Origin of the sequence: Microcystis sp. 49638_E5 (assembly GCF_021300285.1) — a bacterium.
Taxonomy (GTDB): domain Bacteria; phylum Cyanobacteriota; class Cyanobacteriia; order Cyanobacteriales; family Microcystaceae; genus Microcystis; species Microcystis aeruginosa_C.
This window is the reverse complement of record NZ_JAJTDH010000062.1, coordinates 1-42,857: the sequence shown is the minus strand read 5'-3', so window position 1 is coordinate 42,857 and position 42,857 is coordinate 1. Positions and strand designations below refer to the sequence as shown.

At 44.2% G+C, this 42,857-nt stretch carries 45 protein-coding genes and 4 pseudogenes; 21 read left to right on the top strand and 28 right to left on the bottom strand.

Features of this window, described 5'->3' with window-relative positions; translation table 11 throughout:
* Positions 1-136: 136 nt before the first annotated feature.
* On the top strand, positions 137-331 hold the full coding sequence (locus LW728_RS16540; RefSeq protein WP_002759298.1) for an NAD(P)H dehydrogenase subunit NdhS: 195 nt from the start codon (positions 137-139) through the stop codon (positions 329-331).
* Positions 332-333: 2 nt separating this feature from the next.
* Positions 334-1,008: an HAS-barrel domain-containing protein gene (locus LW728_RS16535; protein ID WP_287767319.1), complete on the top strand. Its 675-nt coding sequence runs from the start codon at positions 334-336 to the stop codon at positions 1,006-1,008.
* 167 nt (positions 1,009-1,175) lie between these two features.
* Here the strand turns inward: LW728_RS16535 and LW728_RS16530 are convergent.
* Positions 1,176-1,510 (bottom strand): annotated as a pseudogene (locus LW728_RS16530) (IS630 family transposase); the annotation flags it as partial.
* Positions 1,511-1,993: 483 nt separating this feature from the next.
* On the opposite strand from LW728_RS16530, the gene LW728_RS16525 reads away from it, so the two are divergent.
* Positions 1,994-4,720 (top strand): calcium-binding protein, encoded by a 2,727-nt coding sequence (locus LW728_RS16525; protein ID WP_287767318.1) that lies wholly within the window; start codon positions 1,994-1,996, stop codon positions 4,718-4,720.
* Between the two features lie 125 nt (positions 4,721-4,845).
* Here LW728_RS16525 and LW728_RS23430 read toward each other — a convergent pair.
* From LW728_RS23430 to LW728_RS16510, 4 genes and pseudogenes are all read right to left on the bottom strand, one after another.
* Positions 4,846-4,941 (bottom strand): annotated as a pseudogene (locus tag LW728_RS23430) (DUF6888 family protein); the annotation flags it as partial.
* Positions 4,942-5,166: 225 nt separating this feature from the next.
* Entirely contained in the window at positions 5,167-5,415 is a 249-nt protein-coding gene (locus tag LW728_RS16520) for a type II toxin-antitoxin system RelE family toxin (RefSeq protein WP_287767316.1), read from the bottom strand.
* Positions 5,402-5,614, bottom strand: a complete 213-nt coding sequence (locus LW728_RS16515; RefSeq protein ID WP_008198347.1) for a RelB antitoxin-like protein — start codon at positions 5,612-5,614, stop codon at positions 5,402-5,404. Before LW728_RS16515 ends, LW728_RS16520 begins: the two co-directional genes overlap by 14 nt.
* Entirely contained in the window at positions 5,608-5,808 is a 201-nt protein-coding gene (locus LW728_RS16510) for a hypothetical protein (protein WP_002743272.1), read from the bottom strand. The genes LW728_RS16515 and LW728_RS16510 overlap by 7 nt, the downstream gene beginning before the upstream one ends.
* A 215-nt stretch (positions 5,809-6,023) precedes the next feature.
* On the opposite strand from LW728_RS16510, the gene LW728_RS16505 reads away from it, so the two are divergent.
* Entirely contained in the window at positions 6,024-6,815 is a 792-nt protein-coding gene (locus LW728_RS16505; RefSeq protein ID WP_287767315.1) for a transposase, read from the top strand.
* A gap of 78 nt (positions 6,816-6,893) precedes the next feature.
* Here LW728_RS16505 and LW728_RS16500 read toward each other — a convergent pair whose 3' ends face one another.
* A complete protein-coding gene (locus LW728_RS16500; protein ID WP_287767314.1) occupies positions 6,894-8,330 on the bottom strand; it encodes a GUN4 domain-containing protein in 1,437 nt (478 codons plus the stop codon).
* A 44-nt stretch (positions 8,331-8,374) separates the two neighbouring features.
* Positions 8,375-8,761, bottom strand: a complete 387-nt coding sequence (locus LW728_RS16495; RefSeq protein WP_069474594.1) for a Pepco domain-containing protein — start codon at positions 8,759-8,761, stop codon at positions 8,375-8,377.
* Between the two features lie 284 nt (positions 8,762-9,045).
* On the opposite strand from LW728_RS16495, the gene LW728_RS16490 reads away from it, so the two are divergent.
* Positions 9,046-9,696, top strand: a complete 651-nt coding sequence (locus tag LW728_RS16490; protein WP_287767323.1) for a restriction endonuclease subunit R — start codon at positions 9,046-9,048, stop codon at positions 9,694-9,696.
* Between the two features lie 109 nt (positions 9,697-9,805).
* On the opposite strand, the gene LW728_RS16485 is transcribed toward LW728_RS16490, so the two are convergent.
* From LW728_RS16485 to LW728_RS16460, 6 genes are all read right to left on the bottom strand, one after another.
* Complete coding sequence (locus LW728_RS16485; protein WP_287767321.1) at positions 9,806-10,801, bottom strand: DNA cytosine methyltransferase; 996 nt, start codon at positions 10,799-10,801, stop codon at positions 9,806-9,808.
* Between the two features lie 257 nt (positions 10,802-11,058).
* A complete protein-coding gene (locus tag LW728_RS16480) occupies positions 11,059-11,388 on the bottom strand; it encodes a DUF6883 domain-containing protein (protein ID WP_149976032.1) in 330 nt (109 codons plus the stop codon).
* Between the two features lie 38 nt (positions 11,389-11,426).
* The gene (locus LW728_RS16475; RefSeq protein ID WP_002800311.1) at positions 11,427-11,675 is read right to left on the bottom strand and encodes a hypothetical protein; all 249 of its coding nucleotides are present in this window, start codon (positions 11,673-11,675) and stop codon (positions 11,427-11,429) included.
* Between the two features lie 36 nt (positions 11,676-11,711).
* The gene (locus LW728_RS16470; protein ID WP_002800310.1) at positions 11,712-11,933 is read right to left on the bottom strand and encodes a DUF2283 domain-containing protein; all 222 of its coding nucleotides are present in this window, start codon (positions 11,931-11,933) and stop codon (positions 11,712-11,714) included.
* A gap of 93 nt (positions 11,934-12,026) precedes the next feature.
* Complete coding sequence (locus tag LW728_RS16465) at positions 12,027-12,239, bottom strand: hypothetical protein (protein ID WP_002763392.1); 213 nt, start codon at positions 12,237-12,239, stop codon at positions 12,027-12,029.
* Positions 12,236-12,664 (bottom strand): PIN domain-containing protein, encoded by a 429-nt coding sequence (locus LW728_RS16460; RefSeq protein ID WP_008198370.1) that lies wholly within the window; start codon positions 12,662-12,664, stop codon positions 12,236-12,238. Before LW728_RS16460 ends, LW728_RS16465 begins: the two co-directional genes overlap by 4 nt.
* A gap of 102 nt (positions 12,665-12,766) precedes the next feature.
* Between LW728_RS16460 and LW728_RS16455 the strand changes: the two genes are divergently transcribed.
* A complete protein-coding gene (locus LW728_RS16455; RefSeq protein WP_287767312.1) occupies positions 12,767-12,943 on the top strand; it encodes a hypothetical protein in 177 nt (58 codons plus the stop codon).
* Between the two features lie 238 nt (positions 12,944-13,181).
* Here the strand turns inward: LW728_RS16455 and LW728_RS16450 are convergent, their stop codons facing one another.
* From LW728_RS16450 to LW728_RS16410, 9 genes are all read right to left on the bottom strand, one after another.
* Positions 13,182-13,418: a DUF4926 domain-containing protein gene (locus tag LW728_RS16450; protein ID WP_002792164.1), complete on the bottom strand. Its 237-nt coding sequence runs from the start codon at positions 13,416-13,418 to the stop codon at positions 13,182-13,184.
* 24 nt (positions 13,419-13,442) lie between these two features.
* The gene (locus LW728_RS16445; RefSeq protein ID WP_287767311.1) at positions 13,443-13,751 is read right to left on the bottom strand and encodes a DUF6883 domain-containing protein; all 309 of its coding nucleotides are present in this window, start codon (positions 13,749-13,751) and stop codon (positions 13,443-13,445) included.
* Positions 13,752-13,800: 49 nt separating this feature from the next.
* Positions 13,801-13,995, bottom strand: coding sequence for a RelB antitoxin-like protein (locus LW728_RS16440; protein WP_287767309.1), 195 nt, complete (start codon positions 13,993-13,995; stop codon positions 13,801-13,803).
* A 44-nt stretch (positions 13,996-14,039) separates the two neighbouring features.
* On the bottom strand, positions 14,040-15,485 hold the full coding sequence (locus LW728_RS16435; protein WP_287767307.1) for a GUN4 domain-containing protein: 1,446 nt from the start codon (positions 15,483-15,485) through the stop codon (positions 14,040-14,042).
* 158 nt (positions 15,486-15,643) lie between these two features.
* Positions 15,644-17,755: a bifunctional arginine dihydrolase/ornithine cyclodeaminase gene (gene argZ / locus LW728_RS16430; protein ID WP_287767306.1), complete on the bottom strand. Its 2,112-nt coding sequence runs from the start codon at positions 17,753-17,755 to the stop codon at positions 15,644-15,646.
* 379 nt (positions 17,756-18,134) lie between these two features.
* Positions 18,135-18,311: a hypothetical protein gene (locus LW728_RS16425; protein ID WP_287767304.1), complete on the bottom strand. Its 177-nt coding sequence runs from the start codon at positions 18,309-18,311 to the stop codon at positions 18,135-18,137.
* A gap of 190 nt (positions 18,312-18,501) precedes the next feature.
* The gene (locus tag LW728_RS16420) at positions 18,502-18,696 is read right to left on the bottom strand and encodes a hypothetical protein (protein WP_287767303.1); all 195 of its coding nucleotides are present in this window, start codon (positions 18,694-18,696) and stop codon (positions 18,502-18,504) included.
* 44 nt (positions 18,697-18,740) lie between these two features.
* On the bottom strand, positions 18,741-19,517 hold the full coding sequence (locus LW728_RS16415) for a M48 family metallopeptidase (RefSeq protein WP_004163580.1): 777 nt from the start codon (positions 19,515-19,517) through the stop codon (positions 18,741-18,743).
* Between the two features lie 63 nt (positions 19,518-19,580).
* A complete protein-coding gene (locus tag LW728_RS16410; RefSeq protein WP_287666219.1) occupies positions 19,581-19,865 on the bottom strand; it encodes a hypothetical protein in 285 nt (94 codons plus the stop codon).
* Between the two features lie 303 nt (positions 19,866-20,168).
* On the opposite strand from LW728_RS16410, the gene LW728_RS16405 reads away from it, so the two are divergent.
* Positions 20,169-20,957 carry an ECF transporter S component gene (locus LW728_RS16405; RefSeq protein ID WP_004163578.1) on the top strand — a complete coding sequence of 263 codons (789 nt, stop codon included), beginning with the start codon at positions 20,169-20,171 and terminating at the stop codon, positions 20,955-20,957.
* 96 nt (positions 20,958-21,053) lie between these two features.
* Here the strand turns inward: LW728_RS16405 and ilvC are convergent, their stop codons facing one another.
* Positions 21,054-22,046, bottom strand: a complete 993-nt coding sequence (gene ilvC, locus LW728_RS16400) for a ketol-acid reductoisomerase (protein ID WP_004163577.1) — start codon at positions 22,044-22,046, stop codon at positions 21,054-21,056.
* Between the two features lie 489 nt (positions 22,047-22,535).
* Between ilvC and pilM the strand changes: the two genes are divergently transcribed.
* From pilM to LW728_RS16380, 4 genes are all read left to right on the top strand, one after another.
* Complete coding sequence (gene pilM / locus LW728_RS16395; protein WP_004163576.1) at positions 22,536-23,657, top strand: type IV pilus assembly protein PilM; 1,122 nt, start codon at positions 22,536-22,538, stop codon at positions 23,655-23,657.
* A 9-nt stretch (positions 23,658-23,666) separates the two neighbouring features.
* A complete protein-coding gene (locus LW728_RS16390) occupies positions 23,667-24,437 on the top strand; it encodes a PilN domain-containing protein (RefSeq protein ID WP_287767302.1) in 771 nt (256 codons plus the stop codon).
* Positions 24,434-25,207: a pilus assembly protein gene (locus LW728_RS16385; protein ID WP_287767301.1), complete on the top strand. Its 774-nt coding sequence runs from the start codon at positions 24,434-24,436 to the stop codon at positions 25,205-25,207. The genes LW728_RS16390 and LW728_RS16385 overlap by 4 nt, the downstream gene beginning before the upstream one ends.
* 73 nt (positions 25,208-25,280) lie before the next feature.
* Positions 25,281-27,353, top strand: coding sequence for a secretin GspD/PilQ domain-containing protein (locus tag LW728_RS16380; protein ID WP_287767300.1), 2,073 nt, complete (start codon positions 25,281-25,283; stop codon positions 27,351-27,353).
* Between the two features lie 281 nt (positions 27,354-27,634).
* On the opposite strand, the gene LW728_RS16375 is transcribed toward LW728_RS16380, so the two are convergent.
* From LW728_RS16375 to LW728_RS16365, 3 genes and pseudogenes are all read right to left on the bottom strand, one after another.
* Entirely contained in the window at positions 27,635-28,681 is a 1,047-nt protein-coding gene (locus LW728_RS16375; protein ID WP_287767299.1) for a S66 peptidase family protein, read from the bottom strand.
* A gap of 192 nt (positions 28,682-28,873) precedes the next feature.
* Positions 28,874-29,124 (bottom strand): annotated as a pseudogene (locus tag LW728_RS16370) (polyhydroxyalkanoate biosynthesis repressor PhaR).
* A gap of 42 nt (positions 29,125-29,166) precedes the next feature.
* Positions 29,167-29,634: a CBS domain-containing protein gene (locus tag LW728_RS16365; RefSeq protein ID WP_043997632.1), complete on the bottom strand. Its 468-nt coding sequence runs from the start codon at positions 29,632-29,634 to the stop codon at positions 29,167-29,169.
* A 161-nt stretch (positions 29,635-29,795) separates the two neighbouring features.
* Here LW728_RS16365 and LW728_RS16360 point away from each other — a divergent pair, with 161 nt between their 5' ends.
* Both LW728_RS16360 and nadC read left to right on the top strand, forming a co-directional pair.
* Positions 29,796-30,362 (top strand): Uma2 family endonuclease, encoded by a 567-nt coding sequence (locus LW728_RS16360; RefSeq protein ID WP_287767298.1) that lies wholly within the window; start codon positions 29,796-29,798, stop codon positions 30,360-30,362.
* A 71-nt stretch (positions 30,363-30,433) separates the two neighbouring features.
* Positions 30,434-31,282 (top strand): carboxylating nicotinate-nucleotide diphosphorylase, encoded by an 849-nt coding sequence (gene nadC / locus LW728_RS16355; protein WP_002797833.1) that lies wholly within the window; start codon positions 30,434-30,436, stop codon positions 31,280-31,282.
* 40 nt (positions 31,283-31,322) lie between these two features.
* Here nadC and LW728_RS16350 read toward each other — a convergent pair whose 3' ends face one another.
* Positions 31,323-32,120: an SAM hydrolase/SAM-dependent halogenase family protein gene (locus tag LW728_RS16350; RefSeq protein ID WP_287767295.1), complete on the bottom strand. Its 798-nt coding sequence runs from the start codon at positions 32,118-32,120 to the stop codon at positions 31,323-31,325.
* A 134-nt stretch (positions 32,121-32,254) separates the two neighbouring features.
* On the opposite strand from LW728_RS16350, the gene pirA reads away from it, so the two are divergent.
* From pirA to LW728_RS16320, 6 genes are all read left to right on the top strand, one after another.
* Positions 32,255-32,416 carry an arginine synthesis PII-interacting regulator PirA gene (gene pirA / locus LW728_RS16345; protein ID WP_002733724.1) on the top strand — a complete coding sequence of 54 codons (162 nt, stop codon included), beginning with the start codon at positions 32,255-32,257 and terminating at the stop codon, positions 32,414-32,416.
* A gap of 155 nt (positions 32,417-32,571) precedes the next feature.
* Complete coding sequence (locus LW728_RS16340; RefSeq protein WP_004163564.1) at positions 32,572-32,736, top strand: DUF8624 family small hydrophobic protein; 165 nt, start codon at positions 32,572-32,574, stop codon at positions 32,734-32,736.
* On the top strand, positions 32,729-33,184 hold the full coding sequence (locus tag LW728_RS16335; protein WP_004163563.1) for a GNAT family N-acetyltransferase: 456 nt from the start codon (positions 32,729-32,731) through the stop codon (positions 33,182-33,184). Before LW728_RS16340 ends, LW728_RS16335 begins: the two co-directional genes overlap by 8 nt.
* 378 nt (positions 33,185-33,562) lie before the next feature.
* Positions 33,563-35,524: a PP2C family protein-serine/threonine phosphatase gene (locus LW728_RS16330; RefSeq protein WP_287767293.1), complete on the top strand. Its 1,962-nt coding sequence runs from the start codon at positions 33,563-33,565 to the stop codon at positions 35,522-35,524.
* Positions 35,525-35,649: 125 nt separating this feature from the next.
* Entirely contained in the window at positions 35,650-36,699 is a 1,050-nt protein-coding gene (locus LW728_RS16325; protein ID WP_002798288.1) for a hypothetical protein, read from the top strand.
* 207 nt (positions 36,700-36,906) lie between these two features.
* Positions 36,907-38,505, top strand: coding sequence for a SpoIID/LytB domain-containing protein (locus LW728_RS16320; RefSeq protein ID WP_287767292.1), 1,599 nt, complete (start codon positions 36,907-36,909; stop codon positions 38,503-38,505).
* A 149-nt stretch (positions 38,506-38,654) separates the two neighbouring features.
* On the opposite strand, the gene LW728_RS16315 is transcribed toward LW728_RS16320, so the two are convergent.
* A complete protein-coding gene (locus tag LW728_RS16315) occupies positions 38,655-39,344 on the bottom strand; it encodes a potassium channel family protein (protein ID WP_002798291.1) in 690 nt (229 codons plus the stop codon).
* A 91-nt stretch (positions 39,345-39,435) separates the two neighbouring features.
* On the opposite strand from LW728_RS16315, the pseudogene LW728_RS23425 reads away from it, so the two are divergent.
* Both LW728_RS23425 and topA read left to right on the top strand, forming a co-directional pair.
* Positions 39,436-39,528 (top strand): annotated as a pseudogene (locus LW728_RS23425) (IS982 family transposase); the annotation flags it as partial.
* Positions 39,529-39,852: 324 nt separating this feature from the next.
* Entirely contained in the window at positions 39,853-42,489 is a 2,637-nt protein-coding gene (topA, locus tag LW728_RS16310) for a type I DNA topoisomerase (protein ID WP_287767291.1), read from the top strand.
* Positions 42,490-42,857 lie beyond the last annotated feature (368 nt).

Here is a 42,857-nt window from a genome sequence, read left to right as displayed (position 1 = left end):
CAAGCTGTATCCTTAACAAGGGAACAGTCAAACTAGGAGCCGTGTGAGGCGAAAGTCTCACGCACGGTTCTGAATGGGAGGGGAGGTCGGTGACGACCTTCTCGACCCCTAATATTATAATTTTGTCGTCAATCCTATGATTTTGCCAGGTAGTACCGTTCGAGTCACCAATCCCGATGATACCTACTATAAATTTGAAGGTTTAGCCCAGCGTTTAAGCGATGGGAAAGTGGCCGTTCTTTTTGAGGGGGGCAACTGGGATAAGTTAGTTACCTTTAATCTCTCGGAATTAGAAGAAGTAATTATTGCCCCCGCTAAAGGCAAAAAATAACCATGCGTCCACCCTTACCGCAATTGGCCACGGATAACCGCCATCCCGATCATATCGCCGAAGTTATCGAGACGACGACGACCGAGTTTTTGGCGCAATGTTTGGAACCAGAGGAGTTAAACTTTCCTTTTATGCCCGCTTTTGGTAGTTGGGTGAAAGCCTACGATGAAGAAACGGGTAATAAGATTTTTGGGATTGTCACCTTTGCCACCACTGCACCCATCGATTCGGTACATCGCGCTAGAGCTTTGGGGTTGTCTTTGGCTGAATTGCGGGAACAACAGCCGCAGATTTTCGCTATGTTAAAAACGGAATTTCGGGCAACTATTGTCGGTTTTGAAACCCTGCCAGGACAAGTTAATGGCAATGGTGCCGGGCGAGGTTATATCTATCAATATATTCCTCCCCGGCCCCCACAAATTCATCAGGCGGTTTATCAATGTGAGTCGTTAGAAGTAGTTTATTTTAGTGAACAATTAGACTTTTTAAGAATTTTATTACAGGTCAAAAATACTCCCGTGGAAGCTTTGGCAGCCGCTTCTATCCGTCAGATGTATCAATTGCGTCAAGCCGATCGACAATGGTTAGTCAATGTGGGCAGACAGTTAAGTGTTTTACTTAAAGATGATTATGATCGCTTGCGTTATATTCTCAGTCAAATTCATATTAGTCCTTAGATAATTCGGCTCTCTTGGCACTCTTAGAGTGGTGGAAATCCCTTACTCCCTTTCTTTGTGTCCTTTGTGTCTTTGTGGTTAAAAAAAATCAGCAACCCTTGGCCATTCTCGGAAATGTAGGAAATGTTTCTAGATAACATTCTCTACCCAGTGAATATATAGCAAACCTAAAATCTTTTCAAGTTAGTAAATTTGAAAAGATTATATTTGGCAAAAATTCAAATAAAAGATTAATAATCTTAAAGTTTTTGCCGAAACGATAAAACCTCCTGAGCAAATTTTTTAATTGAAACCAAATTGCTTCAAGTGGATTTTCTTCTGGCGCATAAGGGGCAAAAAGTTCACAAGTAATTTGCCATTCTGATTTTGCTAATCCTTTGGTATATTTTTCTAAAATTAAATCTGGCTCTAACAAGTTTAATGCACCATAATAAGTTTGTCTATCTTTATAATTATTAATTGGTATTTCCACTAGATAAGTATTTTGACTCACGCTCCTTCCTCTTTTGAGACCTTGTGACCCTTAGGGTGCGGAATGTGGGATTTGAGCAACGCTAAGAGAGAAAAAGCAGCGGGTATCACATATCTGTATAACGTGCTACAATAATCCAAGATTCCATTAAAGGTTAGATTATCAAACGACGACTCAGGACTATCAAGGTCGGAAAACCTCGTTCGATAGTCTGAGCAGAGGCAAGACAATCAGTTAGAACTAATTTACTATCTGAGACTGTCCAATCGTTGGAATCGACTTCGGGTATGAGTGAGGATATCGATCCGCAATTGTCAGGGTAATACCAAATCCCCCTGATCCAGTCCAGTTGACAACCCTTCTGGTTCGTAGTGACCACTTCAGTCGTCCCTGATGATAACTGGGTTTTGCTAACTGGATTGAGGATAAACCTGCCTTAGTGCGGTTTTGTCGTTACTTGTCTAACAATTGTTGCTATTTCACTAACTACCTTATTTTTCATGGTTAATAATTATGGCAAGCAAATCTTATTCGATGGTGCAAAATTCCCCAAGCGGAACAACCGGAACGGGACTAGATCAAACGGTTGAAAGAATTGGCATAGATACAGGACTTGCTGGTGCCAATCTCGGTACAAATATTACGGATGGAATGACGGCAGCTAATGAATTAAATCATTTAATCTTAGAAGCCAAACAAGCCACTGGAGTCGCTAGTAACGGCATTTTTACTGTCAGTGACGTAACCGCGATTAATGCCTGGATTCGTGCCAACCGTTTAGCAGAATTTACTGCTCTCCACGGCGATGATGACGGGACAACAGAAACAGGGTTTCATTTAGTCCAAAATGACGGAGCGACTCAACAGTATCGCAATCAGAATTTAGTTGATACGGTTTTTGATGGCATTTATCACATTGGTTTCCTAATTGAAAATGGCACCTTTGTCAATGAAGATGGTAACGCCAATGCCACAGTTGCTCAGGTAGCGGATTGGCTAACCCAATTTTATACAGATCGGGCAACAACTAATACCGGACTTGATCAGATTACGGAATTAATCATTGCTGATCAGGGTTTAGCGCAAAATATACCTTGGCAAGAAATTGCTGGCGGTGCTGATGCGGCCAATGGACTGAATGATTTATTAAAAACAGCGATTACCACCTACAATCTCGCCGCCGATGGTTCAATTTCCGAAAGCGATATTGCACAAATTAACAATTGGATTCGCTCTGATGCCACCCGTTATAATACTTTTGTTGTTCTGCATGGGGATGATGACGGCACAACAGAAACTGGCTTCCATTTAGTTCAAAATGACGGCGCTCAGACCACATATTTTGCGAAAAACCTAGTTAATACCGTTGCCGACGGAATCTATCATATTGGTTTTGAGATCCAAAATGGACGGTTTCTCAACGAAGATGGTGCGGCCAATGCCACAGTCAAAGACGTAGCAGATTGGGTAACATATTTTTACGTCGATCAGTCCACCACTGGCACCGGATTAGATAAAATTGTCGATACCATCAAAATTGATACTGGCTTAGCCAAGTGGACAAATGCGGGGGATATTAACGCTGGAGCCGCCGCCGCCGATGGACTTAACCATCTATTAGTCGATGGCATTACCGCTACAGGTGTCGCTGCTGATGGCTGGATTACCAGCGATGATATTCGCACCCTCAATCAATGGGTTCGCACTAATCACTATGACGAATTTATCCTCCTCCACGGTGACGATGAGGGAAATGAGGAAACAGGCTACCACCTGGTACAAAATGACGGAGCGACAACCCAATACTTCGGTAAAAATTTAGTCAATACCGTAGCCGATGGACTCTATCATATTGGCTTTACCATCGAAGAAAATCGTCTCGTCAACGAAGACGGCGATGCCAATGCTCGCCTTAACGATGTTTCTAGTTGGCTCAACTATTTCTATCTTCAGAAAACCATTATTTACGGTGATAACTCTAGCGACACGATTACAGGTACGAATCTTGCTGAACACCTGATGGGTTACGGAGGAAATGATGTTCTCAGTGGTGGCGGCGGCGATGACCTAATCGATGGAGATTGGGGATGTGACAATTTATCGGGTGGAGTTGGTAATGACTTACTCTATGGCGGCGCAGACAATGACCAATTGGATGGAGGCGAAGGGTCAGACACTTATTATGTCTCCGGTAATCTAGCCGGAGGCTGGTCGAGTTTCCAAGGCTACGACATCTACACCGATACCGGCACCTCTGGTGTGGATAAAATTGTGGCTTTGGGTACAGGAGACGTGGACCTGGGGATTCTTTCCTTTAGCGCCAATAGTGGCATTGAAACCATCGACGGAACAGGAGTAACAGGAAAAGTAACAATCATCGGTGATTGGAGTGACAATACCCTCGACTTTTCTAATACTGCTTTCGTCGGTGGCAATATCCAAATCCATGGCTATTGGGGGAATGATAATATCACTGGCACCACTGGTAATGATGTCATTATTGGTGGCGGTGGTGAGGACAAACTTAACGGTGGTAACGGTTCCGACAATTACCTTTATACCGGCTATCAAAGTAATGATTGGAGTACCTTTGAAGGCTATGACACCATTACAGATAAAGGGACAACTGGGACAGATACCATCGTCGCCAAAGGTACGGGTAATGTTGATATTGGTCTCAACAGTTTTGGGGTCAATAGTGGCATTGAAACCATCGACGGGACAGGAGTAACAGGAAAAGTAACAATCATCGGTGATTGGAGTGACAATAAACTCGACTTTTCTAATACTGCTTTTGTCGGTGACAATATCCAAATCCATGGCTATTGGGGGAATGATAATATCACTGGCACCACTGGTAATGATGTCATTATTGGTGGCGGTGGTGAGGACAAACTTATCGGAGGATTAGGGTCAGATCAACTAACGGGAGGTGAAGGTCGGGACCGTTTTATCTTCAACACCGTTGATGAAATCGGTCAAGGCGCAAACCAAGACAAAATCCTCGATTTCAATACTGGTTTTGATACTATTGACGTCTCTGGCATCGATGCCAACTCCCTCAATGCTGGTAATCAGAGTTTCACGTTTATTGGTGCCTCGGATTTTTCAGGTCAAGCGGGACAACTGCGCTTTAACGGCGGTCTCCTTTGCGGGGATATCAACGGCGATGCAGTCAGCGACTTTCAATTGGCGATGGCTGGAGTGTATAGTTTACCTGTTACCAATATAGTGCTGTGACATCCTCTGGTTTGAGGCAATAAGCTCTCACTGCATTTAACTGAGTGTCAGCAGAATTCCCTCGCTTTTAGCGATGGGATGAATGCTGACTTTGTATATAGACATAATTCAAAGTTCCAATTTCCCTATTCATCGATTAAAATGCTGATGTCTTCATTGGTTCCCGCTAAAATATAAATAATTTTGAGTCGGCTATCATAGCGGAATAGGTATATCGTTTGGTAGAGAAAAGATCAGCAACTGACAGATAAAGATAGCGGTATCTTTCTATCAAGGAAAAGTTTTGTAAATTTCTCTACGATGTGCGACCCGTTGACAGATGATGGTTTGATTGGGTGGCTCTTCTAGGTTCTGTGTGATAAGTTTAACTTATATAGGATCGATCAATCTTTGTGTCCTTTGTGTCTTTGTGGTTCCTTCCACTCGCTCGCTAGGAAGAATGTATCTTAGAATACATTTTGCCCACCAAACCTAAGAGAGCCATTGGGTTTATCAATAGTCAGGCCAATCCTATAATCTGCAACTCTAATTTTATATTTATCTTTATGTCCTTTCATTTTATCGAGATAGCCTAATTCAAAAGGATTGTCAGTTTCTAACTCGGAAAATACGATCAACTCAACGCGAGATTGTATGTCTTTTGGCAAAGAGGCTAATTCTTTTAAAAATCTCTTGTTGTATTCAACCTTCCACATTTTTGTTTTTAAGCGATTCTAAATATTGTAAGGCTTTTTCTTTGTCTAGGATTTGATCATTTTCAACTTCTTCGATGAGTTTTCCTAGTCCGTAATCCTCTAGGATTTCTTCGATTTTTTCAAATTCAGCAATGGGAATCTGAACAGCAATCGGCTTTTGATCTTTGTCTAATACATAGTTTTTGTTAATTTCTAGCATTTGGTTCTCTCAATAGTATCATTTTCGCTATTTTTTGTCATGTTTTGGGCGGTATTTAACCGAACTAATTTTCTACCACTTTTCCCTTGTCTCTCCCTCCAATCGGCGCAAATCGCTTTTATATCGTAGTTGAAAGACTTGGCGTGTTCTTCTCTAATCTTATGAATTTCTTCGAGTATTTCATCTTCCCACATAGCTCATTCTCCCATTAACTCGTAAGGTGTACAGATTAGCGGTAATTTGTAGCCGAAATCCGCGCATATATTGAGAAGTTTTTTCTGAATTTGAGCATTAGTAATATGTTTACAGTTCCATGTTAACAGATAAAAGTTGCGGACAGGATAAAGATAGCGGTATCTTTCTGTTAGGTGTTATATTCTACAAGTCCTCGCGGGGAAAAATACGCAAAATGTCACGAGCAAAACGAGAACTAATCCCAGGCTATTCCTATCATATAACCATTCGCTGTAATAACCGAGAATTTCGCCTGACCCGTCTAGAATGCCGACAGGTGTTACTCTACGCTATCAAAAAAGCGATCGAAAAGTACGGATTCAAACTCTACGCGCTCTGTGTGATGAGTAACCATATTCACTATCTCATCGAACCGAAAGACGCGGAAGACTTACCCAAAATTATGCACTGGTTGAACTGGTACACCGCCATGTGTTTTAACCGAATGCTGAATCGAACTGGTCACTTCTGGGAGAAACGCTATCACAGTAGCGGTTTTCCCACCACGGATACTAAGCGAGCGCTGAATACCCTACGCTATATTCACGCCAATCCGAAGGCTGCGGGAGTCCAAGTCGGATTCTTCTACGATTTTAGCGATTACGGGGTCTATGACCGACTCGGAGACGATGGCTTAACCACTTGGCATCCTGCGTTTTTGAGTCTGGGAGAAACCCTAGAGGAATGCGCGGCCAAATATCGCGGATTCTGCAAGAAATACCGGCCGCGACCGAAACCGGAAACCCGCAACCACTGGGGAAGTAAGCTACTCGCGGGGATAAAGCCGAAGAAAAGGTCTAAAAAATCCTCTCCGGGCCAATTGTCTCTCTGGTGGGAGGAGTGGGAGGAAGTCACCCCAGAAATTCTCGCGGTGGCGGATCAGTTCGTTTTTGCCAACGCCTACAACCCCCGCGTCGCTGGAGACATACTACAATCATGTCGCGGACCGGACCCGGGTCCTGGGTGACAGGTATCGAAAACCCAGAACCCGCATGGCTTCGTGGAAAATCAACCCGATACAATTCTTAAAAATTGGCTGTTACCTTTATATGTTACATTTTACAAGTCTCGACGCGAGAGAAGAGAAACCCCAAAAACCCCCCACCACCCCAACACACTCAAAACTCTGCCGCCCCGGGAGGTGTCCATGGGGTGCTTTTAGGTCAAAAGTAACATCTTTGTAGTATATCCAGATATTATTCACTCGCCAGCCTACTCTATCTCCGAAAGCGTCCCAAACTCTTTCATTATACTTCCGCGTCCCACCGAGTTCGCGGTAGATTTTCGCCTGCACGGAAAAACCAAAGCGACCGCCACTATATTTCACCCATAATTGGTCAATGGTTCGCAAATCCTCGCAGGGAAAATTATCCATATCCTCTACCCGTAACCATCCCTCTTTTGTTCGGTTGGCAGCCTGTAGCATCACTCTCGCGGTTTCTTCGTCCGCTTGCTTCCATTGCTGCCGTTTTAATAAATCTTCTAAGTTCCGATAATCGATTCCTTTGGCGCTTTTAAGTTCGATTTCTGGCGATGCTGCGGGTTTCGGGGTTTCTGTTATCGTTTTCGCCGACTCGCCATTTATCGGTTCCGTTTTAGGGGACGGTGGGACGGGTTGTTGTGCTAATTTTCGATTAATTCTGTCGTAATCTTGCCAGTATTTAGGTCTGGTTGTATCCAAAGCCAGAACTCGTCTCATCAACTGTCGCGCTTCCTCTAGCTTTCCCTCCACTTCCAACTCTAAAGCTTCCACTCGCAATAACTCTATATCGGGAGTCTTTGCCTGTTTCGGTAACAGAATCAGATGATTTTTATAATGCGGTTCGACAATAGAATGGAGGGTTTGCGGGGGTTTGTTGTGTTGTCGGTTGATTTCTGGAATCCTTTCGCGGAGACGATTACAGAGTCTTTCTACTGTAGCGCAGTTATTTTCTCCTTGGATTCGTAAAGCCTCTAGAAGTGAATAGGTAAACGAACCCTGTTGTAGTTCGGGAATTTCGTAGGATTCCTCCGTCGGACTACAGGAAGCGATGGTTATCACTCCCTGTTGCTTTTGCCAGCCTACGGATTTATTGCTAAAGTCGTTCTCGTTGCGACAGGCATCGAGAAAGAGAATGATATTATCTGCGCCACATCTCCGTAAACGTTGGGTAACGTAATTGAGGGGAATGGTCGTCCGTTCGATTAAGGTCGGGTGTCCCTCGCTGGGAACGAGGTAATCCTGTCCCTGATGGCGTAATCCGTGACCACTGAAGAAAAACCAGAAATTATCGCCGGTTTCTAAGCGTTGCGACTCGAAAAAGTCGTGCAGGAAAGCCATTAGATTTGTGTACGTCGGTTTCGTCTCCTGTTGGGAACCATTCGGCGCGGTTATTGGGTCAGAATCATCGGTAAACAGGAAAACTTCCTCAAAATTAATCTCGTCACGACAATAACGCGCCATCTCTACCGCGTCCTGCTTGGCACATTTGAGCGGTTTCAAGCGCTTGTATTGATTTATCCCGATAAATAATCCCCAGTTCGCCATTAGTCTGCAGTCGGTGTGTTTTTCTCGTCTCGCTTGAATTTTAAGGTTAATCCGCCTTTGGTGCCAGTCTTAATCCCCGTCCCTAACAATTTTACTTCACCTTCTCCGGTAATCTCTACGCAAAGCTCTACTTCATCGAGTTTAAAACCGGTTTGTTGGTTGACCTGTTTCTGTGCTTGATTGAAGACTTTGCCGATAAGCTGGAGAAAATGGGAAAGTTCTGTCTCTAGCTTCTCTATGCTCACTTTTACGCCGCGAGTCGCAGCTTCGGTGATAATTTTCCTCGTGTCCCAGGGATTGTCATAGGTGTCGTTTCCTTTCGCATCTTTATCGGGGGTGACGGGGGTATCTTCTGCGGTGATAATCCAAATAGTTTCTTCTGGCATAGCGCTCTCGTTTTTCGGCAATGGTTCTCCTTTATTATTCTAGTTACCCATTGCTAACTCACCTATAGAGATAGGGGTTAACAGTCCCAAAAAAGGCCGACGAGTGTAAAGTGCGTTAGAAGGCGACCAATTCTTTTAAAAAACCAACATTAACAATCCGCACCCCACCCAGCAACTTTATTGTTAAATTTGTGTTTCTGTCTTGGCTTATTTTGTTAGCAAGAACAGCCGAGAAACCTATTTTCCGCTATCATGGTAACAGCGATGTACTGCTTGCTAAATCAATGCTTACCATCAAAACGAGTAAACTAACCCTTGCTGATGTTCAACGTCATCTTAATTTCCAAGAAAAGCTTGAAGATGTCTCATTTACAGAGCCTTTAGCTTTGGAAACCGTCAGCGACGCAGAAAAATTAGAACTTGTTCAAATCCGCAACGATTTTCGACCCTATTTGATGGAAGATAAAGCATCAGAAGGACAAGTTAAAGTTTTAACCCTATTTCCCTTATTGCGGTTAGCGGGTTTTTATCGTTATCCGATTAAGATTAGGGTTGAAGAAGGGATTGATAATATTATCCTTGTGGATGAAGATAAAACTATTAGCGGACGCTTTGATATTGTCACGGTGAATAATTCGATATCAACTGTCAATAATATCCCTTTTTTGATTTTAGTCATTGAAGCTAAAGAGAGTGGAATCGAAGTACGTCAGGGATTACCTCAATTACTGACTTATGCCTACAATAGCTTAGAAAGACAACCCTCAGTTTGGGGATTAGCGACTAATGGCTTACAATATATGTTCGTCTATCTCAGACAAGAAACTAACCCCACTTATCAGATAATGCCAGAACTTAATTTAATGTATCCTGAATCAGCAATTAATCTGCTCCAAATGCTCAAGGCAATGGGTCAGCTAATTTTAGAGATATAAATTAGGACTCAAACAAGCTATAATCTCCTAGGTTTTGACTGTCTATATAGGCAATTAAAAGCGTCTTGAATAATCACCACTATCTAAAACTCCTGAGTCGAAAATAAACTTAATTAAGTTGTCGATTTAACGAGAATGAATTAGTTGATGCTTGCTCAACATCTAACCAAGACTCGATTACAGAATTAACCACAGCAGCTACGCAGGAAATCGCTACACTATTACCCGTTAATTTTCGCATAGTTTGATAACTGCCGACAATTTGATAATCATCGGGAAAACCTTGTAAACGTAGCATTTCTCTTTCTGTTAAGCGTCTTTTCCCATCCACTAACAAATAATTATAGGATGCTCCCGCTCGCAAGGCACAGGAATAGGGATAAGCGCTGACATTTCCTCCTTTATTTTCGTGCCAGATAGTCGGTTCACTATAAGGTTTTTTTCCCTCTCTTTTCAGAAGGCGACTTTTTTGAATTTTTTCGGAAGCATAATAAAAATCCGAAACATTTTCCTCTAAGATTTCCGTTAAACTTGTTCTAGATAAAGCTGGTTTTGGCCAGATAAAATCTCTCGCTTCTCGGAAACCAACGATAAAAATTCGTTCCCGTTTTTGCGGTAAACCAAAATGAAGCGCATTCAAAACCCGATAATCGGTATAGTAATCTAAATCTTGCAGAGTATCGAGAATAACTTGCAAGGTTTTTCCCTGTTGATGTCCCTGCAATTGCTTGACATTTTCCAGAATAAATGCTGCGGGTTGTTTGGCTTTTAAAATACGAGCAATCTCAAAAAATAGCGTGCCTCTGGTGTCTTCAAACCCCTTTAAATCACCACAAATACTAAAGGGTTGACAGGGAAATCCCGCCATTAAAATATCATGATTGGGAATATCTAGGGCAGCAATTTCGGTAATATCCCCCCGGGGTTGGTCGCCAAAATTAGCCTGATAAATTGACCGAGCGTCTTTATCTATATCACAGGAAAAAACACAATCAGATTCTAAGTTTTTTTGGCGACAAACTTGTTCAATTGCCAATCGAAACCCTCCCAAACCACAAAAGAGGTCAACAAAACGAATTTTTTTACTATCTTTCAGGAGATTCATCGATAGTTGAGATTGTAGCGATAAAGAGCGGACGGTAAATATTTCATTGGCCTGTAGGGGTTTAATCGCCGAAATTGGCACAGTAACTACTGAAATTGACTCACCGAGAGCGTTAAAAACTTCTAAAATTGCTCCCATTTCGCCATTGCTAGGATGGGGGATTAAATCCACTAATACTGCCACATCTCCCGATTTTAGATTGTCTTCGGGAACATCAAGACAAAGAACCACATGATCGTATAATCTAACATCCATAATTATCTATCCTTTCGGGGTTTGAGAGTAACAAACTGAAAACAGTCGTCAATGTATCGCAGTATCCATATTGTAACCACTGCTAAATTAATTCCGTTAACTCCTTCTAGCATTCCTTCAACTCGATAAAAGATACCGTATTCATTTTTACCATCTTTGATCGCATCTTCTACGGTAATTAGCTGAATAATCGCTTTTTGCAAACTGGCCGCATTATCGAGAGTAAATCCTGCTTGTGCTAAAAATTTTGATTTGTCATCTTTGTCTCTGAATACGAGAAGATAACGAGTAAGTTTATCCTCTGGAATAATTGCTTTAGATGGAATTTGCATCGCTCAATCTACTTAGTTTTCTAGCCTTTTCTTCAGCACTAATGATTGTCGAGTTTGCTCTTTAGGGATTCTAGATCTGATAACTGCGGTGGATGATTAGCATTCCACGTCAGAGCTTGATCTAATTTTTCTCGAAAAGGCGATCGATTTATCCAGTCTTCGTTTACGGGAGAGCGATCGAGTAAATTTTGATAAAACTCATTCCACAGTTGACCCCATTCTTTTAGATCGATAACAACCGCTGTTTTTTCTCCTGTTTCATCGACAATATACTGAATACCTTTCATGATTTAAATTGTTGTGAGATGGATATTAACTAATAACTATATTTTAATCGATTCACTAGAAGATATGGATTTTGCAAGTTCTTGTCTAGCATCTTCCGATAGAGAACAACCAAAATCTAGAATCTCGATTAAAACTAACTGATCGTCCTCGGAATAATGTAATATTGTTTTCCCTTCCTCCTCTGCGTAAGCAATTGGATTATTGTTTAACTCAATTAATAAAGCATCCACATCTGGGCTATAGTGTATCTTGTTCACCAAATTCCTCTAATTGTTATCGCCCTAACTCTTGTGTTGGCAATGAATTGGCAATTAATCAGAATCAATCTATAGCGTTTCGCTCAAGCCAACCTAAGAGGCTGTTGTGTTGACGTTGAAAGCTTTGGTGTGTTCTTCTCGAATTTTATGAATTTCTTCAGCATACTTGAGAGTAAACCCGTAGGATTCCGCAGCCTTTTCCGCAGCAATGCGAGACTTAACTAAATAGTCATGGATAGACGTGCATTCCTCCGATAATCTTGTTTGAGTTTTATCTTTTTCTTGCAAAATCTCTGAGTGGATCATAAGTTATTCTCCTCTTTGAATAGTTCAAGTGGTGTGACAATTTCAGGTGTTGACAAACCCAGGCGGGCATTGATAACGCGAATATGCTTCCGTTTGTTAGCATTCGCTAGGTGGTTGCAATTCCAAGTAACGAGATATTGAATGTCGAAATAGCTGGCATAGGCAAGATAAAACTCGACAACTTGTTCAAGAGCAGAAGTCGGCGGTAGTAAAGGAATCCTCGAAACCAAATGAATAATTTCAGCTTTACGCGGATAGTTTCCGTTGGTTAGTTCTTGAAGCACGGCATCCGAAATATATAAATCATAATAACTGGACATCTCCGACCACCACTTCCTTGTGATTTCGGTAAAAGTTTTTAGCGCTTCACGCTCATCAAAGTAATAACTCGGAACCGTGGAATCCAAGTACACTTTTTCTTTCATGATAATAACTGATCGACAAGACTAAATCAAAGCCTGAAGCAGCGGCATGGTAGCCCCCTCTATTCTACTATCCTATCTCTGTAACGAAGTTATTGCACTGTCATGCTTGACCTCGATCATCTCTCAGAGCGATCGCACTTGGACTCGATCGCATTGAAACTTCTCCATTTTATCCCAAACATTAGCGGTGCGTTACACGCGCGTTTTCGCACCCTACAAGATCAGCGATCGCACTCCTCTTATATTGTTACATACAGCAATGAATTGTTATCGCTTTAACTCTTGTGTCGGCAATGAATTGGCAATTAATCAGAAATTAATATAAGCAATTATTGTAGGTTGGGTTGAGCGAAACAATACTGGGTCGAAAATGGCTCAATTCGATTGTTTAAGCGAAACCCAACCACCCCAAAGGTTACTACTGAAATTGACTCACCGAGAGCGTTAAAAACCTCTAAAATTGCTCCCATTTCGCCATTGCTAGGATGGGGGATTAAATCCACTAAGAATAACAGAATTATATAATTTGCAATTCATCCTGTTTAATATTTTGAATTGATTCAATCTTGGAAACTTCTACAGCGATAACTGTATAGGCTTTTCCCTGATTATTTAACACTTCTAAAACATAGCCATCCTCTTGGCCTTCGGGTCGAGGACAATAATCCACGATAATCGCGTGAGTGCCACGAGACAAATTAGATTCTGGCAAATCTTCGGTTAATTGAACTTCGGAAAACATATCAAATTTCATAGTCTAACTCTTTTAATCTGGTAATCAAGTCACAAATCTTGTTTCTTTCGTAAGTGAGTCGATAATCCAATAGGTAGAGACTCGTAAGTTTATCCCGTTCACCCCTTGTAAAAGTCCTTTAATTTCATAAATATCACCGAACTTTGTTTGTTTATTTAAGGTGGCCTCGTTGAGAAGAATACGTCTTAAATCTTGTTCCAATACCTGCCAGTTGTCTAAATTATATCCTGCTTGTGCCAGAAAGCCTGATTTATCATCTTTGGGTTGTAAAACTAGCAAATACCGGGTTAATTTAGCTGGTGGGATTGTCGCATTGGGATTTAAATAAGGCATTTATATTGTAATTTAGCCAATTTCTTTATAGACTTCTATAAAATAGATTTTACAGTATATACCGGCAGTATTGCCATGTTTTTTCTTTGTCTAGGATTTGATCATTTTCAACTTCTTCGATGAGTTTTCCTAGTCCGTAATCCTCTAGGATTTCTTCGATTTTTTCAAATTCAGCAATGGGAATCTGAACGGCAATCGGCTTTTGATCTTTGTCTAATACATAGTTTTTGTTAATTTCTAGCATTTGGTTTTCCCTCCGATACAATTCTTAAAAATTGGCTGTTACCTTTATATGTTACATTTTACAAGTCTCGACGCGAGAGAAGAGACAACCCTAAACCTTGTACTAACCAACGGACCCTCATACCATCTTCTTATTTTCAATATCGGGAGGTGTCCTAGGGGTGCTTTTAGGTCAAAAGTAACATCTTTGTAGCATATCCAGCTATTATTCACTCGCCAGCCTACCCTATCTCCGAAAGCGTTCCAAACTCTTCTATTATACTGCCGCGTCCCACCGAGTTCGCGGTAGATTTTCGCCTGCACGGAAAAACCAAAGCGACCGCCACTATATTTAACCCATAATTGGTCAATGGTTCGCAAATCCTCGCAGGAGAAATTATCGATATCCTCTACCCGTAACCATCCTTCTGACCTTCGGTTGGCAGCCTGTAGCATCACTGTTGCGGTTTCTTCGTCCGCTTGCTTCCATTGCTGCCGTTTCAGTAAATCCTCTAAGTTCCGATAATCGATTCCTTTGGCGCTTTTAAGCTGGATAGATGGGGGAGTTTGAGGAACGGAAATAACGGGATTAAGGGGTTTTTGAATAGTTGTCTGAGATATAGAGACTGATGTTTTTATCTGCAAAGCTGACAACACTTCCGAAGCGGATTGATAGCGTTTTTTCGTGCCAAACTCGATTAATTTATCCAGAATATTCCCTGAATCATTACTAACAGGATTATTAACCAACCACTGTCGCCATACCCATTGGTGTTCCCCACCATCGAATAAATCAAAGGGAGATATTCCAGTTAATAAATAAAGGCAAGTTACACCCAAACTATACAAATCACTGGCATTAACTGCTTTCCCGTTCCCCTGTTCTGGTGCGATGTATTCCGCAGAACCGATAATTGTTCCTGTCATGGAACGATTTAAAGGACTGACAAATTTTGCCGCTCCAAAGTCCACTAAAATCAATTTATTATCGCTTTTTCTGCGAATAATATTTTCGGGTTTAATGTCGCGATGAATTACTTGTTTACTATGAATAAATTCTAGAATCGGTAAAATCTCTGACAAAAGATGTTTAATTTTAGCTTCGTTAAATACTCCTTCCTCTTTTAATTCTTGTTCGAGATTTTGTCCTGCGATATATTCCTGCACGAGATATTGTCGCCCGTCATTAGCGGTAAAATAGGCGTAAAGTTCGGGGATTTGTGGGTATCTTCCCAAACTATCTAAACGAATCGCTTCTTCTTTAAATAATTCTGCTGCTTTCTGTAAAGTTCCTGTTCCCTGCGCTGACGGGAAAAATTGTTTAATTACACAATAGGGTTTTGAGGGTTTATCCTCATCTATCGCTTGAAATGTCTTGCCAAAACCCCCTTGACCGATTAATTTTAGCGCTCGATAACGTTCTCTGAGCAGTAATTGAGAACCGCACTTATGACAGAATTTATCCGTGGGGGTGTTTTTGTGCGAACAATCGGGATTGAGACAGAGACTCATAGCCGTTTGACAAGTATGGGAAGATAAGCCCTATTATACAAAAAGAAAGCAAGCTAGGGCGACTCTAGTGGGCAAATTTTCTCTGATAATTGCTTGAAAATATCGATAAAAATAGGTGAGTTAGCAAAGCGTAACCCACCCGATATCTATTTGCGGTTTTAAACCGTTTCTACCAAGGGACGGGTTAACTTATCCAACTGTTGGGTTAACAAACTCAGGAATAAACCCACATCGGTGACGATACCGACGGATTCTACGGAACCTCGATCGCTTAATTTTGTCACCACGGCCGGGTTAATATCAACACAGACCATTTTCACCCCCGCCGGTGTCATATTGCCCACACCGATGGAATGGAGCATACTAGAGAGCATGAGAATCATGTCTGCACCTTGAATTAAACGGGAATATTCTTCCTGTGCTTTAATTAAATCCATCTCCGTATCCGGAAGCGGACCATCATCGCGAATTGAACCGGCCAAACTGAAGGGGACATTATTCTTGACGCATTCATACATTACACCTTTTGTCAATACCCCGGCCGATACAGCTTTGGCGATGCTGCCGTGGCGACGGATGAGGTTGATAATCTTGAGGTGGTGACGATGGCCACCGCGCACGGGGATGCCTTTCTGCATATCTACCCCTAAAGAAGTACCCATGATCGCCTGTTCCATGTCGTGAACTGCGATCGCATTTCCCCCCAGTAAAGCGTGAACGTAACCATCGCGGATTAAACGGGAGAGATGTTGCGCTCCTCCAGTGTGAATGACCACCGGACCTGCCGTTACTACCACTTTACCGCCCTGGTCGCGAATTTGGCGCATTTCCCAGGCAATCTGCTCCACGGTTAACTCGACTCGGCGCTCGCTGGAAACCCCCGCACCCATAAAGGTAAATTCCTGGGTGCTGTTGCGTTGTTCCCTGGATTCCGCCTGTCGGATAGTACGGATGCCCTCAACTCCCACCATAACGCAATCGCCAGCTTTTAAATCCCGCAGCAGAGTACATTTCGCGGTTTTGCCTTCTGGACTTTCAGTGACGACGATGGCTGCATCCATGCGTTGATTTTCCACCCGCACCCATTCACAGTTAACCCGCACTTCCGTGGGATAGATGGTGCTGACATAAAAATCATCGGGAGCGACCCCATCTTGAGCGACAATGGCGGTATTGACATCACAGATTTCTTGAGGACGAGCGGCCGCACCGAGGTCGATCAATTGTACCATGATCTCCTCCATTACCTCGTGAGAGGGTGCAGAAACCCGCACTTCGGCCGAGGAGGTACTTTGGCGCTCAATCCCTAAGGTGAAGTTTAAAACCTTGAAGCTGCCCCCATTTCCTACCACAACATCGAGAGCTTTATTCATAATTCCCGCGTCGAGCAGATGACCTTCTAGCTGGAGAATGCGACTTTCAATGGTGACATTAGCGTGATGGTCTGGAATTAAGGGTTCCGTGGTACGCAGGGTTAAACATTTGGCGGCTCCTCCTGCTTTTAAGAACTCCGTCAGGGGAGTTTGTACCACTTCAAACCCTTTTGACGCTAACTTATATTGTAAATCGTCACTAATTTTATTCATGACGATTACTTGACCGATATTCACTGCATTACAAGCAAAGTTAACCGCATCCGCTTCTTCAACGATAATGCGTTTTTCTTCGGGAATTTTTAACTCAATTAACCGATTAGAATAGGCATCAAAAGCATCGGGATAGTAGAGTAGATAACCGCCACTAAGGGGACAAAAACAGGTATCGAGGTGATAGAAACGTTCATCGATTAAACGTAGGGATAAAACCTCGATATCGAGCCATTTAGCGATTAAAGGGTGGGAATCTAACTCAGTTCTGAAGCCATATCCTGCCCATAACCAACGTCCTTCTCGATCTAATAGTGCGTCTCCTGCACCTTCAAAGGGTAAATCTTTTGGCAGTTCGTGAACCGTAAAACCGTTATCTTCAAACCACTGTTTAAAATAGGGTTCTTCTCCCTGTCTTTCTTTGTGTAAAAAGCGACTGAGAACTACAGTTTTTTCCAGAACTAAACCTGCATTAGCGGTAAAAACCATGTCGGGCCAGCCTTTTTCTGGTGTGACTAAATCCACGATCGCCCGATCTTTGAGAACATGATAAAGCTGCTGCCATTGTTGCCTAGCTTTTTCTTGGGAAGATTTGTGAATGTTGCCCTCCATCCAAGGATTAATCACATAATCCACATCGTAATGATCGGGAGAACACATCAAAAAGCGAATAGTTTCAGTCATATTTTTTGACAATGAATATTCAGTATAAGTAGTCTGGAGATAAGTTTAGACCAATCTTCCATTATACTCTACTTTGCCCCGAAATGTCACTGGGCCTAAGATTAGGACAATGTCCACTCTACAAGCTAAAAACAGCCCAGTTTTAGCCGATAACTGACGGCTACAAGCTTAAATCATTGTAAATCGGCGTTAAAAGTTGTCAGATCCCCCCGCCTATCGGCACCCCCCTTATCAAGGGGGGCAGGGGGGATCGAACCTAAAATCCATTTTTAATTTAATTATAACCAGCTACTTAATTAAACTTTCCCGATAAGTTTGCCATTCTTCCCGACATATAAAAGGCATTACGAGCTTTTTTTAGCCATTTAATTGCTTCTTCCTAGGGATCAGCCTTTTTTTCGTCGAGTATCTTTTCCGCAGCAGGACGTACATGATCGATCACCCAGTTAGGATCGACGGTAGCAGCCGCATCCATTATCCGCCAAATTAGGTGAGACTGCACATAGGAATTATCAGAAACGACTTTAATTGCATCTCTAACTAGGGTTTGCGGCAAAAAGTTTTTCGTGGGGGTAGGGTGTGGGGTGTGGGGTGTGGGGTGTAGGGTTTTACCGATTTTGAGGGGGTCAATTACCTAATTTTCAGGGAAAAAGTCCCTGAATTTTCCCCCCGATCACTCCCATATTTGGTACTTTTTGATTGACAAAAAGTCTAAAAGTCTTACCCAACAAGGTTTTTAGATTTATTCAGCAAGTCCTAACTAAATTTTCGTGGAGAAATATATCGATTTTAGCCTCTGTGGAACGTCCACCGCTAAACTCGCGCAAGTAATCTAACAAGTCTAATTTTAAATCAGACCAATCTTCCCCCGCTAAAGACTCAATTTTTTGGTAATGGGAAAAGGAAGGTTGGTCTTGAAATGCCTTAATTCTAGCAGCCAAAGCTATATCTATAATTCAGCCTAGACAAAATGTCTGGGGGAAGTTCAGTTATTAACCGAATTAAGCTGTTTTTGCAGTGCCACAATGCGATCGCTTGTAGCTGGATGGGTGCTGAGAATTGTCGGGGTAGAACCCCCCTGTTGTGCTAATTTTCGCATAAAGGAGATCATCGCCGTGGGTTCATAACCAGCCCTGGCCAAATTCTTTAAACCCAGTCGGTCCGCCTCTAATTCATCCTTGCGACTGTTTGGTAAACTGTAGGCGAGATTAACCGCCAATTGTACCCAAGTTTTTGTCTCTAATCCCGCCGCGCTGAGAAGTCCTTGGGCGAGGGCAGTATTGCGTAATTGGGTGATAGAATGACGACCGACGATATGGCCGATTTCATGGGCAATGACGCTGGCTAATTCGGCCTCATTATCAGCAGTTTTAATCAATCCCGTGTGTAAATAGACAAATCCGCCCATAGTAGCGAAGGCGTTAATGCTATTGTCGCGCACCACTTGAAAAGTGTAGGGAAGGTCAGGGCGATCGCTAGTTGCCGCTAATCGCTGCCCGATTTCTTGGACATATTGGTTAATTCTGGCATCTTTGGACAGTTTCACCTTACCTGATTCTAATAAACCTTGATTAATCTGCCCACCGATGGCGACTTCCTGCTGAGGAGAAATAGTGGAGAGTTGAATAACTTGCACACCCCGAAAAAGTAAATCCATCCACGAGAGTGCGAAACTGGTTTGGGGATTGATAATCCCGATACTCAGGCTCAGCAGCAGAGAAATGATTGTTAATAGCCAAAAACGGTAGAAAATAGGGCGCATAGACGATTCGATCCCATAAAAACCTCATTCCCATTCTAGACAGTGCCTATCACCCTTTGTCTGTTACTGTCCCCGATTGGTTTGATAGACGTAAAAGTTAAATAAATCGAATAAACTGCCAACAAAAGCAAAAGTAACAGCGATGGTTAACATTCCTTGTAGGGGATAACCGCCACCAAAAATGGTTAAAAATTGCAGGATTTGGCTAAAACCCGCCCGACAAACCCAAGTAAAGCCGGGGACGTGACTGGTGGCGAATAAAGCAGTTAAAATCGAACCCACCAGGAGGACGGGGGCAACAAAACTTAATAGGGTGGAAAATAGCAGAGAACGGAGCAAAGTAAGCATGGGTGCTGATCTCCAAAGAATTGGGGCGCGATCGAACGGGAATAAGAATTTATACTCGCTCCCCTCTAGGATATACGTTCATCTCAGCTAGGGGCGGTTTTTTAAAAAATCTTAAAATATCATTAAGATTCTTGGTTAAGAAAAATATAGCAGAGGAATTCCCCACAGGAGCGTACACCGGTAGGGATGCAGCGACTGCCTCCTTTCCGCTTGCTCAAATCCCCTGCTATAACGTTGGCCATTAACTGCCCGAAGCACATAAAACCATAGGATGATAGAAAAGTTAGAATCACCCTTGCAACTATGACCCTAGATATTATCCCCGAAGGGGAAGAACGCAAAGTAGAAGCTGTCAGTAGTGCCGCCATTGATGGGGCGCCGATCGCCTATATTGTCGTCTTAGCGGCCATTGTCACTACCCTTTCTTTTATTCCCTTCTCCATTGTCCTCGCTTCCGGCGGTAGTATGCCCCTCAGTCAAGCGGTTTTTCCCCTCTTGGGTTGGTTACTCGGCCCGATCGCTGGAGCGATCGCTAGTGGCATTGGGGCCTTAATTGGGACTTTCCTTGCCCCCTACACGGCAGGAATTCCCGCTATTTCGGTCTTTGGGGCGATTTTGTCTAGTTTTGTGGCGGGAACGATGGTTTTAGGCAAAAAACGCCGTTATTGGTGGTTAGGATTGACGTTAATTTTTCTGATTCCCCTGTTTATCTACGCTAACCGGGCGATCGGACTGAACGGTATTTCGCCACGAATCTTTATCGCCGGGGCTTTCGTCGATTGGTCGGCTTTGGTATTATTTATCCTACCAACCCGGACTCTTTTTCCTCATTGGATCAAAGGTAGCAATTTAGCCCTAGTAGCGGCGGGAATTTTTGGGGGTACCTGGACCGCCAGCGGCCTCTCCCATTTAGGAGCCGTCGCCATTACCTACTCGATTTTTAACTGGCCAGAAGAAGTCTGGATCGCTTTAATTCCGATCGTTCCCATAGAAAATCTGATTCGTTCCCTCGTCGGTATGGTGATCGGTTGTGGTGTGATTGCCGGTTTACGGGCGATCGGTTTGGTTAAATCAAGAGAGGCGATCTACTAAAATGAAAGTTTTCCTTTTGGGGTGTGGGGTGTAGGGGCGGACTCAACGGGAAGAATTCCTGCGTTGCGTCCAACCCGACACCGAAAAAAAAGCGAACTAGCGTTTTAGCCAACTCATCATCGCCCGCAGATCTTGACCGACTTCTTCGATCGAATGTTCTGCTTCTTGACGACGCATAGCGGTGAACCCCGGTTTACCTGCTTGATTTTCGAGGACAAACTCTCTGGCGAATTGTCCCGATTGAATTTCCCCGAGGATTTTCCGCATTTCGGCCTTAGTCGCTTCCGTCACCACCCGCGGACCACGAGTATAGTCACCGTACTCGGCTGTATTGGAAATACTATCGCGCATTTTGGCCAAACCGCCCTCGACGATCAGATCGACGATCAGTTTTACCTCGTGTAAACACTCAAAATAGGCTAATTCGGGCTGATAACCAGCTTCTACGAGGGTTTCAAAGCCAGCTTTAATTAAAGCGCTTAAACCGCCGCATAATACTGCCTGTTCGCCAAAAAGGTCGGTTTCTGTCTCCTCGCGGAAAGTGGTTTCCAAAACCCCGGCCCGAGTGCCACCGATACCTTTAGCGTAGGCCATCGCCCGCTCGCGTGCTTGGCCGGTAGCATCTTGATAGACGGCGAATAAACAGGGGACTCCTTGACCTTGTTCGTAGGTGCGACGGACGAGATGGCCAGGTCCTTTGGGGGCGACCATAACCACATCGACGTTAGCTGGGGGAACCACTTGACCGAAATGAATATTAAAGCCGTGGGCAAAAGATAACACCTTGCCTGCGCTTAAATTCGGGGCAATTTCGTTGAGATAAATCGTTTTCTGCACTTCATCCGGTAAGAGGATCATGATCCAGTCGGCAATTTTAGCGGCTTCGGCCACATCATAAACCGGAATACCGGCTTCTTTGGCTTTGATTGCCGATTTACTGCCGGGATATAGACCAACAATCACATTAACGCCACTATCCTTGAGATTTAATGCGTGGGCATGACCCTGGGAACCATAACCAATAATAGCGATCGTTTTTCCCGCTAATAAATCTAAATTGGCATCCTCATCATAGTACATTCGTGCCATCGAAATCGCTCCTTAACTTCTTTTGTCACTGTGCAAACTCCTAATTATAGGGGAAAATCACGCCTGTCAGAAGCATTTGAGCGCCGGTTTCCCAGAGTCAAGAAAAAATAGTGCCTAGAAAAATTGAAATTTTCTTGAGATATTTGGGTAATCTAACTAAAGAAGGCGAAACGAGATGGAGCGGTTAACTAGGTTTTTTGTCTAGACTTGGTTCTTTCACCAAAATTGATTACAATATCATCATCAATAGGTGCTTCCTCTCCCCTCACCCAGTCAAGATTAACCTCGATCTGAACACAGATAATCGGGTTGGTGTTCAGTGCCGAAATAGCTTCTCTCCTTCTCGATTTTTACCTTTTCTGGGTAATTTACCCAGTCAGGATCGTTTATAGACTAATTTACTGCCTTGATCAACACTAGAGAAAATCAGGTCAAAAAATTATTGGCTTTGTTAATCACTAATTCTCTGAGAGCTGCCCCAGAAAATCTATGGTAAGTTTTTTTAAGAAGCTATTGACAAAAAAAACTCAAGGTGTTGGGCTAGAGATTACCCCAGAGCGCCTTAACGTGGCTCAGATCGCCAAACAGAAACAAAATTATAAATTAGTTAAATATTGTTCGTCGGATATCCCAGAAGGCATCTTTGAGGAGGGAAAAATCGTCGATTCCGTCGCTTTAGCGGAATTAATCCAGGAAGTCCTCAAGGAAAATAAAATTAACAGCAAACGAGTCGCTACTGCTGTCCCCATGCGCGAGTCAATTATCCGGATTATCGCCATTCCCTCGGAATTGGACGAGGAGGAATTGCGCGATCTGATCTTAAATCATGAAGCTAATTTATACCTTCCCTATCCGCGCGAGGAAGTGGATATCGACTACCAAAAACTGGGCTACTTTCAGGATGAAGACGGCATCGAAAAGGTGCAGGTTTTGCTGGTAGCTACTCGTCGGGAGATCACCGATTCCTATCTGGAGACCCTGCAACGGGCAGGATTACAGGTAGATGTGCTAGAAATTAATAGTTTTGCCCTAATTCGGACGATTCGCGATCAGTTGCGACAGTTTAGTTCCAATGAAGCTACCGTTATTGTCGATATAGAATTTGATAACACGGAAATTGCCATCGTGGTGGACGGCGTTCCCCAATTTTCCCGCACTGTCCCCATCGGCACTTTCCAGCTACAAAATGCCATTTCCAGGGCGATGAATTTGCCCACCTCCCGCAGTCCTGAGATTCTTTTGGGGATGACAATCCCGATCACTGCCTTTGATAGTCTTGGCACCAATACCGGTCTTTCCAGAACCTTTACTACCGCCGGGATTGCTGCACTGATGCGGGTTTTAGGGGAATTAACCGATGAATTGCGGCGATCAATTAATTTCTATCTTAACCAAAGTGATGAACTGGAAATGGAAATTGTCCAGTTACTTTTAGCCGGTCCCGGGGGCGGTTTAGCACAACTAGATGAATATTTTACTCAACGTCTTAGCATCCCTACCATGCCCATCGATCCGATCGCATCACTCAACTTAGATATCAATCAAGAGATTCCTAATACCCAAAGACCGGGTTTAGGAACAGTTCTCGGTTTAGGATTGCGGGAGGTATAGACAAAAATTATGTATAGTCTTGACGTTAATTTTCTCAAAGATCGCCATCTTAACCGAACAGTCCAAACAACCTCTAACTTCGAGATTTCCACCGTTATTAACCTGAGGAAACAACTACCCCTGTTCCTCGGTGTGGGAGTGGGGGCCGGATTATTGGCACTGACGGGATTACTCGGTTTAACCGTCGGTTGGAAAACCAGCGAAACTCAGGCCAAAATTCAGCAACTGGAAGGGGAATTAGGTCAAGTACAAGTCCAAAGTAAAAAACTAGAAGACATCAGAGGGGAACTAAAGGTGGTAGAAGCAAAAAATAAAGCTCTGGTGGGTGTATTCAATCAGATTAGGCCTTGGTCAGCCATTATCCAAGAAATTCGCCAACAAACTCCTTCTAGTGTGCAGTTAAATAGTTTGCAACAGGTGGAGGTTCCCGCAAACCCCAATCAAGGGCAACCCAATCCGGCTGCTGGCTTAAAAATCAGTGGTTTTGCCAGTAATTACGAAGCAGTCAATGATTATCTCTTAACCCTACAAGCTTCTCCTTTTTTAGAGGGTAAGCGAACGGTGATCGAAAGTGCTGCCCTGGCCGATTTACCCCTAGATGTGGCTAATCAGTACAAAAATATTAATGTTACTTTCCCCCAAGTGGTTCAATTTGTGATCACCGCCCAATTAAGTGATACTCCCGCTACTCAACAACTGCCCAATCTCGCCAGGAATGGCGCGATCGGAGTTGTTACTAGGATTAATACTCTCAAAAGCCAAGGAGCTATTCAACCATGACCTTTAACGAAGAATTTGAAAAGCTGAAATTAGAGGAATTTGAGGAGTATCCTATCGCTTTCGGGATAACTTTTACCCCCCGTAATAGTGGCATCGCTGCCGCTGTGGTAGGTTTACTTGGCTCCCTCTATCTGCTTTTTAACTGGGTGATGCCCGCTTATAATACCTGGCAGCAACTGCAAACCGATGCAGCCAACAAAAAACAAATGGTAGATCAACAAAAAAGCCGTCTCGAATTTTCAGAATTCCAAAAAATCGAGAGTCAGTTACAACAACAAAAAGCTATTGAACAGAAAATTCTCTCGCTTTTTGCTAAAGAAAGGGACTTAAGCACTATTCTCTTAGATGTTAGTAATATCTTTAAGTCTCGCGATGTTAAGCTGGTTAGTTTTCAACCCCAAGGACTAGAACCGGTGGTGGTCTCCGATGGTTCCCTCGGTAGTGAGGTTAATAATAAGCTCAAACGTCAAACTTTTAACGTCAAGATGGAAGGGAGCTATGCTAAAACTCACGAGGTTATTCGGGATTTAGAAAGATTACAGCCGCTCATTTTGCTGAACAGTCTCAATACCCAAGTGGATAAGGAAGGATCGACGGTTAAAGTGGTTAGTACCAGCAAAAATAAAGCCACTATCGTTCCCCAAGGCGATAAACCCGTGACTACCACCTTTCTTCTCGATGTGATTATTCCTCTCAATGCCGAAGAATTAGCGAAATTAGCACCGCCACCCCCCGCCGAAGGTCAACCCCCCGCTAGTCCGCCCCAATAATAGTCTTCAAGCCAGTGTGAGTATTGCCTTTTTTGTCCGTTGAATTGCGTAATCGTTGAGGAGTGAAGTTAAAGTGAATCCGTCCCGTTATGCCCTATTTATCCCGCAAATTGCCTCGTTTTTATTGATGGCTCCCCTGAGCGTCTTGGCCGAAACCCCCATTTCCTTCCATGGTTCAGAGTTAAAATCTGGTACATCAAAAATTGAATTTTGGCAAGAGTTTAGTAAAGAAACTTTACAAAAATCGCCAAATCAGCTTGTCCCTTCCAGCGCGGCCCTAGAAAAGGAAATCAGCGATCGCATTTTAGCCAGTGAAAAACTACTTGCCCAAAGTGCGCCCATGGTTCCCAACCCCGAAATTATCATTCAAGGCGCACCCCAAGCCCCAGGCGTTCCCACCCTACCCCGGGCCGTTGCCCCACCGGTGGGAGATATTGCCATCTCTAACATCGATGCTAGTGCCGAAAAGGTCAAATTCGAGCGTAATATCACCGTACCTCGTGTTTTACTCCGGGAAGCTTCCGCTAGAGAAGTGTTAATGACCCTTGCTAACATTGCCGGTTATAACGTCGTTTTCACCAGCGCCCAGGGGGAAACTAACGCCACTTCTCAGACAGTTTCCTTGGAATTTACTAACGAATCGGTGGAAAACATTTTTAACGCCGTCTTGTTAATTTCTGGACTCCAGGCCAACCGTCAGGGTAAAACCATCTTTGTCGGGGCGCAATTACCCCAAGGCGCTCGTAATCTGATTAGCCGCACCCTGCGCCTCAATCAAGTTAAAGCTATCGCCGCCGCCACTTTCCTTGCCACCCAAGGGGCAGAATACCAGCGTTTAGTTACCCAAACCGAGGATATCGTCGATCCCCTCACCGGACGAGTCATCGGTCGCCGGGATATTCCTCCCACCCTAGAAGCACTAACACCCCAACAGACAGAAGGCTCAAAAGCTGCCCTACTTTTAACCGGTTTAAGAATTGCCGCCGATGATCGCCTTAATTCTATCAATTTAATCGGCGAAGCGCGGCAAGTCCAGATCGCCACCTCTTTATTAACCCAACTGGATGCTCGTCGCCGTCAGGTGGTGGTTAACGTCAAAGTTATCGATGTCAACCTGCTCAATACAGACCGTTTTAGCAGTAGTTTTTCCTTCGGTTTTAACGATGGTTTCTTCGTTCAGGATAACGGGGCGGCAGTGGTGAACTTTGGCAATATGAACCCACCCAGTAGCTCAACTGTATCCAAACCGGGGGCTTTTGCACAGCCGATAGTTCCTTTAAATAATGTTTTCTCTGGGGAGGGAACACCCGCCCTAGAACCTTTTTTTGATGTTCAGGATGCTCCTTTTAGTAATATAACTCAGGGAAGAGTCACAGATCGAAATACTGGGCTGGTTGTTCCCTATGCCCGTCCTAATTTTGGAACATTTAATAACCCCTTTCAACCCGGTGCAACAGATGCAGATGGAGGAGATTTTGCGCTACCCGACCTCTTCCAATATCCCCAAAGATTCCTGATGACCCTGCAAGCGTCAATTCAGACAGGAAATGCCAAGATTCTCACCGATCCCTCCCTGGTGGTGCAGGAAGGTCAACAGGCCACCGTTAAGCTCACCGAGAAAGTGCTAGAAAGTGTCGAGACAAGTGTAGATCCTCTCAGTGGCGAACGCACCACTACCCCTGTATTGGCTGATGCTGGGTTAACTTTAGCGGTAAACGTCGATCAGGTGGATGATAACGGTTTTATTTCCCTGTCGGTTAGCCCTACCATCGCCTCTCCGGGGTCTCCGATTCAATTTAATAGCGGTGGTCTCACAATCAACACCCTTACCCCTCTGATTCGTCGGGAATTAACTTCTGGTTTAATTCGTCTGCGGGATGGACAGAGTTTAATTCTTTCCGGCATTATCCAAGAAAAACAACAAAGTTCTGAGACAAAAGTGCCGATTTTAGGCGATATTCCCATTTTAGGGGCTTTATTCCGCAGTCGTACCAATAGTAATAGTCGCAGTGAGGTGATTATTCTCCTCACTCCCAAAATCATCGAAGATTCGGCCACTTCTACCCTCGGTATCAACTATCAACCGGGCCAAGATGCGGCGGAAGTGTTGCAGCGTCAAGGGTTCCCCGTACAACCGCGACAGTAATTAGCTTTTTCAGTTATCAGTTATCAGTAATCAGTTTCTGAAGCTTTTGCCTCTTGCATGAGTGCCTCTCCTCATAACTAGCCTATACTCAACGGATTTAGTGTAACTTCGCCAGTCTAAGGAAAAAGTACCTGAATTTTACCCCCGATCCCTCCAATGGTCGGCACTTTTTGAGGTCAAAAAAGTCTAAAAGCCTTATCCAACAAGGTTTTTAGATTTATTCAGCAAGCCCTAAATATTCCTTTATCAGTTAAAAAAGGGAATAGCAACAGTCAGCTATTTTAGGGTTTACTAACCGCCGATTCTAACATAGTAATCGTTCCCTGATTAGCATCAAATTCTACCTCAATACCGATGGGAATAGTTTCAATAATTTCTAAATGTCCGATAGTTAATCCTAAACAAGCGGGAATTTTTAAGGGTTGGATATATTCTCTGATCACTTCTTCTAACGTCAAGGAACCATAGTCACTATCAGCACTACAATTGCTACATTGACCGAAGATAAACCCAGCTAAATTATTGAAAATTCCCGCTAATTTTAATTGATTTAACAGGCGATCAATTTCATAAACATCTTCACCAATATCTTCTAAAAATAGGATAGCTCCGGTAAAATCCGGTAGATAGGGAGAACCCGCGATCGAGGCTAAAGTGGTTAAATTACCGCCGATTAATTTACCTTTGGCTTGACCTTTAGTAATAGTTTGAATGCGATTTTTTACCTGCATTAAACGATTAGCATCGTCGGGATCGGGAAGATTTCTAAAAGTTAACTTTTCCCCAGAAAATAAAACTTGTCGAAAGCTTTCAGTTTGAGCGGTGCGCCAACTAGAAAAGCCATTGGGAGCATGGAAAGTAACTAAACCAGTTTTGGCATAAATAGCCAATAATAAAGAAGTTATATCACTAAAACCACAGATGATTTTAGGATGACGACGAATTAAATCGTAGTCGAGATAAGGTAATAAACGAGCGCTGCCCCAACCGCCGCGAATTGGTAAAATTAGGGCAATATTATCATCAGCAAAAAATTGATTTATATCCGACGCTCGCTCGCCATCTTTACCGGCTAAATAACCATAACGATCTAAAGCGTATTGACCAACTTTTGGGACTAATTTTAAAGCTTTAACTGCTTCGATAACTATATTTAAATCATCTTCTTTAAAAGTTGCCCCCGCCGGACTAATAATACCCACTCCGTCCCCTGGTTGTAGATGTGGCGGTTTAATTAGAGGAAAATTATTACTAATAACTTTTCTAGGAATTAGGGAAAAACTAACAGCAGTTAGGGCAGTAGTAGTGAGAAATTGACGGCGCTTCATCCTGATAGTTGTTAGAGAAATGGCTCTCTTGGATTTGGTGGGTAAAATGTATTCTAAGATACATTGCTCCTAGCAAGGGGGTGGAACGAACCACAAAGACACAAAGGACACAAAGATCGATCTATCATATAGTAAGTTAAACTTATCACACAGAACCTAGAAGAGCCGAGAAATTGCAAGGGAAGCAAGAATTTAGGGATTACTGCTCAGAAAAAAAGTTTTCACAATTACCCCAGATAAGAGGACAATTAATGCCCAAACCTGATATTTTTGGTTTCCTTCTAATGAGTTTAGTCGATTTTCTATTCCCTCAACTTTTCCCGTTAACACCCCTTGTCCTACCTTTAAATCCGTCACATCTTTTTGTAACGAATCGATTTTCCCTCAATCCGCATCAAGATAGTTTCTAGGGAATAAGTAACCGTTTCCTGAGATTGATTCATTTGTTCAATATCTTTTAGTTAATTGTTGCCTTAGAAAAACAATTATGCTTCCGATTTTGCCATATCGCGAATGATATCGCCGCGAGTGATAATACCGATTACTTTGTGGGTTTCTTCCTCAATTACCGGTAAACGACGCACATGACGATCGTACATTAACGAGGCCGCTTCTTTCAAAGGGCGATCGGCCGTGATACTAATAGGTTTATCGGTCATTACCTCCCCCACGGTTTGACCGAGAGCTTTATGGAGTAATTTCTCGTGACGGCTAGGATTTTGTAGATAGATGACGCTATCGAGGAGCATAATGTAAGGAGGAGCTTCTACTCCCGTTTCCTGCCACATAAGGTCAGTTTCGGAGATAACCCCAATCAGTCGCATCTTGTCATCCACCACGGGTAAACCACTAAACCGCTTTTCGGCCAAAATCTTCACTGCTTCCGACAGAGAAGTGTTAGCGGTGACGGTGATGGGATTGGGAGTCATGATATCGGCAATTGTTTTTGTCATCTTAGCTACCTGCGATAATAATGCTTTCTCTCTCCATCTTATCATTAGGGTAATCAGTCACCGCTTAATTATGACTATTCTTCAATCTTCGGGCGAGAAAATGGTATAAGATAAAAAGGAAATGGGATATTAATTTAGTTAGTTGACAAGGAAAAAGAAAAATGATCGCTCAACCTCAATACCCAGAAAGAATGACCCCGGAAGAGTATCTAGAATGGGAAGCTACACAGGAATGTCGCCATGAATATATTGATGGGGAAATTATCGCCATGACTGGGGGTAGTCTGCCTCATAATGATATTACCTTGAATTTTTATACTGCTTTAAGAATTCATCTCCGTCCGCGAGGCTGTCGGGTGAATGTATCTGATGTGAAAGTACAAGCTAATAATAGTCGTTATTTTTATCCCGATTTAGTGATTAGTTGCGATTTTAGGGATAGACAATCTCGTAATTTTATTCAACATCCACAAGTAATTATTGAAGTGCTTTCCCCTAGCACAGGAAACTATGATCGCACTAAAAAGTTACAATATTATCGTCAGATTCCTAGTTTACAAGAATACGTTTTAGTCGATCCTGAATCGATCACTGTTGAGGTTTATCGTCGCGGTGAAGATAAAATTTGGTTTTACTGCGCTTATAGTCAAGGGGAAGAAATTATTCTATCTAGTCTCGATTTTCACTGTGCGATCGAGTTAATCTATGAAGGGATAAGTTTCGATTAAAAAAAGTTTACAAAAAGGTCAAATATTCCTAGACTTAAAATAAATACGTCCCGATTTTTTCGATAAATTCTATGTTACCGCCCCTATTAGTCCTTGATCCCTTGTTAGAAAACTGGTTACGAGAAGATCTCGGTAGAGGCGATCGCACCACCCAAGCAATTTTCTTCGGTCATGCTAAAATTGGTCAAGCTACTTGGATTGCCAAGGAAGCGGGTGTTATTGCTGGTTTACCCGTAGCTGAACGAGTTTTTCAACTGCTTAACCCCACTATTCACTTTACCCCCACCGTTGCCGAAGGAGAATTCTGCCCCAAGTCTAAAGTTATTGCCGAGATAGAAGGTTCCCTCGATGCGCTGTTAATTGGGGAAAGAGTCGCTTTAAATCTTGCTATGCGCTTGAGTGGGATTGCTAGTGCCACTCGTCAGTATGTGGAGAAAATTGCCGATTTATCGACAAGATTGGTCGATACTCGCAAAACTACCCCCGGATTGCGAATTTTAGAAAAATATGCCTCCGGTATCGGTGGCGCTATTAACCATCGTTTGGGGTTAGATGATGCAATTATGATTAAAGATAATCATATTCAAGCAGCCGGCAGCATTGAGGAAGCAGTGCGTCGTGTACGGCAAAATATGCCCTATCCTCTCACAATTGAGGTAGAAACCAGTCAATTAGAAGAAGTGAATCAAGCTCTGCAGCAGCAGGTAGAGATCATTATGTTAGATAATATGGATTTAGAGATGATGCAAACTGCTGTGGAGATGATCCGCAATTTTAATAGTAAAACCAAAATAGAAGCATCGGGAAATATTACCCTCGATCGCATTCGCAACGTTGCCGAAACAGGAGTAGATTATATTTCCACTAGCGCCCCGATTACTCGTTCTACTTGGTTAGATATTAGCATGAGAATTGATTAAAAGGCTCTATCAGTTATCAGTTATCAGTTATCAGTTTTGATCACTGACTCCTATCTATTCTAACCTCGATCGCATCGCCAATATTTAGGTGTAATTGCTTTTGAGCGCTGCCACTATTGACGGCAATTTCTAACCCCCCGTGACTACCGATAAAAGCGACTATTTCCCCGGAAGGAACATCACTGTAGGTGTTTTTTGCGGGGATAATTTTTGGACCCAACTGCACCGACCAATTTTTTCCTTCTAGGAGATAATTGGGGATATTGCTGATTAAATTGCCGAAAATGTCAATATATTGAATTTGACCCCTAATTTTATCTTCCTCGATCTGGGGAACAGCGATCGCTAATTGTTGCAAGCTATCGGGATCAATAATCTCACCCAACATTTCTAGGGGTACTCCCCGGGCCAAATAAGCAGCCACAGGAGCAAAAATATCACGACCATGAAAAGTAGTGCTAGGGTTAGGGGTGCGCCAATAGGAAGAATTATCGAGATTAACGGCGGATATAGCGGGAGATTGACTTAAAATGCCACTAAATAAACCATTATCTGGCCCGACTAAATAACCACCGGCAAAACGAATCCCTACCCCGCGTCTTTTGCTTCCCACTCCCGGATCTATAACTGCCAGATGAATAGTGCCTTGGGGAAAATATTGATAGGCATTCAGGAGAATAAAACGACCAGCGTAAAGGTCTTGGGGCGAAATTTGATGATTCAGGTCGATAGTGCGAGCATGGGGAGCAATTCCCGCGATTACTCCCTTGATCATGCCCACATAACCGTCCTGTAGTCCAAAATCGCTAGTAAGGGTTATCAGTGTCTTTTCCGTCATTGACTGGTTCCTAGGGTGGCCAACAGCTTTAATAAATCTTAATGGGAAATTCAGTATCTAAAGATACAGTTCCCCAAGGAGAATGTTATGATTTAGATATAAGGTAAGTTAAGTCGCTCAAAAGTCTGTCCATCATGAACAAAAATCGTCAGCAAGTCCTAACACAGGCCACCGTGGCCCATAGAGAAACACTCCGCAGAAATTTACAACACCGACTGGAAGTGGCTAGAGCGCAGGGAAATGAGGCTCTAGTTCGTCAATTGGAAGCAGAGGCGGCCTATTTGCACCTTCGTTAGAGTTAATCGGTGTTTGGTCATAGTCTAGTTGTCGGTTTCTGGTGATCGGTGTGCCGGTCACTTTTTTTTAGGCGAATTTTCAGGAAAAAAATTGCTGATATCTCCACTGGCAATCCCTAAAATAGAAAGAACAGCAGTTTAGAGATCAAATAATTATGGCTTTTTTCCGGCAATATATCGCTCCCCTCCTGACTATCTTAGTGTTTTTAGTTGCTCTGGTTGCCACCAGCATCCGGATTTTTTTGCCAGCAGATTTAGCCGCACCCGCTCCGATCGAGCCATCCCTGGGCATAATTTTCTCTTATCCTTGGCATGGCTAACCTTCCCGAAAATTATCAGCTGCGACTGGGAAAACCGAGCGATCGCTATCTACTCATTAATTTTCTCACCCGCACCTATCAAGAATTTTTTCCCGAACAAAAAAACCTCTCCCATCTAGCTGATACAGTCAGACAGTTTTTTTGCCTCGATACTCCCCTGTGGATCGTCGAAGGACAACAAACGGCGATCGCTTGTCTCTGGATGGGGAGCGCCGTCGATCAGGTGACAGGCGATCGCTATGGTCATATTTTTCTAATTTACGTCGATCCCCAGCATCGTCGCCAAGGTATCGCCAGCGCACTAATCGATCGAGCTAAGGATTGGGCAAAAAGTCGCGGACAAACCCGCATCGGTTTACAAGTCTTCATCAATAACGACAATGCTCTCACTCTCTACCAAAATCTCGGCTTTCAAACTCGCTCTTTGCTGATGTTGAAAAATATTTAGAAACTGTTATCAGTCAGGAGATAGGAGTCAGGAGACAGGAGGCAGCTTTACTCTCCCCACTCCCCCACTCCCCCACTTCCCCAATTCATAATTCATAATTTATAATTTATAATTCCCACACCCCACACCCCACACCCCACTTCCCCAATTCATAATTCATAATTTATAATTTATAATTTATAATTCCCACACCCCACTCCCCACACCCCACACCCCAGACATACCCCTAGAGATGGCACTGTCAGCATTAATTATTCCTGATCGAGCGACAAAGGGTAAAATTTGGGAAACACTGCAATATACTGGCAGTCATCGTGGGTAAAAACACGCTATTTTATTAACCGATTACTAACCGCGCTTTAGGAGTCAGCAGTTTTCATGGATTCCGTGACAACCCTCCAATGTCAAAACCTAACCTGTCTATCCCCGAACGCTCTCACTAATAGATTCTGTGAAAAATGCGGCACTCCTTTAGTTAAGCGCTATTTATGGATGATCGGTGATTGGGTGAGAAGCTATTATCGTGTTGGCGAGCTAATTGATGATCGTTATTTGGTCAAACAACCACAAATTGTTCTTGATACTAAACCCGCTCAAGCACCCCAAGCGCCGGACGAACCTCCTAGCTGGATTTCCCTCTACCTAAAATTGTTACCCTTCCATCTCCACATTCCCCAAGTCTATGGCTATATTCCCAGTCCCGATGAACGCTTAAATATGGACATCTGGCTGTTAGAATACGGCACTATTCCCCTCGATGAAACGGGAGAATTAATTTATCCAGAACTATTGCCCACTCTGGCCGAGGTTTGGTCGCAAGCTTCCGATTTAAGGCAAATTCACTGGTTATGGCAAATGGCCAAACTCTGGTATCCCCTCCAGAAAAAAGCTATGGTCTCTAGTCTGCTTAACCCTTTTCTGACGAGAGTGAATAATCAGCTGCTGCAATTACTAGAATTAAGCAAAGACGAGGTCACCGCTCCCAATTTACGAGATTTAGGGGCTTTCTGGGCCGGTCTGATCCCGACGGCAGCCGCTAATATTCAAGATTTTCTCGCATCCCTGACCCAAGAGCTAGAATCCGGTGATCTCGATCGCCCGGAATCCCTGATCGCTATTCTCGATTATGCACTACAGCACTACGGTAGAGGTCAAGAACGCACCTATGAGATTTTTACCTGCACCGATACCGGTCCGGTGCGGGAACACAACGAGGATGCCTGTTATCCCCCAGCTAATCAGGCCATAACCCTGTCTAATGGTCAAAATCCCCTGGCGATTGTCTGTGATGGCATCGGTGGTCAGGAAGGGGGCGAAATCGCTGCTCAATTGGCGATCGAAACCCTGCCTAGGGAAATTAATCAGAGTCCCACCACTGATATTCAAGTCTATCCCGATAGTCACAGTCTTGTCCTCGAACAGGCGATTCGTGTCACCAATGATCTGATCAGTCAACGCAATGATCAGGAGTCAAGACAAGATCGCCGGCGCATGGGTACGACTCTAGTTATGGCCTTTGGCCAGGCCGAGGAAATGTACGCGGCCCATGTGGGGGATTCCCGTATCTATTGGATTACTGCCCAGGGTTGTCATCAAGTGACGGTGGATGATGATCTCGCTGACCGGGAAGTGAAATTAGGCTATCTCCTCTATCGTGATGCCATACAGTATCCCAACGCCGGGGCCTTGGTGCAAGCTTTGGGCATGAGTAGCGCCACTAATCTCTATCCCACCGTTCAGAGGTTGATTATTGATCAAGACTGTGTTTTTCTCCTCTGTTCCGATGGTTTAAGTGATTACGATCGGGTAGAACAATACTGGGACAGTGAAATTCTGCCTCTTTTACAAGGGGAGAAAACTGTAACCGCAGTGGGGGAAAGTTTATTACAACTAGCTAACCAGAAAAACGGTCACGATAACTCCACCATCGCCCTAGTTTATTGTCGGGTAGTTCCTACGGCTGAAACTGTCAGGCCTTTAATTTATGCTGAGGCCAAAGAACGAATTATTCCCGATCTTAATGACCAAGATTTTGATCACAGAGGAGACACCTACTCCGGAGAAGAAGCGGTGACAGCAATACCCACTCCCCCCCCCGCATCTTCTTCTGTTTCTAGTCCTACCTCTCCCCCCGCACCCACTACCGTTTCAACCCTAGTCGTGGTAGCGATCGCAGTCGGTGTTCTCGGTTTGCTGGCTGCGATCGCTTGGCAATTCCTGAGTCGTTATCCCGTTTCCAATCCATCGATTTCTCCCGCACCTGTCACCAGTCCCACGACCGGGACGACACCCCCCGCACCTGTTACCAGTCCCACTCCCCCCAATGCTTCTCCTAACTAGGGTTTGATGAAAAAGTTGTTCGTGGGGACAGGGTGTGGGGTTTTACCTGAAGATTAATCGACTTGTCGGGGGTTGCCAGAGCGAGTTAAGATAAAATGCCCGATTAACTGCCGAGTCTATCATATATGGTTGATGCTGCGACGTTCTCCTCCGACACCTCCGCGATCATTGATGCCTTTGAAACGCCTCTAGAGTTTAACTTTCAACTGCCAGATCCCGAAGATGAAACCATCCAAGATCATGACTTTCAGCAGCAACTGGATTCTTTTTGGAAAGTTTGCGATCGCTTTGATTTGCAAACGGAAATCTGGCGGGGGCGAATTTTGCGAGCTATTCGCGACCGAGAGAAGCAAGGCGGTGATAGTCGCGGTACAGGCTTTTTAAACTGGTTAAAACAGCGAGAAATCACTAAAAGTCAAGCTTATGCTCTGATTCAATTGGCTAATAGTGCTGATACTCTCCTAGCAGAAGGACAACTGGATCCCGATAGTATCAATAATTTTAGTAAACGCGCCTTCGTGGAAACGGCCAAATCTGCCCCCGAAATTCAAAAATTAGTCAGTGATGCGGCCCGACAAGGGGAGAGAATTACTCGTCGGGAGGTGAAACAATTGGCCGATGAATGGACGGCGATGAGTTCAGATTTACTACCCGATGAGGTGAAGGAAAAGGCCAGCGATGGTAGTTTACCGGCGCGTCATCTCGCTCCCCTAGTGAAAGAATTAGAAAAGTTACCCGATACTCATATCGACACTCTCCGCCAAGAAATCGCCGCTAATCCCGATGTGGACACGGTAAAATTAATCACCTCGGAAGCACGCAGTTTAGCCAAATATCTCGACGCGGCGGCCCAAGTACAAACTCTCCGACGAGGTAATTTAGATATCGAAATGGCTCTAGAAGAAGCTTTGCGCGTCGATTGTCTAAATACGGCGGCGGATCTGGTTAAACAAGCCACACAATTAGAGCAGGCTGTGGCTAAACTTTATACTACTTGGAAACGTTTGGGTAGTTTGTCCGATCGCCTCTATGTGGATACGGGAGCAAGTAATCCCCATCTGCGATCGATGTTAACCTGTTTAGAAAGTTTAACCAGTGAAGTGATCGAAGTAGAACTGGATGAAGGTGGGCAAAAAATGGTACGTTTACGCATTATCAGCGATGGGGGAAGTTAGATGGGAATTATGAATTATGAATTATGAATTGGCAAGTGGGGAGACTTTTCAGTGAGCAGTAATCAGTTATCAGTGGGAAGTGGCGAGCAAAAAGCGTTCGACAAAAGCTCACGCCGAAGTCTGATGACTAAAAAGCTGATAGCTTGCTGCTATAATCTCTGAATATCCTCAAATTTTATGAAAACTTATTAACAGATACTTGACTTTATGCTAAAAATAAAGGAAAAAAAACCGATAATTAGCATCGGTTCCATAACTGCGGCGATCTTGCTCAGTTTAACCCTAATTCCTGCCGCTATAGCCAAGGATGTCCTTCTGAGAGTGGGCATTGTCCAACGTTTTGGCGATGAAGCCAAGGAAAAATTAACCCTGAGTAGTAGCAGTGGTGATAATCTCACCCTGCGGGTGCTGGGAGAAGATGGCCAATCCCAAACCCTGCAAACCAATCGCCTACAATTAGAAGTTATTCCCCGTCCCCTCGCTTCTCCCATCCTCCAAGAAAAAGTCATTTTGAGCGACCACGCCACCTTTGAAACCGCCGAAAATAGTGCCAAAAATTGGGCAAAAATGGGCATTAAAGTGGAAATCACCCAACCCGGACGCTGGCAGGTTTGGGCAAAGCGAGAAGTTTATGAAAATCCCCTAGTGCGGCGTTGGTTGCTGACCAGTTTGCAAGCAAAAGGCCACAATCAACCCTATATTAATAGTGTTTTACTCAAAGAAAAGCCGCAAGTTTCTTTCCAGATCAACGGGGTGCGCTATTTTCCCAAAGAATTAGAAATCGAGAGCCAAAAAAACCTGATTCAAGTCACCCATAGCCCCGAGCAAGTACGTTTGTACGGGGGAACCATGCGCCTACAGCCCAACGCCTACGGCACTTTTACCCTAGTTAATAACGTTCCCCTCGAAACCTACCTGCGTGGGGTTGTACCCCACGAAATCGGTCATGATGCCCCGGAAAGTGCCACCCAAGCGCAAACTATTATCGCCCGTACCTACGCCCTCCGCAATCTCCGCCGTTTTCAAGCCGATAATTACGAACTCTGTGCCGATACCCATTGTCAAGTTTATTATGGATTGACGGGAACTAATCCCCGGGCCGATCAAGCGATCACAGCCACGCGAGGCCTAGTTTTAACCTACCAAAATGAGTTAGTGGATGCCCTTTATTCCTCCACCACCGGCGGAGTAACTGCCCTCTTTAGTGATGTTTGGGATGGGGAAGAAAGACCTTATCTCCGGGCAGTGGTGGACTCCCCCAATCGAGTCTGGGACCTGTCGAAACAATCTCTCGCTAATGAGACAACTTTTCGCCAGTTTATTAATCTTAAAGATGGTTTTAATGAGACAGGCCGACGGGTTTTTCGCTGGCAAAAACAAGCTTCTTTAGCTGATTTGAGTCAAGACCTAGAAACCTATCTAAAACGCAGAAAACATCCCCTCGCCCATTTCCAGAAAATCCAATGGATGGAAGTGACTAAGCGCTCTCCTTCCGGTCGGATTCTGACTATGACTATTCAAACCGATAAGGGGATTTTGGAACTGCATAAAAATGAGGTGCGTAGTGCCTTAGGACCGCCTCGCAGTACCCTATTCTACATCGATCCTATCTACGATACCAATCGACAAATCCAGGGTTATAACTTTATTGGTGGCGGTTTTGGCCACGGGGTAGGATTAAGTCAATTTGGTTCCTATAATTTAGCCCGTTTGGGTTGGTCTCCCGAACAAATTCTCGCTTTCTATTATCCCGGCACCATCATTCAACCTCTCAATAATTCGATTGTCTTTTGGCGAGGAAATTAATCAGTTATCAGTTATCAGTTATCAGGGATATCAGGAGAAAAAAATGTTCGACAAAAGCTCACGCCGAAGTCTCGCCGAACGTCCGAAGTCTCACGCCGAAGTCTGGCGGCTGAAGGCTAAAAAATCGCCTTCATCTATTTGACTAAATTCTACATCGGTAAACGCTGAATATCTCGGTTAGAACCAATTACCACCATGGCTAAATCCTTGTATAATCTTTCTTGGGGATTGGGGTTAATCTTGAATTTTTCCGCATTACCGACAGCGACAATATTTAAACCATAACGATTACGAATTTCTAACTCTGCTAGGGTTTTACCGTGAAAAGCTTCCGGGACTTTTAACTCGACAATACTATGTTCGGGATCGAGATCAAATCGTTCTAAAATTGATGGTCTAGTTAAACGGTGCGCTAACTCACAACCGGCATCGTATTCGGGAAAAACTACTAAATCTGCACCAACTTTTTTTAGTAATTTTCCATGGATTTCTGTGGAGGCTTTAGCGGCGACAAAATTAACCCCTGCTTCCTTACAATTGAGAGTAGTAATGATACTTTCTTCCACGTATTTACCAATAGCGACAATCACCGTATCGGTTTCAAAAATTCCCGCTTCTCGCAGGGCGTTAGGTTTGGTAGAATCAAGCTCGATCGCATTATCTACTATTCGATCAGATAACGCTTGTGCTACTAATCCTTCGTCAATATCTGTCGCTACCACTTGATAACCTTGTTTGCGTAAGGTTTCACAGACAGCGCGCCCAAATCTGCCTAATCCGATGACGGCAAATTGACGATTTTGGGGACGCATACTACTAAAAAATTTAATTGATTGCATAATTTTAACGTCAGTTCGGGATAAGGGTGGAAAGAAAAGGCGGAGGCTAGTAAGCTGAAAAATATATAAACTCAGCACCCTCAACCCATCTATGTTCAGTCTAGAAGCTCTTTTCTGTCCTGTCGACGACGGATGCCTTGTATTTGAACCTAAATTAGAACAGACAAGGCTTTGGCCCGATTCACCTCTTTGTAATAAACCTACACCTGTAAGCGATAGGCACTCCCCACCCCCCAATTCATAATTCATAATTCCCACTCCTCACACGGATTATATTACCCTGCGGCCGCCAGCAGTGCCTTGAGTCCGATCGCCGCTCCAGAAAAATATTAAGTTTTGTTAAGAAGTTAGTGACAAAAGACCAGCTTTAATCTCTATTATCGTAATAAGTGGCTTTTGACCTGAATCAAGCCGGTCAAGATAAATAGTAACTTTTGCCCATCATCAAACAACGATTGTCAGTCTAACTAAAACAGTCGCTGTGGCGATGCCCTCGTGATCAATTCCTATGTCAACCCTGGTTATTGTCGAATCCCCCACCAAAGCTCGGACGATCAGCAATTATCTGCCTAGCGGCTATCGAGTCCAAGCCTCCATGGGCCACATCCGCGATCTGCCCGCCTCCGCCGAAGAAATTCCCCCCACCCACAAAGACAAATCCTGGGCCAATTTAGGCGTAGATGTGGAGAACGATTTCGACCCCCTCTACGTCGTCCCCAAAAGCAAAAGTAAAGTCGTCAAAGAATTAAAAGAAGCCCTCAAAGGGGCCAGCGAACTGATCCTCGCCACCGACGAAGATCGGGAAGGGGAAAGCATCAGTTGGCATCTCTTGCAGGTACTCAACCCGAAAATACCCATCAAAAGAATGGTATTTCACGAAATCACCAAAGAAGCAATCCAAGCCGCCCTGAAAAATTGTCGCTCCATCGACGAAAATTTAGTTCACGCCCAAGAAACCCGCCGCATACTCGATCGCCTCTACGGTTATACCCTCTCCCCCCTACTCTGGAAAAAAATCTCCAAAGGGTTATCCGCCGGCCGCGTGCAATCCGTCGCGGTACGTCTGCTCGTGCAGCGCGAACGAGAACGACGAGCTTTTAAAACCGCCAATTATTGGGACCTGAAAGCCACCCTCGAAAAGGACAAAAATCAATTCGAGTCGAAATTAGTCACCTTAAACGGTCAAAAAGTGGCAAATGGCAGCGATTTCGATGCCGACACCGGCAGACTGCTCCCCGGTCGCCAGGTGACACTCTTAGATCAAGCCACCGCCGCCGCCTTAAAAGAACGCATCCAAGACAAAATCTGGCGCGTTAGCCACACCGAAGAAAAACCCACCACTCGCAAACCTTCCCCCCCCTTCACCACCTCCACCCTACAGCAAGAAGCTAACCGGAAACTGGGCATATCCGCCCGCGACACCATGCGAATCGCCCAAAATCTCTACGAACAGGGCTACATCACCTATATGCGGACCGATTCCGTCCATCTTTCCGATCAGGCCATCACCGCCGCCCGTCATTGTGTAGAACAAATGTACGGAAAAAACTATCTCAGTCCCCAACCCCGGCAGTACACCACCAAAAGCAAAGGCGCACAGGAAGCACACGAAGCCATCCGGCCCGCCGGTAGCAGCTTTCGCCTGCCCCGGGAAACCGGCCTGAGCGGACTAGAATTCGCCCTCTACGACCTAATCTGGAAACGTACCGTCGCCTCACAGATGGCCGATGCCCGCATTACCCAGATCGCCGTTAATATTCAGGTAGAAAATGCCGGATTTCGCTCCTCTGGCAAAAGAATCGACTTCCCAGGCTTTTTCCGCGCCTATGTGGAAGGTTCCGACGATCCCGAAGCCGCCATCGACGACCAAGAAATAATCCTACCCCCCCTCAGCATCGGTGATACCCCCAATTGTCGCCAACTAGAAGCCATTAGCCACGATACCCAACCCCCCGCCCGTTATAGCGAAGCCTCCCTCGTAAAAACCCTCGAAAGTGAAGGAATCGGGCGACCCAGCACCTACGCCACCATTCTCGGCACAATTATCGATCGCGGTTATGCCCAAATGCGGAATAAAACCCTCATTCCCACCTTCACCGCTTTTGCCGTGGTTAGTTTGTTAGAAAATCATTTCCCCGACCTGGTAGATCCCAAATTTACCTCAAAAATGGAGGAAACCCTCGACGATATCGCCACTGGTTCCGCCCAATGGTTGCCCTATCTCGATCGCTTCTATCGCGGCGAAAAAGGGCTAGAAAGCCAAGTCAAAGAGCGCGAGAGTCAAATTAACTCTAGCACCGCCAAATCGGTAAATTTAGAGGATTTACAGGCAACTATCAAGATCGGCAAATACGGTCCCTATCTGGAAGTCTCCCGAGGCGATGAAATCCTCACCGCTTCCATCCCCGCCGATTTAACCCCCGCCGACCTCAACCCCGAACAGGTAGAAACCCTGCTGCGACAAAAAACCGCAGGTCCCGATAAAATAGGTCTTCATCCCGACACCGGAGAGCCAATTTATCTGCTCGTGGGTAGTTACGGCCCCTACGTCCAGTTAGGAGATGTCAGCGATGACAACCCCAAACCGAAACGCGCCTCCCTACCCAAAGGAGTCAAACCAGAGGATGTCACCCTCGAACAAGCGGTGGGTTTATTGGCACTGCCACGACTACTGGGAACCCATCCCCTCACCGGAGGCAAAATTAAAGCCAGCTTAGGGCGTTTCGGTCCATATATAGTTCAGGAAGAGGGCAAAGAAAAAGAATATCGTTCCCTGAAAGCCAGCGATGATGTCTTAACTATAACCCTCGATCGAGCTTTAGCCTTATTAGCCGAACCGAAAAAAACTCGCGGCACTCGCGGTTCCACCAAACCACCCCTAAAAGAATTGGGTCAACATCCCGACGACGGGGAATTGGTGGGATTGTACGAGGGTCCCTACGGAGTTTATATCAAGCACGGTAAGACTAACGCCAAGATTCCCGAAGGAGAAACCGCCGAAACCCTGACTCTAGAACAAGCTTTAGTCGCCCTAGCAGCCAAGACAACCACTGCCAAGAAAACCACCACCAAGAAAACTACTTCTACCACTACTAAAAAAACTACTTCTCCGGGTAGTAAAACTGGCAAAAGTAAGAAGGTTTAGCGGTTAGTGGTGAGGCGATTTTCTCCATGGTCAATTCCTCACCCCGATGCGAGGACAAATCCGGTTGGCTCTTTTGTCCTTGGCACCACTTTGACTAGGCTGATCCTAAGTAGGTAGGCGTTAAAAATTATCAGACACCACCCTTATCAAGGGTAGGGTTGATTCATGAATCAACCCTACCTTATCAAGGGGGGATCAAGGGGGGATCAAGGGGGGATCAAGGGGGGATCAAGGGGGGATCAAGGGGGGATCAAACCCCCCTTATTAAGCTATCCATTAGTCGGATCTTTCTTAACAAAAAGAGAAGAAACTTAAAAAAAGGGGAAACGATTGATAGGTATAGTTTTGAAAGAAGGAATTAAGGTGGA

Excerpts from the sequence above, each read along its gene's own strand:
- LW728_RS16315 (WP_002798291.1), bottom strand. The coding sequence starts at position 39,344 with ATGCAATCAATTAAATTTTTTAGTAGTATGCGTCCCCAAAATCGTCAA.
- LW728_RS16520 (WP_287767316.1), bottom strand. The coding sequence starts at position 5,415 with ATGTGGAAGGTTGAATACAACAAGAGATTTTTAAAAGAATTAGCCTCT.
- LW728_RS16495 (WP_069474594.1), bottom strand. The coding sequence starts at position 8,761 with ATGCCAGAAGAAACTATTTGGATTATCACCGCAGAAGATACCCCCGTC.
- nadC (WP_002797833.1), top strand. The coding sequence starts at position 30,434 with ATGTTACCGCCCCTATTAGTCCTTGATCCCTTGTTAGAAAACTGGTTA.
- pirA (WP_002733724.1), top strand. The coding sequence starts at position 32,255 with ATGAACAAAAATCGTCAGCAAGTCCTAACACAGGCCACCGTGGCCCAT.
- LW728_RS16440 (WP_287767309.1), bottom strand. The coding sequence starts at position 13,995 with ATGCTAGAAATTAACAAAAACTATGTATTAGACAAAGATCAAAAGCCG.
- LW728_RS16485 (WP_287767321.1), bottom strand. The coding sequence starts at position 10,801 with ATGAATCTCCTGAAAGATAGTAAAAAAATTCGTTTTGTTGACCTCTTT.
- LW728_RS16410 (WP_287666219.1), bottom strand. The coding sequence starts at position 19,865 with ATGCTTACTTTGCTCCGTTCTCTGCTATTTTCCACCCTATTAAGTTTT.
- LW728_RS16415 (WP_004163580.1), bottom strand. The coding sequence starts at position 19,517 with ATGCGCCCTATTTTCTACCGTTTTTGGCTATTAACAATCATTTCTCTG.
- LW728_RS16535 (WP_287767319.1), top strand. The coding sequence starts at position 334 with ATGCGTCCACCCTTACCGCAATTGGCCACGGATAACCGCCATCCCGAT.
- LW728_RS16320 (WP_287767292.1), top strand. The coding sequence starts at position 36,907 with ATGCTAAAAATAAAGGAAAAAAAACCGATAATTAGCATCGGTTCCATA.
- LW728_RS16445 (WP_287767311.1), bottom strand. The coding sequence starts at position 13,751 with ATGCCTTATTTAAATCCCAATGCGACAATCCCACCAGCTAAATTAACC.
- LW728_RS16375 (WP_287767299.1), bottom strand. The coding sequence starts at position 28,681 with ATGAAGCGCCGTCAATTTCTCACTACTACTGCCCTAACTGCTGTTAGT.
- LW728_RS16360 (WP_287767298.1), top strand. The coding sequence starts at position 29,796 with ATGATCGCTCAACCTCAATACCCAGAAAGAATGACCCCGGAAGAGTAT.
- LW728_RS16450 (WP_002792164.1), bottom strand. The coding sequence starts at position 13,418 with ATGAAATTTGATATGTTTTCCGAAGTTCAATTAACCGAAGATTTGCCA.
- LW728_RS16510 (WP_002743272.1), bottom strand. The coding sequence starts at position 5,808 with ATGTGGGAAGATGAAATACTCGAAGAAATTCATAAGATTAGAGAAGAA.
- LW728_RS16350 (WP_287767295.1), bottom strand. The coding sequence starts at position 32,120 with ATGACGGAAAAGACACTGATAACCCTTACTAGCGATTTTGGACTACAG.
- topA (WP_287767291.1), top strand. The coding sequence starts at position 39,853 with ATGTCAACCCTGGTTATTGTCGAATCCCCCACCAAAGCTCGGACGATC.
- LW728_RS16335 (WP_004163563.1), top strand. The coding sequence starts at position 32,729 with ATGGCTAACCTTCCCGAAAATTATCAGCTGCGACTGGGAAAACCGAGC.
- LW728_RS16340 (WP_004163564.1), top strand. The coding sequence starts at position 32,572 with ATGGCTTTTTTCCGGCAATATATCGCTCCCCTCCTGACTATCTTAGTG.
- ilvC (WP_004163577.1), bottom strand. The coding sequence starts at position 22,046 with ATGGCACGAATGTACTATGATGAGGATGCCAATTTAGATTTATTAGCG.
- LW728_RS16460 (WP_008198370.1), bottom strand. The coding sequence starts at position 12,664 with ATGAAAGAAAAAGTGTACTTGGATTCCACGGTTCCGAGTTATTACTTT.
- LW728_RS16365 (WP_043997632.1), bottom strand. The coding sequence starts at position 29,634 with ATGACAAAAACAATTGCCGATATCATGACTCCCAATCCCATCACCGTC.
- pilM (WP_004163576.1), top strand. The coding sequence starts at position 22,536 with ATGGTAAGTTTTTTTAAGAAGCTATTGACAAAAAAAACTCAAGGTGTT.
- argZ (WP_287767306.1), bottom strand. The coding sequence starts at position 17,755 with ATGACTGAAACTATTCGCTTTTTGATGTGTTCTCCCGATCATTACGAT.
- LW728_RS16490 (WP_287767323.1), top strand. The coding sequence starts at position 9,046 with ATGCTTACCATCAAAACGAGTAAACTAACCCTTGCTGATGTTCAACGT.
- LW728_RS16435 (WP_287767307.1), bottom strand. The coding sequence starts at position 15,485 with ATGAGTCTCTGTCTCAATCCCGATTGTTCGCACAAAAACACCCCCACG.
- LW728_RS16515 (WP_008198347.1), bottom strand. The coding sequence starts at position 5,614 with ATGCTAGAAATTAACAAAAACTATGTATTAGACAAAGATCAAAAGCCG.
- LW728_RS16480 (WP_149976032.1), bottom strand. The coding sequence starts at position 11,388 with ATGCAAATTCCATCTAAAGCAATTATTCCAGAGGATAAACTTACTCGT.
- LW728_RS16465 (WP_002763392.1), bottom strand. The coding sequence starts at position 12,239 with ATGATCCACTCAGAGATTTTGCAAGAAAAAGATAAAACTCAAACAAGA.
- LW728_RS16325 (WP_002798288.1), top strand. The coding sequence starts at position 35,650 with ATGGTTGATGCTGCGACGTTCTCCTCCGACACCTCCGCGATCATTGAT.
- LW728_RS16540 (WP_002759298.1), top strand. The coding sequence starts at position 137 with ATGATTTTGCCAGGTAGTACCGTTCGAGTCACCAATCCCGATGATACC.
- LW728_RS16525 (WP_287767318.1), top strand. The coding sequence starts at position 1,994 with ATGGCAAGCAAATCTTATTCGATGGTGCAAAATTCCCCAAGCGGAACA.
- LW728_RS16505 (WP_287767315.1), top strand. The coding sequence starts at position 6,024 with ATGTCACGAGCAAAACGAGAACTAATCCCAGGCTATTCCTATCATATA.
- LW728_RS16405 (WP_004163578.1), top strand. The coding sequence starts at position 20,169 with ATGACCCTAGATATTATCCCCGAAGGGGAAGAACGCAAAGTAGAAGCT.
- LW728_RS16475 (WP_002800311.1), bottom strand. The coding sequence starts at position 11,675 with ATGAAAGGTATTCAGTATATTGTCGATGAAACAGGAGAAAAAACAGCG.
- LW728_RS16330 (WP_287767293.1), top strand. The coding sequence starts at position 33,563 with ATGGATTCCGTGACAACCCTCCAATGTCAAAACCTAACCTGTCTATCC.
- LW728_RS16385 (WP_287767301.1), top strand. The coding sequence starts at position 24,434 with ATGACCTTTAACGAAGAATTTGAAAAGCTGAAATTAGAGGAATTTGAG.
- LW728_RS16390 (WP_287767302.1), top strand. The coding sequence starts at position 23,667 with ATGTATAGTCTTGACGTTAATTTTCTCAAAGATCGCCATCTTAACCGA.
- LW728_RS16455 (WP_287767312.1), top strand. The coding sequence starts at position 12,767 with ATGCTTGACCTCGATCATCTCTCAGAGCGATCGCACTTGGACTCGATC.